A 55,283-nucleotide genomic window follows, 5' to 3' on the forward strand; every position below is an offset into this window, starting at 1 on the left:
AACGCTGCCTGCCCCCGCCGTCGTCGAGCGTTATGCGCGGCCGCGGCTACCGTGGCGGCGGCGCACTGCCAGGACCATGACCGTTCCTAGCGAGATCAGCAGTAGTGCCCCGGCGACCAGCCGTCCAGCTTCGGGTCCGGTGGTCGCCAGCGTGAGGGTGCCGCCGGAGTTGGCCTGTACGGTCACCCCGCCTCCTGTGGTGACGGGCGTCGCGGTGCCCGCCTCGTTCACCGTGATGGCCGTCGAGCCCAGCACCGTGCCGTCGGCAGATTGCACCTCGATGGTGTGGTCGCCGGCGGGAAGGTCCTCGGGAATCGTGACGGTCACGGTGCCGTCGGCCCCCACAGTGAACGTGCCCAACACCGTGGGCTCGGAGTACATCACGACCGTCACCGACAGGTTCGCGCACTCGTCGCTCAGACGCAGCGTCAGGGACTCACCCTGGTCGCCCTCAGCGGGGGCGGACACGGTGCAGGCCGTGGGAGCGCCAGAGTCCGTGTCGTCGCCGTCGGTCTGCCCGGCGTTGCCGCCGTCGCCGCCGTCGCCGCCGGGGGTCTCGGGGTCAACCGGCGTGGGGGCCTCCGGGCAGGTCGCGCTGAGCGATCCCGTGCGCAAAGAGAAGCCGTCGGTGTCGGCATCGTCGGCGTAGAACGTCGGTACGGCACCGTCGACGCACAGGTCGCGCGCCACCGCGAAGCCTTCGTTTGCGATGTTCGCCATCCCGGCCGGGCGCTCGTAGAGCTGGCCTGCCTCCCATGCGCCGCCGATCACGCTGAGCGTGCCAACGCGGCCATCGCAGGCCTCATCGCACACCACCCACAGTTGGCCTCCGTCCCACTGGACGTCGGCAATCAGGTCAAAGCCGAAGACGTCGGTCGGTAGCGTCTCCACCAAGGTCACCTCGCCGGCGGAGCCCAGCTGCACCAGGTACGCGCTGGCCGTGCCCTCGACGGCCACGGCGAACGCGCCCTCTGACGTGCCCAGAGCATCGGCTGGAATCCAGGTGATGCCCTCGAGACCCCCATTGGCCGGTAGCGCCGCCAGCGCCTCGATCGAGGACAGGTTCCACTCGTGCGTGGCGATGAGCTCGCCCGTTCCAGCGACCTCGTAGCGAAGCACGGAGGGGCGGCTCACGGAGCCGGCGTCATTGTTGCGTTCGGAAGAGACGTAGACGACGCCGGGCTCACCGTCACGAACAGTGACGCCCTCGGAGTCCACGGTTCCCGTGCCGTCGGGGTACCGCAAGCGGCGCCCGTCTTCGTAGCCAGGAGCCAGTGACCACGTGCCCGCGGCATCGGCCGTCATCTTGTACAGCAGTCCGTCACCGTTGTGGACGGCCCACAGTGCGCCGGTCGAGGCGTCGTAGTCGAGGCCGCTCAGGTCTCCGTCGAACCAGTCCTCGCCGTCGACGGTCTCCACCGCCGAGGCGCCGGGCCAGGCAAGCGCCCGCACGTAGCCTTCGCAGTCGTTCAGTTCGCCAGGGGTGGCGGTCGCGGTGTTGGCGAACTCGCCGGTGCCGTCGGGGCAGCGACCCCACGTCACGCCGGCGTGCGCGGGCTGGGTGAACGAGTCAAGCAGGTCGCCCACAGCGTCGAACAAGCGGGCGGTGTCATCGCCGCCGAGCCCAAAGTCAAAGTCGGTGCCCTCTTCGAGGACCGCGAGTTCTCCGGGCGCGAGCACCGTGGTGGGGAACACGAACGCTTCGTCCCCGCGGTCCTTGTCATCCATGAATGTCACGCCCGCGAGGTCAACCTCGGTGGAGCCAATGTTGATGACCTCAACCCAGTCAGCACCGTCGCCAGGAGCGGATGACTCGATCTCGTTGAGGCGCACCGGCAGCGAGCAGTCGTTGGGCTCGCCCTTGGTGGACACGGTCGCGTCGCTCCACGGCCCAGTGCCGTCGGGGCAGCGCGCCCAGCTGACCGCGGCGTGCGCGTCCCAGGTGTACTTCGCGACCAAGTCGCCGTCCTGGTTGTAGAGGCGGGCCGCATCTCCATCTCCCAGGCCAAAGTCGAAGCCGTAGGGGTTGGTGGTGGTCAACTCATCGAGGACGAGGAGCCCGTGTGCGGGGACCACCGATCCGTTCGGAACCAGGTCAGGGCGCGAGTCATCGTTGTCCTTGATGGCGTAGCCGGAGATGTCGATGTCCTCATCGGTGAGGTTGGCGACCTCGATCCAGTCAGTGTCGTCACCGTTGGACTCCACCTCGTTGATCGCGAGGGTGGTGCTGAGTTCGCTGGGCTCCTCGACGGGAACCTCGATCTCGCCCTCGATGCAGTCGTTCGCAGCGCCGGGCGTCGAGGATGCGGTCAGCCAATAGTCGCCAAGCTCGCTGGGGCACAGGCCCCACGAGGGAACGGGGTGCTCGCTCGGCAGGGTCGTCTGCGAGAACGGGACGCTCGCGGGCTCCACGAGGCCGCCCTGCTCGGTGAGGGCCGTGCCGGGCGCGAACAGGCGCACCATGTCAGCTTTGCCAAGGCCAAAGGGAAAATCGACCTCATTGACGAGGACGAGGTAGCCGCCCGCTGCGATGGGCTGGTATCCCTCCAGGGTGATGCCCTCTTCATCCTTGGCGTCCATGACGACAACGCCATTGATGTCGAGCGGAGCATCCGAGGCGTTGTGCAGTTCGATCCAGTCGGCGCCGCCGAACTCCGTTTCCGGTGCTTTCGACTGCACCTCGGAAATCACGAGGGCCTCCTGGACGGCGACGCCCTGTGCAGGAGCCGGGAGCTCATCCGCCACTGCGGGTGCGGCAAAGGCCAGCGATGCTCCCGCCATTGTCAATGCGGACGCCCAGGCGCTCGCCGTGTACACACGCTTCATTGCTCTCCCTTGAGGGCTCAGTTTTCTCGATGCTGGGAGCAACGTATCCACGCAGGTAGAACGCGAGATGAACGATGCGTGGACGGCAGGTGACGGTTGCAATGGGTACCGCGAGAGCCGCCGCCAGGCTACGTTCGTCAGTGACGTAAGAAAGGGGGGTGCATGAAGAGGCATGCGGGAGGGTTCGTTGTCGCGACCGCCGCCGTGGCGGCGGTGACGGGGTGCGCGAGCGCTGCAACGGCACCGGCCGGCGCGAGCGGGTCGCTCATTCCGGCCGATGCCCTGGTAGGGATCAGGGTGGAAGGTTCCGTCACGCTGGATGCTGTTGACGGGGCGCGGTGCTGGCAGGCTACCTACGACGGTGGCGCGGGATTCGTCGAGTCGCCGTTCCTGGTTCCCGAGGGCTACACGAAGCAGGACATCGTGATGGCGGATCCGATGAACCCCGGGTCCGACCTACCCAATCCCGCGCTGATGAATGCCGACGGTGACCCCGTGGGCTTCTCCAGTACACGGTCGATCGTGAGCGCCCAGTATTGGGCCAGTGACGACCCCGCGATTGCGGATGCGGCAACAGAGTGCGGCTTCACGGGGACGGTCTTGGTTGCGGACGCACCCCACGGGGTCACGATGGATCCGGACGGGATCGAGTCCGCGGTGCGCATCTGCGATGGGACCGATGGCACCGTCGGAATGGAGACCGACCCCGTCCCGCTTCCAGATCTGAGCTCCTGCACCACGTCGCCGCTCCCGCATCCAGTGGCGAGCGTCGGCTAACCCGTTACCCCTGGCGCCAGGGCAGTCCGGCGGCCTTCCAGCCCTCGGCGCCACGGTGGCCGTTCTCGTCGAGCGCGCCTTCGAATCCTTCTGTGATGTTGTAGCAGGGGCCAAAGCCGGCGGCAGTCGCGGCCGTGGCACTGCCGATGGACCGCTGCCCGGAGCGGCATAGGAACACGAGAGGCGCGTCGGTTGGCACTCCCGACTCGCGGAGTTGGTCCACGAAGTCCACATTCCGCGACATCGACGGATAGGAGACCCACTCGATGAGGACGGGCTCGTGGCCGAGCGCGGACGTGTCTGGCAGGCCTACCCATTGCCATTCTGCGGCGGTGCGCACGTCGACGAGGCGCGCGTCAGGGTTGGCTTGGAGGAGGTCCCAGGCCTCGGTGGGCGTCAGGTGGCCAGCAAATTCCGACATGGTGAGTCCTTCCGGCAGGCGTCGATCGTCAGTGTAGGGGCGTAGCCCTCGTCTCGATAGGCAAGAGATCACTTGCATGCAAGCGACGACTTGCCTATCATCGAAGGGTGACCGATGTGTACGAAGCGCTCGCGGCCCCCACCCGCCGCGCGATTCTCGATGCGCTCGCCGCGAGCAGTACCGAGCAGACGCTCTTTGAACTTCTCAACCGCCTGCGCTACGACCACCAGGTCACTCTGACGCGGCAGGCGATCTCCCAGCACCTCCAGGTGCTTGAGGAGGCCGGCCTGGTGCATCGGCGCCGTTCCGGCAGAACTGTCCTGCACCACTATGACCCCACGCCACTGGTGCAGATCGCGCGCCGCTGGCCCGTTTCCCAGGAGGAATCATGATCCGCATTCACCTCGCATCCGTGTTCGTCACCGACCAACTGCGGGCCCGCGACTTCTACACGTCCGTGCTCGGCTTTGAGCTGCGTCAGGACGTGGACATGGGAGACGGCAGCCGCTGGCTCACTGTTGGCAACCCGGGCGACGAGCCATTCGAGCTGCTGCTCGAGCCTGCCGGGCACCCCGTTGTGGGCCCCTACCAGGCCGGCCTCGTCGCGGACGGCATCCCCGCGACGTCCTTCGCCGTGGATGACTGCCAGGCCGAGTATGAGCGGCTCGTGGGCTTGGGTGTGGAGTTCACCCAGCCGCCGACTGCGATGGGACCGGTGACGACGGCCGTACTCGACGACACGTGTGGCAACCTCATCCAGATCGCTCAGATGAACGCACCCGTGTAGACGGGCGGCCCGGCGCTAACGCGGTTGCGTTTCCTTGGCGCGCGCGACGAACCTGTCGCGCTCCAGGCTTCGGTTGCTATCCCGTTTGCTCAAGAGCCACGGTGCGCTCGTCATCGCGATGATCGCCAGATTGGCCGCCGTCATGACTGCGACAATTCCGCCGCCCGTGAGCAGATAGACGCCTATTTGGCTTGGCTGCACCCACACGGACAGCCAGGTGTCTGCGACGAGGAAGATGGCACTGCCGGACAGAAGGCCGAATGCCGCGCCCACGACCGCTCCGAGCGCTTGCGGCAGTGCGACGCGCAGGGCTGTCGCGGCGCGCACCGACGTGCGGTCGAGGCCTAGGGCCTGGATTGTCGAGGAGTCCACACGCGACATGCGCTGGGTGCCCGCGAAGACTGTCGCGCATAGTGCCGCCGCGATCACGAGCACGACTGCGACGACCTCAATGTTGCGCCACAAGAAGATTCCCGCTTCGGTCGAGCCCGCGAACGTCAGGTAATTGGGGTCGGAGTTGGCCGCATAGATGGCGGTCACGGTGCTGGCTGCGCCAAAGCCCGCGACTCCGGTCATGGTGACCATCTGCACCACCATGAGGGCGGCCGCCTGGCGCGGATGGCCCAGCATGTCCAGCCCCGCCCTGATCGCGGCAGGGGAGCGCCGCCCCAGCAAGCGCTGCCCGATCCAGCCCGTCAACCGGCGTGACCCCTCCACCATGAGGGAGAAGGTCAGGATGCCGAAAATGATCGCGGCGATCCAAAACGGCGTCAGTTGGTCCTGGGAGTAGTGGGAGAGAATCCACGCGACGGTCGCGCCCGCCGCCACCCAACCGACGGCGACTGGCCAGACGGGCACCCGCCGGCTGAACTCCGCTTCGTCCACACCTTTGGTGTCCTGTAGCGCGGCGGCGGGCGAAATGCGTGAGGCGAGCAGCGCGGGGAGGCCAGTGACGAACAGGCCCAGCACCACTGCAAGGGCTGTAATGGTCGCGACCTCGACCAGTGAGACGTTGAGCGCGACCGGTGGTGGCGCCGCCAGCGCGCTGTACACGTTATTGAGATGCACTTGGGCGGCGAAGATGCCTGCGATGATGCCGAGCCCCGCTGAGGCAAGTCCCATGACCGCGCCCTCAAGAATCGTCGCGACTGCGATAGTGCCGCGCGTGGCTCCCAGTGCCCGTGCGGTTGCCGTCCACTGTGCGCGTTGCTGGGCCTGCGAGCGCCCCGTCGCCGTTGCTGTAATGAGGACCCCGCCCACCATGATGATGCACAGCCACACCTGCAGCAGCGGAAGTGAACCCGCGATCGCTCCGCCGCCCGGCCCAACGGCCTCCGGGAAGGTGTTGGCCATGGTGGGCGTGGCGTGGTCCCATGTGACCGTTCCGATCTCCGGATGGAGGAACATGGCGGCTGCGTCAGCCGCGTTCGGGTTGAAGCCGTCTGTGACATGCGGATCGTCCAGTGAGAAGTAGAACGCAGGCTCAAACCACGCCGCGTGCGATCCCCATGTGGCGTCGTCAAATGTCAGTCCCACGAGCGTGACGCGCGCTCGCTCCGTAACGATCTCGACATCGTCGCCGTAGGGGTCGTTCGTCGTTGGCGTGTCGGGATGGAAGTAGATCGTCGTGCTGACAGCGACGGTATCTCCCAATCCAATGCCGTGGGTTCGCGCAAAGCTTGCTGGCATCGCGACCTCACCTGACGCGGGTGCATCGCCCTCCGCGATGACCGGAGCCCACGCGTCTTCTCCTGTGAGCGCGAGACTCGTCACGGACCATGACTCGTTGTTCGAAGTTCCATTCGTGAGTTCTGCCGTGGCCGTACCCAATTGCACTACCGCCGCAGCGTGCGCACCCTCAGAGTTTCCTGAGTCGAGGACATCCGTGAGCTGCCGAAGGCTCATGGGGGTTGCTTCAAGGTCCATTGAGGGGCCTTGTGATCCCTCAGGCACGATCTCAACCGGGGCCGTGTACCCACGGGCATAGTGCTCTCCACCGGCGTGACGAGCGTAAAGATCACCATCCGTAGCCGCGGCGCTCCACGCATACGTCGCGAGTCCGCACGCGGCGGCAAGCAGCACCGTTGTCCAGGCCACATAGGCCCGCTGCGCCTTGAGTTGCTGCGCGAGGAGCGTGCGAATCACGAGACACCTGCCTTCTGCGCCTCAGCGAGCTGCTGTGCCGGGGACAGCCGGTCCATGCGGATGCGAATGGTCAAGGCACCGAGCATCGCCAACGCCACCGCGGCCACAGCCAAGGCAGCCAACGTGAGCCACGGCACGTGAGCCAGGACAAAGCCCGCGTTCCACACCATGAGTGGGACCAGGGCGACGTTGAGTGGCGTCCCGAAGAGCAGGTCCAGGACGGTTGCCAGGATCGCACCGGTCGCGAGCCCGCTGAGGGTCGCCGCGGCGGTGGTGACGCCGGCCTCGATCGCGGCGGCCCCGCGCAGGGCCGATGCCTGGGCTCCGAGCGCGATCAGGGTGGCGTGGTCTTTGGCTCGGGTGCGTTGGGTAGCCCACGCGAGCGCGACCACCACACACACGGCGATCGCGAGGAACGGCGCGGTGATGCCCGCCAGGATTCGTGGATTGAGGGTGTCAAGGGTGACAGGTTGGAGGTCGTCGTGGGTCGTAAACAGGCCATCCGTGTCATAGTCGCTCATGACCCCCGCGACACTGACGCCTTCGCTCGCGGGGTACAGCAAGACGGCCGAGGTGGGCGTGGGGCCAAAGTGTTCCTCGGCCCAGTCGCGGTCGACTCCAGCGAAGGGCGTCATGTGCCACGACTTGGTGACGTCGACAGACAGGCCATTGACGGTGACGGACGGTCGAGAACCTTCGGGTGTTTCTTGCGCGACGCCCACGCGGCCATCCCCTGACCACTCGATGCCGGGCGCAAAGTACAGGGCATTCGCCGCTTCTGGAGCGGCGGCACGGAGGGCGTCGCGGGTCGGGGCGAGCAGCACGTCGAACGTCGTCACCGTAGAGCCAGTGTCATCCCACCTCGATTCAAAGGTGCGCTCGTCGGTGACGAGGACCCCGGCCCGCACCACTTCAAGCCGGTCGTCTGCCTCAAGTGCGTCGAGAAGGTTCGCAGGGAGTGCTTGCTGCCACCCAGGTGTGCCGGGGAGCGAGTCGTAGACCATGGAGATATCCACCGTGCTGATGGAGCCATAAGGCATGGCCGCATCACTCAGTTCAAAGCGTGCTTCCGATGTGGAGACCATCGACGCGAACAGCGTGCTGAGAGCGAGGACCGCCGCGACAGCCAGCAACGCGGCTGCGCGCATCGAGGTGTGGCGGAGTAGACCGTCGGAGGCGATCGAGCGCGCGCTTGCACCGTGTGCTCCGCGCCGCAGCAGCGTTGCCGCCCACGCGACCAGGTGCGCACCCCCAATGGCGCCGGCGTAGAGCAGCAGCGCGGGAAGGGCGAGGTAGATGCCGACTGCCACGAGGATGCCCAGGGCGAGGGCGCCAAACCCGGACACTGGCGCGCCGTCGACCAGGCGGACGCACGCGATGGCAGCGACCACGAGCCCGATCGCGCTCCACAACACCCACGGCCGCTTGCGCCGACTCTTCGGAGAAGGGCTTCCCTGTGCCGTCCGGTGGGCCCGCGCCGCGCGCGCGGCGGGCGCCTGTGCGCTCAACCCGGTGCTGACCTCGCGCACCGAGCCACGGGTCATCCATGTGGCGGCGAGCCAATAGCCGGCGGTCGAGCACGCCACCGACAGCAGCAAGATGGCGCACCAGTCGGACAGCGCCCCCACGTCGAGGTACGTGCCCGTGAAGCCCGTGAGCCCCTGACGGACTCCCGCACCTACGGCCAGTCCAACGGCGCCTGCGATCGCGCCGTCACGCAGCCCCGTGAGGGCCTCGCTGGTCAGCAGGCTGCGCCGGGTGGCGCCCATGGCCATGCGCGAGGAGAGCTCCGCGCGCTGGGTCGACAGCCAGATGCCACGAAAGGCCGCGACTGCGCCGCCAATGACGGTCAGCAAAAATGGACCGTAAATCGACATGGCGAAGAATCCCATGCCAATCGCCACCATGCCATCGGGGCCGTGGTCCGCCAATAACGACCTGCTCGCAAACCCCAGAGCTGCGGCTACCAGCCCAACGATGACCGCACCCAGCCTGCTCACCGCTGCACTCCTGACAGGGCGTCGAGCCCGGCGAGCACGGCGTCGGGAGTGGGATCGGTGATGTGGCCGTCCACACGTCCATTGGCGAACAGCAGCACCTTGCCGGCATAGGACGCCGCAGTCGGGTCGTGCGTCACCATGACCACGGACTGCCCCAGTTCCCGGCACGACGTACGCAAGTGCGACAGGATCTGCGCGCTGGCGTGGGTGTCGAGGTTGCCGGTGGGCTCGTCGGCGAGCACCACGCGTGGCCGGGTGATCAGCGCGCGGGCGATGGCTACCCGCTGCTGCTGACCACCCGACATCTCATAGGGCCGGCGGTCCAACTCACGCTCGATGCCCAACATGTCGATGAGTGTCGCCAGCCATTCTCTGTCCTGGGGCAGCCGGTTGAGGCGCAGAGGAAGTTCAATGTTGTCGCGCCCACTCATGGTCTGGATGAGGTTGAAACCTTGGAACACGAAGCCGACCACCCGGCCCCGCACCCTGGCCAGCTTCTTGTCGCTCAAGGACGTGAGTTCGTCGTCGCCGACCCACACCTGGCCCGAGTCGGCCCGGTCGAGCCCCGCGAGGAGGTGCACCAACGTGGTCTTGCCCGACCCGGAGGGCCCCATGACCGCAGTGAGCGTACCGCCAGGAATGTCGAGATCGACGTGGTCGACCGCGGTGACAGCAGCGTCGCCGGACCCGTAGGTCTTGGTGAGCCCGCGAGCGGTGAGCGCGACCGGCGCAGTGTCAGAGTGTTCCCCCATGACAGGCACGCTACTCGCGGACCGGTTCCCGAGGCATCGTCCCCCAGTCCCCACTTATTGCCGGGGCGCTCATACCCAGGTATTACGGCCTGACTAGCCCGCACTCATAGGCGATCACAACAGCTTGTACGCGGTCGCGAGCGCCCAACTTCGCCAGCACGCGCCCCACGTGCGTCTTGACGGTGGGTTCCGCGAGGAACAGGTCGGCGCAGATTTCCTGGTTGGAGCGGCCCTTGGCCATCAGCACCAGCACCTCGCGCTCGCGGTCAGTGAGTCCGGATAGGGCCGATGCATCGGCGGCTTCCGTATCCAGCTCAGCGACTTTGGCGAGCAGTCTGCGCGTGGATGAGGGGGCGATGACCGCGTCGCCCGCCGCGACGGTACGGATCGCCGCGAGGAGGTCCTCGGGTGGTGCGTCCTTGAGGAGGAAGCCACTCGCGCCCGCCTTGATCGCCGCAAGGACGTACTCATCGAGATCGAAGGTCGTCAGCATCACGACTCGAGCGTCCGAACGCGCGGTGAGAGCCGCGCACGCCTCGATGCCGTCCATGCCCGGCATGCGCACGTCCATCAGCACCACGTCTGCGGCCGGTTCGAGCGCACCCAAGGTGACCAGGGCATCGGCCCCATCCCCGGCCTCCGCCACGACCGTCATGTCTTCTTGAGAGTCCACGACCATGCGAAAGCCCGCACGGATGAGTTGCTGGTCGTCGACCAGCGCCACCCGGATGCTCATGCACCGAGTTCCGGGTGCGGCTTCCCGGCAGTGACAGGAGGCAGGGCCGACCACGGGAAGGTGATCCAGTCGTCGGTGTGCTTCCACACGTAGTCGGGGTTGATCACTGAGCGTGGCTTGGCGTACAGCACCACCGTGCGGACCTCCGCAGCATGCTGCTCCATCAACGCCTTCACGAGTGCGAGGGTCTCGCCCGTGTCTGCGACGTCATCCGCGACCAACACCTTGAGGCCGGACATGGCGTCGGTGTCCAGCAGGGGTGGGAGGAGGACGGGTTCGGGGAGGCGCTCGTCGATGCCCGTGTAGAACTCAACGTTGAGCGTGCCGACGCCCTTGGTGCCAAGCGCGTAGGACAGTGCACCGCCAATGGGGAGGCCGCCACGCGCGACCGCCACCACGGCATCCGGCTCGAACCCACTGTCCGCGACCGTCTGTGCCAACTCGCGGGAGGCGTCGCCGAAACCCTGCCAGGTCAGTACTTCTCGAGGGACCGTCACTACTGTGCTCCTTGGTTGGTGGCGCTCGCGGGCGCCGGTGATGCGAGGTCAGTATCGATACGTGCCGCGCCCAGGCTGGACAGCGGTAGGTGGGCACGCACAGCAAAGCCGCCGCCTGCACGCGGCCCCGCCGTCAGCGTTCCGCCAAAGACCGTGGCGCGCTCCTTCATGCCGGCAATGCCGTGGCCGTCGCCGTCGTCGCGCGCACCCGCGCCGCGGCCGTCGTCCCAGATGTGAAGCTCCACGGCATCGGCCTTCCATACCAACTGCACGTAGGCGATCGCTTTGGGGCCCGCGTGCTTGAGGACGTTGGTGAGGCCTTCTTGCGTGATGCGGTACAGCGCCAGTCCCGCGCCGATGGGGAGGGTGCGTGGCGTACCGGTGGTGACGAAGCTGCACTCCAGGCCGCCGTCACGCGTCGCCGAGACAAGGGTGGGGATGTCGTCGAGGCTGGGCTGCGGGCCCAGCGCGGCGTCGTCGTCGCCAATGCGCAGCAAGCCCAACAGCGCGCGCATCTCCGTCAACGCGGCGCGGCTGACTTCAGCGATGGTCTCGAGGCTCTTGGCAGCCTGCTCGGGGCAAGATTTCGCGGCAAACCGCCCGCCGTCCGCCTGAGCAACCACCACTGAGAGCGTGTGGGCGACGACATCGTGCATCTCGCGGGCAATCCGAGCACGCTCCTCGGTGACGGCGAGTTGACGTTCTGCTTCCCGTTCGAGCCCTAGCTGGTGCTCGAGCCGGTAGACGCGGCGGCGACTCGCCTGAAGATTGATCGCGAGCACGGCTGCGCCCAGCAACGCTAGTCCCAGCGCGACGCTGACGAGCCACATCATGGACTCACCTTACGGGCGCGCCACCGAGGTTCCGGTCCCGCGCAATGTGAGCCGGCGCGCAGACATCCCCGCCACGAGATATCCGGCGCCCTGGCCGAGCGCGACAATGATCGCGATCATCCCGTATGCCATGAGCGTGCCGGGGTTGAGGTCTCCCGTCCATGAGCCGGACGCTATTTGCGCCACCAGCCCGCCTACAACGAAGCCAGCAGCGGCTGCGGCGAGGCCGTGGGCGGCGCCCAACCCACAGTCGCTCACGGCGGTGCTGGGCTGCGCTGGCGCCGGCTCGGTGACCAGGTACCAGCGCCGGAGCGAGCCCGCGATGAGCGCTGTGAGCAACACGCTCAGCGGCGTCGACAACATCACCATCAGCGTTGCCCAGGCGCCTGCCGTCAGGTCGCTGTCGTCGCCCACCAGTGGCGGCAGCAGTGCCGCGGCGAGTCCCACGATTGCTGCCGTCACGGCGACGGGTATCCATGCGCGCTTCATTGGTGCCCCCTCGTGTACGCGTTGGTGTCGCTCACTGTAGTGGGGAGGCGTGACACTCTTCCCATATCCGTGCATTTGCGATTCGATGGAACATACACCTTATGTAGTGAGGTGGATGCGTCGATGAGGCAGGTATGGCAATGGTGCGAGAACGACACGAGAACCCCGAGGTACTCGGCCAGGTCGCCCGCGGCCTAGGCGAGGGACAGGAGTTCGCGCCCGACGTGCGCGCTGATGACGACGGGCTGCCGGGCCGGCGTAGGCGCGGCGATACCGACACCCCACCAGCGCCGCCCATCGACGATGCCGGGGTGCTCGACTGCGGCACCTCTCGCAGGGATGGCTTCACGCATGTGCTGTGGATCGATCGAGGCTCCGTGCCCGAGTCGCTTGCGCAGGCCCTTGGTAATTCCGCGCTCGTGGCGCGTGCCGAGTGGGAGGGCACGGAACTGTTGCACCTCGAGGCGCCAGGGGCGTCGCACGCGGATCTCCTCACGGAAGCGCGCAGGCTCGCGCGGTCGATCTAGCGCCCACGCCGCGCGGCGAACACTTGCCGCCTGATGGTTCGTCTCGCGCGGATATGCCATGGTGGAGGCCAGCGGCACGCAGCGACAAGGGGGTAGGGCCGATGGTGGGACGACCACGTGTGATGGGGGCAGTGGCCGCTTTGGGCCTCGCGACTGTGGTGGGGTGCGGCCAGTCTGCGGCCACCGGCGGCACAGGGCTGACAGACAGCACAGCCCCTGAGGCCACTGCGGCCGCCACCGCAGCCTCAGCCGTTGACGACTCATCGGCCTCGCCGTCTCCGGTTCCTTCCGATGACGCCAACGCGGGCGTCGCGACTGACTGGGAGTCGTGGAACGGGGCCCTGACCACGGCCACGGTTGCCAACCCCGAGGGCCTCTGGTGGCCGGAGGGGCCGTACGAGGCTTCATGGGCGGGCGAGACCAGTGGCCTCCCGGTGCCGTTCGCGGCTCCCGGATGGGCGGGATACCAGGGAGAACTGCGCTGGCCGCTGATGGGTGATGAGGCGGAGTCTCCCGACGAGTTCGACCCGCTGGCGCTTGTCGCGACCGGCGTCGCGCCTCCGTACTTCGAAGAGATGCCACCCATCGACCTGGGAGGCGGTGACGTTCAGACGCTCGGCAGCGGCGGTACCCAACTCGACGTCCACCTCATCGAGGGCGGTGTGATGCCATTCGAGACGCAGGGCGGTGCGCTCGGCGCCTGGATAGTCGTGGCGGTCGAGTCTGATCAATACTCGGAAGTACCCGATTGGGCGTTGTGCCGGTTCCGCGTTTCTCCCGAGTCCCTGCCGCACGCGGAAGAGGTCTACTGCAATGCCGCGGACGATCCGTGGGTGATGCGCGATGGCGGGCGCATCCCCTACCGCTTCTTCTGGGACGTCGAAGATGACGGTTCGCTCGTTGAGGGTGCGGTGGAGCGCGATGCAGACTCTCCCGACGCTATTGCCGACCTCCCTGCCACGGAACTGGTCGCATACCCCGCGGTCGCGAGCCCGTATCGGTGGGACTCGACCCCCATCGAGGCCGTGCCGCCTCGCTCCTCGATCCAGATTGAACTGTCGACCGATGAGCTCCTTGCGGAATTCGACAAATGGCCCGCCACCTGGGACCTGCCCGCTGACCCAGACTTCACCACCCCCTAGCCGCGTGCTGGCCCGCGCGCAGCGGCGCAGGGTGATCGGGCATCGGCCCTCAGCGGCCCGGTGCGCCGGTAGGATTCGTGCGTACCGGCCACACACCCAAGGGATGACATGACCGACGCAGCCGCTCACCAGAACCTCGACACCGTTGAGGACGCCGCCGCCACGCCTGACCAGGAGATGCCCTACGCGGAACTGGGCCTGAAGCCCGACGAGTACGCGCGCATTGTCGACCTGCTGGGTCGCCGCCCCACGGCCGCCGAGCTCGCGATGTACTCCGTGATGTGGTCGGAGCACTGCTCGTACAAGTCCTCCAAGGTGCACCTCAAGCAGTTCGGCGAGAAGACCACGCCGGAGATGAAGGAACGCCTGATGGTGGGCATGGGGGAGAACGCTGGTGTGGTCGACGTGGGCGACGGCTGGGCCGTGACGTTCAAGGTCGAGTCCCACAACCACCCGTCCTACGTGGAGCCGCACCAGGGCGCTGCTACCGGAGTGGGCGGCATTGTGCGCGACATCCTCGCCATGGGCGCGCGCCCCGTGGCCGGCATGGACGAGCTTCGCTTTGGCGACATTGACCACCCCGACACCTCGCGCGTGGTGCACGGCGTGGTCAGCGGCGTCGGCAGTTACGGCAACTCGCTGGGCCTGCCCAACATTGGCGGCGGCTCGCTCTTTGACCCCTCGTACCAGGGCAACCCGCTCGTCAACGCGTTGTGTGTTGGCGTGATGAAGCACGAGGACATTCACTTGGCCTCCGCGCACGGCCCGGGCAACAAGGTCGTGCTCTTCGGTGCACGCACCGGCGGCGACGGTATTGGCGGCGCCTCGATCCTGGCCTCCGAGACGTTCGAGGACGGCGTGCCGGCCAAGCGCCCGTCGGTCCAGGTGGGCGACCCCTTCATGGAGAAGGTCCTCATCGAGTGCTGCTTGGAACTGTTCCGCGCGGACGTGGTGGAAGGCATCCAGGACCTTGGAGCCGCAGGTATCTCCTGCGCAACGTCGGAGCTCGCCTCCAACGGCACCGGCGGCATGCACGTGTGGCTGGACGACGTGCTGCTGCGCGACCCGACCCTGAACGCCGGCGAGATCCTGATGTCGGAGTCGCAGGAACGCATGATGGCGGTCGTGGCGCCTGAGAAGTTGGATGCCTTCATGGCGATCACCGGCAAGTGGGACGTCGAGTCCTCCGTGGTCGGTGAGGTCAACGACTCCGGCCGCCTCACGATCGACCACCACGGCGTCCGTATTGTCGATGTGGACCCGCGCACCGTCGCGCACGAGGGCCCCACGTACGACCGCCCATACGCGCGCCCCACCTGGATGGACGAGCTGCAGGCGGATGCGTTCCCGGCAGACCTGCCGGCTGACGGTGACGCGCTGCGCGCCGCGGTGCTCGAGCTGATGTCCTCGCCCAACATGGCTGACCGCTCGTGGATCACGAACCAGTACGACCGCTACGTCCAGGGCAACACGGCGATGGCCCGCCCAGACACGGTGGGCGTGGTCCGCGTCGACGAGGAGACGGGCCGCGGCGTCGCGATCGCCACGCGCTCCAATGACCGCTTCACCAAGCTGGACCCGTACGAGGGTGCGCGTCAGTCTGTGGTCGCCGCGTACCGCGCGGTCGCGGTCGCGGGCGCGACGCCGACCGCCATCACCGACGGCTTGAACTTTGGCTCGCCCGAGGACCCCGACGCGATGTGGCAGTTCGTGGAGGCCATTCGTGGCCTCGCGGACGTATGCCAGGAGCTCGGTGTGCCCGTCACTGGCGGCAACGTGTCGCTGTACAACGGCACGGGAGAGCCCGGACGCATCGACAGTTCGATTAACCCGAACGCCATTGTTGGCATGCTCGGCATCTTCGATGACGTCGAGCGCGTGACCCCCGCCGGTTGGCGCCAGGACGGCCTCATTCTGTACGTCCTCGGAACCACAGGCGCCGACCTCAACGGCTCGCGCTACTCGCAGGTCCACGGCCACCTTGGGGGACTGCCCCCGGCGGTCGACGTCGAGGCGGAGAAGACGCTTGCCGAGGTCATGGTCGCCTCATCGCGTGACGGTCTGGCCGATGCTGCGCGTGAGATCGGTGACGGCGGTCTTGCGGCCGCCCTCGCTCAGGCGTCGCTCCGCTACGGCGTGGGTGCGCGCGTGGTGCTCGACGAGCTGTGTGAGCGCGACGGCGTCACGCCTGCCCAAGCATTGTTCTCGGAGACGCAGGGCCGCGTGCTCGTGGGCATCATCCGCGAGGACGAGCCCCGCTTCACCGCCATGCTTGAGGCGCGTGGAGTGCCTGCCGTGCGCATCGGCTACACGGTTCCGGAGGCCTCCATCGAGGTCCAGGGCCAGTTCGATCTGCCCCTCGCAGAGCTCAAGGAGGCGTGGGAAGCGCCGCTTCCCCAGCGCTTCGCGTAACCGCCGCCTGGGGTGCGGTCGCGTATGCGGCTGTACCCAAGCATCGGCCCTGGTCGCGACCCTCTTGACGTGCGTGGAGGACGTCACTACGGTGACGCTCGGGTGCGCCGGAGGGGCCGATGCGCCGAGGGGGGTGAGGTGCATGCGCACCTGGGTAGTGACGGTCGTGGCGTTGGCCGGCTTCGCGCTTGCGGGCTGCGAGTCTCCGGATCGCGACCCCGGGGAGCAGGCGGATCAGGCAGCAGCCGTCAGTGAGCCAAGCGTGTCCCCGGCTGTGCGCAGTTCGTTCGCGGGGGAGGCGCTGACGGAGGACTCCGACGGTGACGGTCTTCCGGACGCCCAGGAGGCGGACGTCGGCACCGATCCGCACCTCGCTGACACCGACGGCGACGGGCTCGAAGACCTGTTCGAAATCGTCGAGAGCGTCACCGATCCTCTCTTGCCCCAGACCTACGACGGCGTTCCCGACGCGCAGTCTGATGTGGACGGCGACGGGTTGTCGCTGATGGACGAACGCGAGCGCGGCACCGACTGGATGAAAACTGACACCGACGCAGATGGCGTGAGCGACGGGGACGAGGTCTCCGACGGAACGGACCCCCTGGACGCCCAATCCGTCATGGCCGCGCCGGCTGCGGACGTGGTCCTGTACGACGGCGGCACCGCCCAGCCGACGGTGACGGTTCTCGACACGACCGCAACGGACCGTGACATCGACGGCGGCATCGCGGAGGGCAGCTATGCCTGGGCGGGCGTCCCGGCCGCCATTGGCCCGACGCTGAGCGCGTACACCCGCGTGGACCCGGTGACGGTCGAGCTTCGCTTCCCCGTGAGCATGGTCGACGGACGCACTGCGGACCTCCTGGTTGTGGGCGTCAGTGACTTCACCGCGGACGGTGGGAACGAATACCTCGACCTAGAGCTGGACGCGGCGTCGGACGCGTTTGTGGCGCGCCACGAGGTCAAACCGGACGAGCAGCCGCAGTTCCAACTGCTCGATCGCGAGGTCTTCGCGGCGGCCTTCGAGTAGCGGCGGCCTTCGAGGAAATTCCACGCGGAGCGTCCGCGCGACGCCGGCCCCAGCATCGGCCCGTCTGAGCCGCCTCGTACTCTGGTGCCATGCCTTCTCGCCGCCGAATCAACCTCGACGCCGGCCGCGCCGCCGTGCGGGCGTGGACCGTGTCGAACCGCGAACCTGACCTTCATGCGCCCGCAGCCGCGACGGCGCCAGACGCCGCGCCCGCCGTGGACCGGGCGACCCTCGCCACCGCCGTCCGGTTCTCGCTTGAGGAGCTGGCCGCGCGTGCGCCAGGCAATGCCCTTGAGGTGCGCGTGCCGCCCTTTGGGGCGACGCAGTGCATCGAGGGACCGACGCACCGTCGAGGCACCCCACCTGCTGTGGTGGAGGTGCGCGCGGAGGTATGGCTGGGCCTGGTGACGGGCAGGGTGCAATGGGCCGATGCCGTGGCTGACGGGGACGTGGACGCTTCGGGGGAGCGCTCTGACCTGTCCGCGCTGTTGCCGCTGGTGCCGTAACCCGGGCCGCGTGCAGGCTGGCGACTTTTCCGACAGCTGTGCACGTCGGCCCTGCAATTGTCACGATTCGGTGACATCCGGGTGCAAATGTAGACACACCCGCGAAACTCTTCCTAGGTTGAATGTAAGCGTTTGCGCAACGAAGCGAACCGTGTGATGTGTAGACGCCGCCGTGACCCGGCTACGGTGTTACGGCCCAGCTCAATGAAGAGAAGGGGTGCTTCCACATGAAGCGAAAGATCATTGGCCCGGTGGCTGCCATTGCGGCCGCCGGACTCGTGTTGGCCGGGTGCTCGAGCGACGGCTCCGACGAGGAGCCCACCTCCGGAGCCACCGGCGGCGAGACCTCGGAAGGCGGCGGCGAGATGGCCGCCGGTTGTGAGGACTTCGCCGACTACGGCACCTTCGATGGCGCCGCGGTCGAGCTGTACGGCACCATCTCCGGCGTCGAGGCAGAGCAACTGACCGAGTCGATTGTCCCGTTCGAGGAGTGCACGGGCGTCGACGTCACCTACAACGGCTCGGACGAATTCGAGACGGAGATCAATGTGCGCGTGGAGGGCGGCAACCCGCCGGACCTCGCGATCATTCCTCAGCCCGGTCTGCTCCAGCGCGTCGTGGGTACCGGAGCCGTCGTTGCTGCCCCCGAGGCGGTCGCGGCGAACGTCGACGAGTTCTGGTCCGAGGACTGGAAGAACTACGGCACCGTCGGCACCACGTTCTACGCGGCACCGCTGATGGCCTCCGTCAAGGGCTGGGTCTGGTACTCACCGGCCGAGTTCATGGACAACGGCTACGAGGTTCCGACCACCTGGGATGAGCTCATGACGCTCACCCAGACCATGGCGGACAACGGCGGCGCAGGCGACGCCTACGAGCCGTGGTGCATTGGCTTCGAGTCCGGCACCGCGACAGGCTGGCCGGGCACTGACTGGATCGAGGACCTGGTCCTGCGCCAGCAGGGTCCCGAGGCCTACGACCAGTGGGTCGCCGGTGAACTCACGTTCCAGTCGGACGAGATCACGCAGGCCTTTGAGTCCTTTGGCGAGATCGCGACCAACCCTGACTACATCAACGGTGGTCTGGGCGATGCCGCGTCCATCGTGGACACCTCCTTCCAGGAGGCCGGCCTGCAGATCCTCGAGGGCAACTGCTCGCTGCACCACCAGGCTTCGTTCTACGAGGCACAGTGGCCAGAGGGCACGACCGTTGCCGAGGACGGCGACATCTGGGCGTTCCTGACGCCCAACGTCAACGCGGATGACGGCGCAGCCGTGACCGGCGGTGGTGAGTTCGTGGCCGCGTTCAACGAGAACCCCGAGACTGCGGCGCTGCAGGCGTACCTGTCGTCTGACACGTGGGCAAACGAGCGCGTGTCGATCGGTGGTGTGATCTCCGCCAACAAGGGCCTCGACCCCGCCAACGCGTCCAGCCCCATTGGACAGGCGTCGATCGAGATCCTCCAGGGCGAGGACACGATCTTCCGCTTCGACGCCTCTGACCTCATGCCAGCCGAGGTCGGAGCCTCCGCCTTCTGGACGGGGATGAACGATTACGTCAGTGGGACCGACTTGTCGACGGTTCTGTCGAACATCGACAACGCTTGGCCGTAATCTCGCAGTAGCTGAACCCTGGCGGGGCCGCACGCTCACGGTGTGGCCCCGCCAGGCTCACCTCCCACTCCTGAGGGTGAAAGGAGTCGACGATGGGGTCGACGGAAGTACTGCCTGAGTCCGCGTTGCGGAGCGCGACGGACTTGGGCCCGGATTTTTGGGCCTCGCAAGGCCAGAACCTGCTGTTCGGGGCGATCGCGATTGTGGCCTTCATCGCGATCATCGCGATCGTCATGTTCGGCGCAGACCTGATCAAGGGGCGTGCTCGCGACAAGGTGCAGCTCGTGGTCCTGGTGGCGCCTGTCCTGGTGCTGTTGGGTGTGGGCCTGGTGTACCCGGCCATCGACACCACGTGGTTGTCGTTCAACGAGATCACCAACGAGCCCGACCCTGACACCGGCATCTTCACCACGACCATGCAGTTCGTGGGCCTCGACAATTACCGGTTCGCGTTCTCCGACCCCTCTACCTTGCGCACCATCCTCAACACCTTTGTGTGGATGATCCTGGTGCCGCTGCTGTCGACTGGATTTGGCCTCGCCTACGCGGTCTTCATTGACCGTGCGAAGGGCGAGAAGGCCCTGAAGTCCCTGGTGTTCATGCCCATGGCGATCTCCCTCGTCGGCGCCTCGGTGATCTGGGGCAACATCATGTACGACTACAACCAGGTGGGCGAGCAGACCGGCATGCTGAATGCTCTGCGAGAGCTCGTGGGGCTGGACCCCTACAACTTCCTGCGTGACGACCCCTGGAACACCTTCTGGCTCATCGTCATCCTGGTGTGGATTCAGACAGGATTCGCCATGGTGATCCTGTCCGCCGCCATCAAGGGCGTGCCGGCGGAGATGAACGAGGCCGCCTCGCTCGACGGCGCGAACGCGTGGCAGCGCTTCTGGCGCATCACGGTTCCGTCCATTCGCAGCACCATCGTGGTGGTGCTGACGACGATCACGATCATGGCGCTGAAGGTGTACGACATTGTGCGCACGGTGACCCAGGGACGTGACAACACTGACGTGGTCGCGAACCGCATGTACGTCCTGAGCTTCGTGGAGGGCCGCGAGGCGCTCGGCGCTGCGCTGGCGGTGATCTTGTTCGTGTTTGTGATTCCGGTGGTCATCTACAACGTCAGATCCCTCAACAAGGTGAAGGAGGCCCGCTGATGAGTGTCACCATGCCTCCCCAGCATCCCGTCGACGACACGACGCCCACCGAGGGCAAGAACCTCACGGCCGCGAGCCGCGCCAAGAAGTCCCTCACCAGTCCGTGGGCGACGGCGGCGGCAATCATCATCGCGGTCGCGTGGACCATCCCCACCGTCGCGCTCTTCATGACCTCGTTGATCCCTGGCGACCGGTACCGCACCGACGCTTGGTGGACCGTCTTGATGGACGGCGGCCTCACCTTCGAGAACTTCAACCAGGTGCTCTTCGACTCCTTCGGGGACAACTCCACCGCGCCGCCCCTGATCGAGTACGTGTTCAACTCGATTGTGGTCACCGTGCCTGCGGTGGTGTTCCCGGTGGTGTTGGGCCTCATGGCGGCGTACGCGTTCGCCTGGATCCCGTTCCGTGGCTCCAACTTCTTGTTCGTGTTGATCTTCGCGCTGCAGGTGGTGCCGCTGCAGTTGGCCCTGATCCCGTTGCTGCGGCTCTTGGGCCCGGAAAACCTGGGCCTCGCCGGGGAGTTCTCTGGCGTGTGGATAGCGCACACTATCTTCGCGCTGCCGCTGTCGGTGTTCCTGTTGCACAACTTCGTGTCCAACATCCCGCGAGAGGTGCTGGAGGCGGCTCGCGTCGACGGCGCCAGCCACACGCAGATGTTCTTCCGCATCATCATCCCGCTGTCATTGCCGGCAGTCGCTTCGCTGGCGATCTTCCAGTTCTTGTGGGTGTGGAACGACCTGCTGGTCTCCGCGGTATTCGGTAGTGCAAACACGTACCCGTTGACCTACCCGATCTCCAACCTCGCGGGCGATTACGGTCAGTACGCGTATTTGGTGCCTCCGGCCGCATTCATCTCGATGATCATCCCGCTGATCGTGTTCTTCTCCCTGCAACGGTACTTTGTGCGGGGCCTGCTCGCGGGCTCGACCAAGGGCTAGGGCGGGCTCGTACACTGGGACCGTGACCGAACACACCAGCCCCGAGAACGACCGCGTGCCTGAGTCCGCTCGTGAGGACGCGGTGCCCGCGCAATTCCGGCTAGCGCCGCGCTTTGGACGAGTGGTCGGCACCGGCGTGGTGCTGGGGTTCATCGCGGGAGCGCTCGCGTCACTGATCCTGCCCAACACCACGGGCGTGGGCACCTTCACGGTCGCGCTCCTGGTGGGAGCGGGTTTCGCGTTGCTGGGCGCCGTCATCGCTGGACTCATTGCGGTGAGCTTGGATCGTGGGACGGCCTCGCGCCACAAGGCCGCGAAGCAGGCGCACGGTACCGAGGGCTCCTCCGGGGCCGATGCCGCCACGGGCGACGCCTAACCGCACCACTTCGTGGGGCCGGGTCTGCACCCGCCTGCCGGTGTGGTGGGTGTCGCGCGTCGATGCTGGCCCGCACCCCTCGCTGGCCCGCACCCCCCCGCTAGCTCGCACCGCCGCTGGCCCGCACCCCCGCTGGCCCACACCGCCCGCAGGCCCTCATCTCGCCGTTCGGCGTGCGAAAGTGACTGAGCTTTGAAGACTGCCCCGTGTCGTTGTGCTGCGCGGCGCGGGGGCATGCGGGAATCTCAGTCACTTCGGTACACCCGCGCGTGCCTGTGTGCCGGTGTGCGCTTGAGAGCACCAGCGCCTCCCGGCTGAACCCGGGCATCGGCCCTCGCCCTTCGACGGTGAACTATCTCGGCCCACCCGTCCCGTGCCCCCGTGCCTACTGCCGGAGCGACCCCGCGGCTGGCGCTCATCGCGCCGCCGGCGCCCTCCGTGCCCCCTGCCGGAGCGACCCCGCGGCTGGCCCGCACCCCCGCTGGCCCTCACCGCCCGCCCGTCGGCCCTCATCTCGCCGTTCGGCGTGCGAAAGTGACTGAGGTTCCGACACTGCCCCGTGTCGTTGTGCTGCGCGGCGCGGAGGAGTGCGGGAATCTCAGTCACTTCGGTGCACCCGCGCGTGCCTGTGTCCCTGCGTGCTTTTGTGCCCGCGTGCCGGTGTGCGCTTGAGAGCACCAGCGCCTCCCGGCTGAACCCGGGCATCGGCCCTCGCCGCCCACCCCGAAGGTGGCGCTGCGGCCCGCCATTTCTGCGCGAAACGCGGCAGTAAAGGCCGCTCGCGACGCGCGGATTGCATTTCGCGAAAAGTCCAACAAATCAACCACGGTGCCATTGTGAGGCGTGGTCAATTTGTGGCATTGCCCAACGAATACCAGGCGGGACTACTCTCAGGCGTGAGATTGCTGCAGTCGAAACGTCACGATGTCTCAGTTTTATTACGGACCTTGCGTGGCTCTCAGAATGGGTGCGTAAAGTCACGCCCAGTGCCTGACCACTCGGGCTGGCGCTAGCACACACAGTCGTGTGACGGAGTTGTCACTCGGCGACCTTCCGAAAGGACCAATGATGATCCGAACCATGGGACGCAAGCGTGCGATCGCTGCTGCCTCGATGGTGGCGGGCCTCTCGCTGATTGTGGCGGGTTGCTCCGACTCCGACGAGACGGGTGACGAGACCAGCGCAGACCCCACGACCGAAGCCACGTCATCGAGCGGTGACTCGGCTACCGGCACCGCGACCGACCGTGAGCTTGTGGTCTGGGCGGGTGCTACCACCCCCATCAACCAGACCTTCAACCCCTACGTTCCCGAAGTCCAGCACCTGGCGCTGGGCGGCGTGTACGAGCCGCTGTTCTACTACAACAAGGCCGGGTCGGGGGACCCGATGCCCCTGTTGGGTGAGTCGTTCGAGTGGAACGAGGACGGCACGCAGCTGACCATCACCCTCCGCGAAGGCGTGACGTGGAACGACGGTGAGGCGTTCACGGCTGACGACGTGATCTACACGTTCACGGAGGCCCCTTCGGCTCCTGGCTACATCACCAGCGCCGAGGCCACGGATGACACCACCGTGGTGCTGACCTTCGACGAGCCGCAGTACACCAACGAACTGTCGCTGCTGGGCCTGTCGTGGATGGTGCCCGAGCACGTGTGGACCTCCCTCGACGAGGACCCGCTGACGTTCCCCAACCTGGAGCCCGTCGGCACCGGCCCCTACGTGATCACCGGCATCTCCGACGCGAACTACACCGCAGAGGCCAACCCCAGCTACTGGGGCGGCGAGGCGAACGTCAAGAACGTCCGCTACATCGGTGTCGACAACAACCAGGCTGCACAGGACCTGCTGCAGACCGGTCAGATCGACTGGGTCGGCATGTTCATCCCGGAGCCGCAGCCCATCCTGGACGCGGGCCTCGGCTACATCAACACCCCGCAGGACCCCACGGTGCTGTACACCTGCTCGAACGCCGACCTCGGCTGTGAGGGTGACCAGACTGACGTCGCAGTGCGTCAGGCGTTGAACCTGGCGATCGACCGCACCGCGATCAAGGACAAGGCGTTCGTCGGGCTCACCGGCACGTCTTCCCCGACCTTCGCGCTCCTGGGCCGTGACGACAAGTGGATCTCGCCCGACGTCGAGGCGGAGTCCCCCCAGTCGCCCAACGTCGAAGAGGCTCAGGCCATCCTCGAGGAGGCCGGCTACACCCAGGGTGACGACGGCTTCTACGGCAAGGACGGCGACCCGATCGAAATGTCGCTGACCTCCGTGGACGGCTGGACGGACTACAACAACGCCGCTCAGCTCATCCAGGAGCAGGCTGCTGAGGCTGGCATCAAGGTCACCGCAGCCACCGTGTCGTGGAACGAGTTCGCCGATGGCCGCACCAACGGTGACTTCGAGCTGATCATGGGTGGTGTCATCGGCACCTCCGTCCCCGACCCGTTCCAGATCTACAAGGACTGGTTCGGCGGCGACTCGACGACCCCGGCTGGCACCGCGCTTGAGCCTGGCCAGTGGAACTTCTCGCGCTACGACAACGACATCGTTGACGAGCAGATCCAGGTGGCAGCGTCCACCGTCGACGAGGCGACCAAGATGGACGCCTACGCCACGATTCAGGAAGAAATCACCCGGGACCTGCCGTACATCCCGATCGTGATCAACGCCACGCAGACCTTCTACAACCAGACCGACTACACCGGCTGGCCCACGGAAGACGACCTGTACGCGTTCCCGCCGTCATGGGGCGCGGGCGCCGCGGGCGTGGTGCTGCACAGCCTCGGCGGCACCGAGTAATTAACGGTTGACATGGAGAGGCGCCTGATGGAACGAACGCGCACCTGTGCGTGGCCGCAAGCTAAGGAGACTGGACGATGAGGTATGTCGGCCGTCGACTAGTGATCTACGCAGTCACACTCTGGGCGGCGATATCACTGAACTTCCTGCTACCGCGCATGTTGCCTGGCGATCCCGCCAGCATCATGATCGCGAAGATGAGCAGGAACGGTGATGTCACCGAAGCGCAGTTGGAATCCATCAGGCGCCTCTTCGGCAACCCTGACACTTCCCTGTGGGACCAGTACCTGCAGTACTGGCAGCAGCTGTTTAAAGGAGACCTTGGTGTCTCCGTGTCGTTCTACCCCACGCCGGTGGTGGAACTGATCGGTTCCGCACTGCCGTGGTCCATTGGCCTGGTGGGAATGGCAACCATCATTTCCTTCACGGTCGGCGTAGGCGCCGGAATGTTCGCCGGGTGGAAGCGCGGCACGTGGGTGGACCACATTGTCCCCTCGACGACGCTGCTGCAGTCGCTGCCGTACTTCTGGGTCGCGATGGTGCTGATCTACTTCTTCGCTGTTCAGAACCAGTGGTTCCCGATCATCGGCGGATACAACGTCTTTATGTTTGGCGGCCCCGAGTGGAGCTGGGCGTTCGTTGGGTCCGTGCTCTACCACGCGATCCTGCCCGCGACCACGATCGTGATCTCCTCGGTCGGTGGATGGCTGCTCGGCATGCGCAACATGATGGTCTCCACCATGGGCGAGGACTACGTCACCACGGCCGAGGCCAAGGGCCTCAAGAAGCGCCGGATCATGACAACCTACGCGGCTCGCAACGCGGTGCTTCCCTCCGTCGCCGGCTTTGGCGTCGCGCTCGGCTTTGTCGTGGGTGGGTTCGTCGTGATGGAGACCGTCTTCAGCTATCCCGGGATCGGCAAACTCATGATTACCGCCGTGCGAGGCAACGACTACGCACTCATGCAGGGCGTGTTCCTCGTCATCACCCTGACGGTGCTGGTGGCGATGTTCATCACCGACATGATCTACGGACTCATCGACCCGAGGGCGCGCCAGAATGTCTAATCCCGCAACCGAGGCGCCCGTCGAGGACGCCGCACCCGTCCAGACGCACAAGGTCTTCAAGCACAAGCGGCATGTGAACGGCAAGTTCGTCATCGGCGCCACCATGCTGTCGCTGATCATCCTGTTTGCGATCTTTGGCCCCATGATCGCCGAGTTTGAACCTCGCGATTCCGATAACCCCGTGCTCATCCCGCCGGACTCCACGTACTGGCTCGGCACCACCTCGCTGGGCTACGACATGTTCTCCCAGCTGGCCACCGGCGCACGCACCTCCCTCATGGTGGGAGCGGTCGCTGGACTGATTGCGGTCGTGCTGTCAATCATGTTCGGTGTTGTCGCCGGCTACGTGGGTGGCGTCACCGACGAGCTCTTGACGCTGGCCATTGGTGTGATGCTCGTCATCCCCGGACTGCCCCTGACGATCGTGATCTCGTCGCTGGTTCCCGGACGTTCCGGCCTCCTCGTGGCGGTGATCCTGGGCATCACCGGATGGGCGGGCTCCGCCGTGGTGCTGAGAGCCCAGGCGCAATCGCTGCGCAACCGCGATTACGTGTCCGCGTCTCGCATCGCGGGCGAGAACCCGTTCCGCGTCATCGGCGTCGAGATCTTGCCGAACCTCCTTCCCCTCCTGACCGGCCAGTTCCTGTTTGGCGTGATCCTCGCGATCCTGGGCGAGGCCGGCCTGTCCTACCTGGGCCTTGGCCCCACCGGCTCTATCTCGTGGGGCACCATCTTGAACGAGGCGCAAGCCGGCGGCGCGCTCACCCGAGGCGCCTGGTGGTGGTTTGTGCCGCCTGGCTTGATGGTCGCGTTGGTGGGCTGTTCTCTGGCCCTCATCAACTTCGCGGTTGACGAGATCATTAACCCCAAGCTCCGTTCGGCACCGCTCGAAGCGCGCCGGCTGCGCAAGGCCAAGAAGGCCGCGAAGGCGGAGAAGAAGGCAGCCAAGGCTCACAAGAAGACGGAGGTCAACGCATGAGCGAGACCACCACAGACACCGCTTCCGCGGTGACGGCCGATGCCACGGTGACCACGGACTCGGCTCTCCCCGAGCCCGTGGTCACCGCCCGCAACGTCCACATCGAGTACGAGGTCGAACCCGTCGTGAAGGCGGTACGTGGCGTGGACCTCACCGTGTATCGCGGCGAGATCCTGGGCCTGGCGGGCGAGTCCGGCTGTGGCAAGACCACTCTTGCCTACGGCCTGAACCGGCTGTTGAAGGCGCCCGCGCTCATGACCGAGGGCTCCGTAACGTTCCACGATCGCCAAGGCGACACCGTGACGGACATCAACGTGCTCGCGCTCGACGGCGACGGGCTCCGTGCGTTCCGGTGGGACAAGATCTCCATGGTGTTCCAGGGCGCGATGAACTCGCTCAACCCTGTCATCAAGATCCGCAAGCAGCTGTTCGACGTCTTCACGACTCACCGGCCGGGGATGTCTAAGGATGACATGGAGGCGCGCGCCCGGGAGCTCCTCGAGTTGGTCGGGGTCGACGCGGATCGCGTGAACTCCTACCCGCACGAACTGTCGGGCGGTATGCGTCAACGTGTGATGATCGCGATGGCTCTCGCGCTCGAACCACAGCTGATGATCATGGATGAGCCAACGACCGCGCTCGACGTTGTGGTTCAGCGCGACATCATCCGCGAGATCATGCGCCTGCGAGAGATCTTCGGATTCGCCGTCATCTTCATCACTCACGACCTTCCCATGCTCCTCGAGATCTCCGACCGCGTCGCAGTGATGCTCGAGGGTCAGATTGTGGAGCGTGGCACCGCGAGTGAGATTTACGAGAACGCCCAACACGAGTACACCAAGCGACTCCTCAGCTCCTTCCCGAGCCTGACGGGCGAGCGCGGTGCATTCCTGCGCGGCGGGGAGGACCAGTAATGTCCCACGCAAGCACGAGCGCCCAGTCTCCCGAGCATCGGCCCCAAAGCGGTGGCGGCAGCCTTGAGTTCCGCAACGTCGTGAAGGAATACAAGGTCCGCGGCGCGCAGCGCACCATCAGAGCCGTCAACGACGTGTCCTTCACACTCTCGCCGGGCAAGACCATCGCGCTCGTGGGGGAGTCGGGTTCGGGAAAGTCCACGATTGCGAAGACGATCCTCCAACTCGAACGACCCACGTCCGGGGAGGTGCTGATCGACGGCAAGGCCGTCCCGCGGCGCGGCAGCGCCCTGAAGCGCTACCGCAAGGACGTGCAGATGGTGTTCCAGGACCCCTTCGCGTCACTCAATCCGTTCCACACCATCGAGCACCACCTCGAGCGACCCATCAGGCTCCACGGCGCCACGTCACCCGGACAGAGCGTCCATGAGCGCGTCCTCGAACTGCTCGAACGCGTCAACCTCAAGCCAGCGGAGGACATCGTTGGCCGGCGCCCCCACGAACTCTCCGGTGGTCAGCGCCAACGCGTCGCCATCGCGCGAGCCTTGGCGCCCGGCAGCCGCTTCCTCATCGCGGATGAGCCAGTGTCCATGCTCGACGTGTCCATTCGACTCGGCGTGCTTAACCTCCTCGCACGGCTACAGCGCGAGGAGAACCTGGGCGTGCTGTACATCACCCACGACCTCGCGACCGCGCGCCACTTCTCCGACGAAATCATGGTGATGTACCGCGGAGACGTCGTGGAGCGCGGGCCCTCCGACGAGGTCATTTTGAACCCCCAGCACGAGTACACCAAGACGCTGCTGGCGGCCGCGCCGGATCCCGACAAGTTGGGCTCCATGCGCGACGAGGTCAGGGCCTCGCTGGCGGCCTCTGACAGTTAAGACTTCCACATGGCCGATGCCCGCCGTAGAGAAGGGCGGCGCGGCATCGGCCGTGTGGGACACTAGTCGCGTGACACCCCCTTCATCCCAGGAGGATCGCTGATGCCCCGCGGCGACGGCAGGCTGACCCACGAACTTGACCCCCACGATCGGGGACCGCAGGATGCCTGCGGCGTCTTCGGCATCTTCGCTCCCCAGGAAGAGGTCGCCAAGCTGACCTACTTTGGTCTCTACGCGCTGCAGCACCGCGGCCAGGAGTCCGCAGGAATCGCCACCTCAAACGGCGACAAGATCCTGGTGTACAAGGACATGGGGCTCGTCTCACAGGTCTTTGACGAGGGCGCGTTGTCCGCATTGCAGGGCCACATTGCCGTGGGTCACGCACGCTACTCGACCACCGGAGCTTCCACCTGGGCGAATGCCCAGCCCACCCTTGGTCCCACTAAGCACGGAACGGTTGCGCTGGGGCACAACGGCAACCTCACCAACACTCACCGCCTGCTCGAACTCGTCGCGGAGCGCCTCGGAACGGAGCGCCGCGACGCGATGCACGGCGGCGGCTGCACCGACACCGCAATTCTCACGGCGCTGCTCGGATGGGACCGCTACGAGACCCTTACCGAGACCGCGCTGGAACTTCTGCCGCACGTGGAAGGCGCATTCTGCCTCGCCTTCATGGACGAGGACACCTTGTACGCCGCGCGCGACCCCCAGGGCGTGAGGCCGCTCGTGCTCGGCCGCGTGCCATCCGGTGGCTGGGTCGTCGCCTCGGAGACCGCCGCACTCGACATCGTTGGTGCGGTCTTGGAGCGCGAGGTCGAGCCCGGCGAGTTCCTCACCATCAACGCCGACGGCGTGCACTCGCAGCACTTCGCCAAGGCCGATCCCAAGGGGTGCGTGTTCGAGTACGTGTACCTTGCTCGACCTGACACCACCATCAACGGACGGTCGCTGCAGGCCGCTCGCGTCGAGATGGGCCGCCAACTTGCGCGCGAAGCTCCCGTCGAGGCAGACATGGTGATGCCGACCCCGGAATCCGGTACCCCCGCCGCGGTAGGCTACGCGCAAGGTTCCGGGATCCCGTTTGGGCAGGGCCTCGTGAAGAACGCCTATGTTGGCCGTACCTTTATCCAGCCGTCGCAGACGCTGCGCCAACTCGGCATTCGCCTCAAACTCAACCCCCTGCGCGAGCAGATCGAAGGCAAGCGCCTGGTGGTTGTCGACGACTCGATCGTGCGCGGAAACACCCAGCGCGCGGTGGTCGCGATGCTGCGCGAGGCCGGCGCCGCGGAGGTCCACCTGCGCATCTCCTCGCCACCCATCCAGTGGCCGTGCTTCTACGGAATCGACTTTCCCACGCGCGAGGAACTCATCGGCGTGAAGATGTCCGTCGACGAGATCCGTGACCACCTGGGCGCGGACTCGCTGGCCTACATTTCCGTCGAGGGCATGATCGACGCGACGCAGCAGTCCCAGGACCGCCTGTGCACTGCGTGCTTTACCGGCGAGTACCCCATCGAGCCACCCATCAACGCCAAGCACCTACTGGTCAGCCAGCCCGTGGAGGTCTCTTCGTGACGCAGCCCAGCGAGCCCATCACCTACGCCGGAGCGGGCGTCGACACCGAAGCGGGCGACCGTGCGGTTGAGTTGATGAAGGACGCCGTGGCGCGTACCCATGGGCCTGAGGTGCTCGGGGGAGTGGGCGCGTTCGCTGGGCTCTTCGACGCATCTGCGTTGAAGGCCTTCAACCGCCCCCTGCTGGCGTCCTCCACCGATGGCGTGGGCACCAAGATCGTCATCGCGCGCGCAATGGACATTCACGACACCATTGGCCAGGACCTGGTCGCCATGGTCGTCGACGACATCGTGGTGTGCGGCGCTAAGCCCCTGGTCATGACGGACTACATCGCGTGTGGCAAGGTCGTGCCCGAGCGAATCGCGGACATTGTGCGCGGTATCGCCGAAGGGTGCGAGATGGCCGGGACTGCCCTCGTTGGCGGCGAAACGGCCGAGCATCCAGGCGTGATGGACGCCGACGACTATGACGTGGCCGGCGCAGCCGTGGGCGTCGTCGAGGCGGACGCCGTGTTGGGCGCCGAGCGCGTTCAGTCCGGTGACGTGGTGGTCGCCATGGCATCCTCCGGGTTGCACTCCAACGGCTACTCGCTGGTGCGTCGCGTGGTGTCTCACGCGGGCTGGTCGCTCAACTCCACCGTCGAAGAGTTGGGCCGCACTGTCGGCGAAGAACTCCTTGAACCCACCCGCATCTACGCTCAGCTGTGCGTGGCACTTGCCGAGAAGACCGCCGGATTGCGCGCCTTCTCGCACGTTACAGGCGGGGGGCTGGCGGCCAACGTGGCGCGCGTCCTGCCGCAGGGTCTGGCCGCGACCGTCGCGCGCGACGCGTGGGACCTGCCCGCGGTCTTCTCGACCGTGCAGGCCGCCGGCTCTGTGCCGTGGAACGACCTCGAGTCCACGCTCAACATGGGCGTGGGCATGGTCGCAGTGGTGTCGCCCGACGACGCCGACTCGCTGATCGCCGCCTCCACGGCCGCAGGTGTACCCGCGTGGACGCTCGGCGAGATTGTGAGCGACGACGGTCGCGCGACCAGCGCCGACGTGGTGCGCGGGTCCAAGGGCGTCGACGGCGGGGCCGTCTACCTGTCGGGCGCCTACCGGGCCTGACTGGGGCTGGGCTCTCCGCGGTCGTCGTCCCGGCCCAGCCCGGCTCAGCCCGGCCCGGCCCGCGCATCGTCCCGGCTCGCGCCGGCCCGGCCCGCGCATCGTCCCGGCTCACTCCGGCTCACCACCGCTCAAGTCAGCCGCCGCGCCGGGCCGCCCCGCGCATCGTCCCGACTCACCGCCACTCAGCGTGCGAAAGTGACGGCGGATTCCGTGTGCCACCGTATCGGCCTGCGGCGCGACACGCACCTGAGCGCGAATGTCAGTCACTTTGCGACACGGATCCGCGGCCACCACGTGAGCGCGAGGTCTCTACAACGGACGAGCGAGATGGCGACGCAGCGCCGCGACCACCTGCTGCACCATCATCTCCCGGCGCAGCTCAACGTCGTAGCGGGTAAAACGCATGGTGCGGAGGCCCCATTCGGCGAGAGCAACGCGGTCGCGATCACGGTCGCCCTGGAATGAGCGTTCGTCCATGTGGTACGTCTGACCGTCTACCTCGACGATGAGTGCATCGTTGACGACCATGTCTACCCGACCGACGCCAGGGAGCAAGACCTGTGTCGAGACGCGCAGGCCGGCCCTCACGAGCGCGAGCCGCGCCAGCGTTTCAGGTGGGGACTGCGCGCCGGAGTCACAGTAGCGCCGCAACCAATCCAGGCGCCGGCCCTCTGTGTAGCAAAAGGTCTCGAGGGCGCCGCGGGCGATGAGGTCGCGGTTGAGCGCAGCGTCGATCGCCACCAGTTGCCGCAAGGGAGACAGGCACCTTGATGACGTGTCGATCGCGTCGATGACTGACAACTCAGGCACACGAGTGAAGTAGTGCGGGTGCGTTCCCGGCGGCAATGGCCGATGCCCGTGACCTGTCGATTGAGATCTGGAGACCGCAACATGCGCGCCCCTGGCGACATGCTGTTGGGGGAGTTCGAAGTGGCGCAATGCGGTGACACAGGTGGGCACCACGTGCCAGGCATGCTGGAGTTCATGGAGGTAGGACGTGCCGGGCAGTACATAGGTGCCGCGCCGCACGCGCCGGACGCGCCCGTGCTGCACGGCCTTGCTCAGTGCGCGGTGCTTCACGCCCACCGCGACAAGTTGCCCTGCGCTTGCCACCCCACCGAGTTGCCTCAACGCACTCACGGGGTCCACATCTCCACAATTCCGCCTTTGGGTGTGGCGTAGGGCTTTTCCACAAGGGAAGTTGGGGCGGCGCTCGGCGGTGAGGGCGGTGCGGCCCGCTGTCCGATGGCGCTCCGCGGTGTGGGCCTTCCGGATGACGCCGCGCGCCGCGACGCCCGCCGTCGTTGGAGTCCCTCAGTGGAGCAGGTCGGTGCCGAAGTGACTGAGAATCGTGCGCCGTGCCGTGTCGCCGTGTGGCGCGACACGCACGCGTGCGCAAATCTCAGTCAGTTGAAGACGCTGCCGACCGAAGTGACGCGCACGACCACTCGCCAGGCTACGCCTGCGACCACTCGCGAGAAAGCGGACACGTGAGCACGCGCGCCGGTCCCCACAGCCCCCACAGAGCACCCAGGCACGCAGAAAAGGGCCCCATCGGGGCCACTCACATCTGGAAGCGTGCGACCGGTTTAGCGGTCGTCGTCGGACCAGCGGTCGACGTACTCTTCGGTCTCCTCGGAGGCGGCGGAGTCCGGCGTGCGCTGACGGGATTCAGAGCCACCGATCAACTCACGCTCAAGGTCGCGCAGATCTGCGCCGTGGTTCGAGTACTTCAGCTGACGCGCGATCTTCGCGTCCTTAGCCTTCTGACGGCCACGCCCCATGAACGCCGTCCCTTCTACTCGTCGCGGGCACACGCCTAAGCGGGCCCGGCGTGCTGAGTCTTAAGCGGTACTTTACAACGCGGGAGCACCATCTCGCGACCCCCGCTCAGCGGAGAAAATCGGAAAGTTCACCTGAAACCGCGTCATAGCTTGAATAAGTGTCCCTCTCAACCATCGTAGGGAGGCCCAACGCCGGGCCTGGGAGAGACCTAAAGGACAGACGATGACCGCAAATGTTGTGCACGAACCCGAGAAGCTGCTGACCCCTAGCGAGGTGGCGGCGATTTTCCGGGTTGACCCCAAGACTGTGACGCGCTGGGCCAAGGTGGGCAAGCTGTCTTCGATCCGGACGCTTGGCGGCCACCGACGTTTCCGCGAGGCGGAGGTGCAGGCGCTCCTGGCTGAGGCCGAGGAGCAGCCCACTCCGTAGTCGCGAGGCTAGTTGGCCTCGAGGACGTCCACGACAAAGACGAGCGTGGATCCGGCGGGGATGGGGCCCATGTCCTGGAACCCGTACCCGGATTCCGGGGGCACCACGAGCAGCAACTTCGAGCCCACGGGCTGACCGACGATGCCGTCGACCCAGCCGTCAATGAGCATGCCGTGGGCGATGGGGAATGAGATGGGTTCGCCGCGGTCCCACGAGGAGTCAAACTGGGCGCCGTCCCATAGCCATCCGGTGTAGTGGACGGAGATGTTCTGACCCTCGGCAACGGGCGCTCCGGTTCCGGCGTCGAGGACCTCGACGACGAGGCCTTCACCCTGCTGTGCTCCGGTGAAGTCCACGGACGGCGCGCCGGTGGCGTCGCGGGTGACGGTGGGGTTTTGAACGGTGCTCACGGGTGCTCCTTGGGTTGGTGGTGTGTGTCCAGCGTAGGGGACTGCCCGGACACAGGGCCGATGCCGCCGTGCGTCACAGAGCGGCCCTACGCTTGGGTGCCATGAGCGTTGAGCCTTGGGTGGCAGCCACGTACGAGAGCCCGGTGGGCGACCTCGCGGTCCTGACGGACCTTGAGGGGACGGTGTGGGCTGCGGGCATGGGCTCCGTCGCGGATGTGGCGCGACAGCTACCGGCCGATGCTGGGGATCGGGGCTGGGAGAAGGGCTCTCAGCCGGAGGTGGCGCTGGCCGTTGCCGCCTGGCTGGAAGGCGACGCCGACGCGATCACCGCAGTACCTGTGCACCTGGAAGGTTCGTCGTTCACTGTGGATGTCTGGACGTACATGCGTGAGATTCCTGGCGGCGCCGTCGCGTCGTATGCGGAACTCGCGGAGATGGCTGGCCGGCCCCGTGCGTCGCGCGCGGTCGGGACCGCCTGCGCCCGCAACAGGGTGGGCATCTTTGTCCCCTGTCACCGGGTGGTGCAGGCGGGTGGACGGCTGGGCTCATACGGCTTTGGCGGCACCGGAATCAAGGCACAACTGTTGCGGCTGGAGGGCGTCACGGTGGACGGCGTGGGGACGACCGCGCGGCTGACGGAGACTGACCGGTGGAGGCGCCCATGACGACGATCGCCGACGCCCCGCTGCGCAGTTGGTTGCCTTATTTCCTGGGGGTATCCGCTGCGTGGGGATGCAGCTTTCTGTTCATCGAGGTTGCGCTGCGTGAGTTCGCTCCGACTCAGGTGGCGTTTGGTCGCGTGTTCTTTGGCGCGATCACGCTCGTCGTGATGGTGCTCGTGACGGGCAATCGTCCGGCGCTGACGTGGCGGAAAGTCGGCGCCGTAGCTGTTGTCGCGGCATTCATGTCGGCCGTTCCCCTGGTGCTGATTCCCGCGGCTCAGCAGCACATCTCCTCCATCCTCGCGAGCCTGCTCAACGCCACCACGCCGCTGTGGACGGCGCTGTTCGTTGCGCTGCTGATTCCGACTGAGCGGGTGAGTCGCATTCAGCTCGCAGGTCTGGTCCTGGGTGCGGGAGGCATCGCGATCCTGTTGGGCGCCTGGCGGGTGGATGATTTCCCGCTCCTGGGCGCCGTCCTCATGCTGGGGGCGACGGCCTGCTACGGAATCGGGTCAACGTTGTCGCGGGTAATGCTGAGCCGGGTGAAGGATTCACCCATGGCACTGTCGAGCCTTCAGATCACTGTGTCGGCCTTCATGCTCGCTCCCGTCGCACTTGCTGCTCCGCAGCCGCAGGAGGGCGCTCTGGCGCTTGATTCCGTGCCGCTGTGGGCGGTGATCGCATTGGGAGTGACGGGCACGTCGTTCGCCTACGTGTGGTTTTGGAAGGTGGTGCAGGCGGCCGGCGCCACGACGGCTGCCTCCGTGACGTACTGCGTTCCGGTGGTGGCGACTGCGCTGGGCGTACTCGTCTTGGGGGAGAAGCTTGCGTGGTACGAACTTGTGGGTGCCGCCGTGGTGTTCGCGGGGGTGTGGCTCGCGCAACGCAAACCTAAGCCTAGGCCCGAGCGACTTCCCGAAATCAAGGGCTCCGCCGCCTAACCCACCCCCCTCTACGCCAAATGGCTCCATTTCGCTGTTATGGGAACCCATAACAGCGAAATGGAGCCATTTGGCGGGATGGTGAGTCCCGCATCGGCCCGTTCTAGAACGAGTTCTTGATGCGCTCAATCGACGCGGTGGGAACAAGGTCCTTGTTCTTCTTGATCTTGCGGATGCCAACAAGGGCGAAGATCAGCATGAAGAACAGCATCACGCCCGCCACGACCAGCGCCGACAGCCACACGGGCCACACCACGGACAGGCCAGCGATCGCTGCGACCAAGAGAACGAAGGTGAGGAAGAAGGCGAGCACGGCGGTCACGGCCAGGAAGGCCGCACCCTTGCCAAGTTCGCGGGTCTTGACCTTCAGCTCGACCTTGATGACCTCGGTCTCGGCCTTGATGGTGGCGATCCACTGGCCGGCGATCGCGCCGAGCAGAGTGTTGATCAGCGTCTTGGCGAAACCTGAGCTGGACATGGGGCCTCCTTAAGCCGTTTCCCCTAGTGAACCGTTTATCGGCATCCGCGCGCAAACGCTTGACGGTGGTGTGGGGCCAGCGCACGAGGTGCGGGGGCGGCAGACGGCGCCAGACGGGCGCGGAAGGAGCGGCCGGGCTGGCCCAGAAATGACGAAAGCCCCCGGTTTCCCGAGGGCCTCGTGGCAGTGGCTCCGACCGGCGTCGATCCGGTGACCTTTCGATTTTCAGTCGAACGCTCTACCAACTGAGCTACAGAGCCGTGCGAGCCTGAGCCCGCTAGCGAGAAAGCCCCTCCAGAAAGAAGGGGCAGTCGCACCGCGACCCTGACGGGACTTGAACCCGCGACCTCCGCCGTGACAGGGCGGCGCGCTAACCAACTGCGCTACAGGGCCTTGCTGTGTCCCTCTCGTAAGAGGGCCGAGTAGTAGTGTAGACCATTTTCTGGCCTACCCAGTACCCCCAACGGGATTCGAACCCGTGCTACCGCCGTGAAAGGGCGGCGTCCTAGGCCGCTAGACGATGAGGGCGCCGTCCGCGACCCTCACGAGAGCCGTTGACGCGACTATCTTACGGGGTGTTTGGGGGTGCTCCAACCGCGCGGCTCGATTGGTCCCAGATTCCGGCTGCGGTGGGACACAATGGCGCCCATGGTTGAGATGAGCGATGAGGACTTCGAGGCAGCCGTTGACGACGCGCTCGACGCGATCCCGGAGGACCTGCTGGCGATGGTGGACAACGTCGTGGTGCTGATCGAAGACGAGCCCGAGAACGGCGAGGACCTGCTGGGTCTCTACGACGGCGTCGCTCTCACCGACCGGGGCACTGACTGGGGCATGGCAGATCTACCCGACCGCATCTTCATCTTCCGCGGTCCCACGCTCCGCCATTGTGACGACGCGGACCACGTGCGCGAGGAGGTCGCGATCACCGTGGTGCACGAGATCGCGCATCACTTCGGCATCGACGATGAGCGCCTGCATGCCCTCGGGTGGGGCTAGACGGCCGCGACGCGTTACGCGGGGGCCTCGTCGAGCTCCCAGCCCTGGCGCTGCAGGTCAAACACGAACTTGTTGAGCACCGCGGTCGACTCTTCCTCGTTCTCGCACTGCTCGTAGGCGACCTGTGCGGGGCGCTCGGGGTAGGCGGTGTCCGTCGTGGTGACGACGACGGTGCTGCCGTTGTCCTCGACGTGGAAGACCTTGACTTCGGTGGCACGGGACATGCTGAACGGCTCCATGGCTCCAGCCTAGGTAACGTGAGGGCATGCGACAGAACATCGACTCAGGCGGCCAGTGGGAGGACTCTCACGGATACTCGCGTGCGGTGCGCGTGGGGTCGATGGTGTGGGTGGCGGGCACCATCGCCGGTCCCGCCGCCCTAGAGGAGGGGCCGGAGGGGCAGACGGCCGATGCTTTGGCTCGGATCGAGCGCGCCCTTGAGGAGGCGGGTGCGAGTCTGCACCACGTGGTGCGCACCGTCGTCTACGTCGTAGACATCGAGGAGACGCCCGCGATCTCGCGCGCGCATCGACGCGCGTTTGGCGGTATCCGGCCGGTGTCGACGCTTGTCGAGGTGTCTGCGCTCGCCGACCCGCGGGCCGTGGTGGAGATTCAGGCGGACGCCGTCATCGCCTGAGTTGGCCTGCGCCAGTGGACCCTGCGCCCTCCTTGGGGCGCGGGGAAGAAGCCCGTACGCCGGCCGTGGCACGGGTCTCAAAGTGACTGCGATTTCCGCGTGGTCTCGTGTCGTTGTGCTCGGTGACACGGGCCGATGCCGGAATTTCAGTCACTTTCATACGCGGCAGTAGAGCGTGGGCTTGGGGCGCGGGGAAGAAGCCTGTACGCCGCCCGGAGCCCGCAGGCCGCCCTTGGTCCGTGTCTCAAAGTGACTGCGATTTCCGCGTGGTCTCGTGTCGTTGTGCTGGGTGACACGGGCCGATGCCGGAATTTCAGTCACTTTCACACGCGGCAGTCACGCGCAGGGCATGGGGCAGAGAAAAACGGGCAGCGAGAAGCGGGGAAACGGGCAGCACGAGCCCTGCGAGCGCGGGGCTAGGCCTCTGGCGCCGCCCTCCACGCTGACGATGCCATCTCCTCGATCGTGTGGGCCATCTTCCATTCGATGTCATCGGCGGCCTTCTCGCCGCGCGCGACAATCCGGTCGGGGTCGCCCGGGCGGCGCTCCTTGACGACCGGTTCGAGGTCGGAGCCAGCGGCCTCCAGCAGAGAGCCCACGATCTCCCGCACCGAGGTGCCATCGCCGGAGCCGAGGTTGTAGACGGGCTCGAGCGGTCGGCCGGCATCGAGCATCCTGGCCGCGGCGACGTGCGAGTGGGCGAGGTCTTGGACATGAACGTAGTCGCGCACGCAGGTGCCGTCGGGGGTGTCGTAGTCGTCGCCGAAGATCAGCGGCGCGTCGCCGGCCTTGATCGCGCGGATGACCTTGGGGAACAGGTTGTGGGGCGAGGCGTCGTAGACCTCGTCCGTGCCGGAGCCCACGACGTTGAAGTAGCGCAGCGAGGTGGCGCGCAGGGGAGCGTCGGAGCCTGCCGTGGCGGTCACCTGGTCACGGATCAGCCACTCGCCGATGAGCTTGGACTCCCCATAGGGGGATTCCGGCGTGGTCGCGGTGTCTTCCGTGACGACCTCCGCATCTGGCGTGCCATAGACACCGGCGGAGGAGGAGAACACCAGCTGCGTGACGCCTGCGCCTGCCATCGCCTCGAGGAGACACACCGTTCCCTCGACGTTCTGGCGGTAGGTGTGCAGGGGGTTCTTCACGGACTCGCCGGCGTACTTGTAGCCCGCGCAGTGAATGACGCCGCGCACACCGTGCTCGGTCAGTGCAGCCTGGACCTTCTCGGTTTCCAGGATCGAGGCCTTCACGAACGGCACTCCCTGAGGCACAAAGTCCTCAAAGCCACTCGACAGGTCGTCGAGCACCACGGCGTCGATTCCACCGTCGCGCAGGGCCCGCACTACGTGCGCGCCAATGTATCCGGCTCCGCCGGTCACCATCCAGCTCATCGTTGCCTCTTTTCGGTCAAGGGCATCGATGAGGGCCGATGCCGGGTTCAGGTGGTCGAGTTGCTCGCCCCAGGAGGGTTAGCTGTCGCGTCGCGCGCCTTCCGAGGGCACCACGGGGAAGATCGTGGGCTCGCGCAGCCCGGCCTGAGCCAGCGCGGCCCGCACGGCATCGGCGATGGCGTCGGCCTTATCCAGCGGCACGAGCGCGATGGACGAACCTCCAAAGCCGCCCCCTGTCATGCGGGCGCCAATGGCTCCCCCGGCGACAGCCGCCTCGCAGGCCAGGTCGATCTCCCGCACCGTGATTTCGAAGTCGTCGCGCATGGATTCCTGCGAGGCATCGAGCAGCGGGCCCAGCGCACGGGGGCCGTGTTCCTCGAGCGTGTCGACGGTGGCCAGCACCCGCTCGTTCTCCGTGACGACGTGGCGCACGCGCCGCAGGGTCTCCGCGTCGAGGACCTCAAGCGCGCGCTCCAGGCCGTCGCGGTCGACCTCTCGCAGTGATTCCACGCCCAGTTCTTTGGCGCCACGTTCGCAGGAGCGGAACCGGTCGCCGTAGCCGCCGGTCGCGTGCTCGTGCTCCACGTTCGAGTTCATGACGAGGATGCCCAGGCCCTCTTCGCGCAGGTGGAGCGGGACCGGGCGGGCCTCCTCGGTCAGGCAATCGAGGAACACGACGTGGTCCTCCTTGCCCAGCATCGAGGCGGCCTGGTCCAGCAGTCCGGTAGGTGCGCCAACGGCGGTGTTTTCCGCGACTCGGCCCAGCCGGGCGATCGCGAGCTTGTCCAGGTCCCAGCCCCACAGGTCGTTAAAGGCCACACCAGCGGCGCACTCCAGCGCCGCTGACGAACTCAAGCCCGCGCCCACGGGAACCCGCGAGTCAATCAGAATGTCCAGGCCGAACGCGCCTTCCATGCTGACCCCGGCATCGGCCGCAGCCCAGGCCACGCCGAGCACATACGCAGACCAGCCGTCCATCGTCGCCGGGTCCAGCGCGTCCAGCGAGGCGACAACCTCGCCGTCGGCAAAGGTGGACCGGAGGTGAATTTCGCGGTCCTCACGCCGGGCGATCGCGGCCTGCGTCCGGTAGTCGATCGCGAACGGCAGCACAAAGCCGTTGTTGTAATCGGTGTGTTCGCCGATGAGGTTCACCCGGCCTGGCGCGGACCACACGCCCTCAGGGGCGCGGCCATAGGCGGCGGCAAATGCGTCAGCGATGGTGGTCATCGGTTGCTCCAATTCTCGTCAGCGAGCGTGAGCGCGTCGCGCAGCGCGGCGGCCGAGTTCTCCGGTACCAGGTCGCCTACCCAGGCTCCCATGGCGGCCTCGGATCCGGCCAAGAACTTCATTTTGTCAGCCCCGCGGCGCGGGCTGGTGATCTGTAGCATCAGGCGAATCCCCTCGCGGGCTTGCACGGGCGCCTGGTGCCACGCAGAAATGTACGGGGTGGGTGTGCTGTACAGCGAATCCAGCATGCGGAGCAAGCGCGGGTGAATCTGCGCCAGCTCGTCGCGCTCCGCCAATGTCGTATGCGCCAGATCCGGGATGTCACGGTGGGGCAGCAGGTGTACCTCGATGGGCCAGCGTGCGGCGTAGGGCACAAATGCCGTCCAGTGCTCGCCGGCGATCAGGACGCGGGGGCCAGAGCGTTCGCGGTCAAGAATGTCTGCCATGAGCGATGGCCCGTACGCGGCGACCGATGCTTGCAGGCGCTGCGTGCGCGGCGTCACGTAGGGGTACGAGTAGATCTGCCCATGCGGGTGGTGCAGCGTGACGCCAATGGCCTCGCCGCGGTTCTCGAAGGGAAACACCTGTTGCACGCCGGGTATCTGACTCAGTTCGTGGGTGCGGTGAGCCCAGGCTTCGATGACCGTCCGGGCGCGTGCGTCGCCCAGTGTCGCGTACGAGCCGTCGTGGTGGGGCGAGAAGCAGACCACTTCGCAGCGGCCCACTGACACCTGGGCGCGTTCGAGGCCGATTCCCGTCGCGGGTCCGTCTCCCGGCTCGCCAATGGCGGGCCCGAAGGAGGGCGAGCGGTTCTCGAACACTGCCACGTCGTAGGTGTCCGGGACCTCCGACGGGTTGGTGGGGGTTTGCGGTGCTAGCGGGTCGAGGTGGGCCGGCGGGAGCATCACGCGGTTCTGGCGCGACTTCGCGATGGTGATCCACTCGCCGGTCAGGGGGTCCTGGCGCAGCTCCGCGGTATCGGGGCGCGGGTCGAGGATGCGTTCGTCCGCTTTTCGCTGCGCGGGGAGGGTGGTGGCGGCGTCGTCGAAATAGATCAGCTCGCGACCGTCTGCGAGCTGGTCGCGGATGACCCGGATGGAGGGGTCGGCGACGGGGGACGACGGCGACGGTGCCGGCGTTGGTACAGGGGCTGGCGAACTCACGGGGAGCCTCTCTCGTGGGGATGCGGGCAGCCATCAGTGGCGCCGCTTTCCGGACTGGGACCGGTCCCAGGCTAGCAGTCTGGAGTGCGTGCTGGTGGGGTTCACGGTGCTCCCGCACCGCGCCCGCTACAGTGTGAGGCGCGAGAGGGGGCAGGTCATGCCAAAGCAGGTTCGTGGGCCGAGTATGCACGACGTCGCTGCGCGCGCAGGGGTGTCGCACCAGACGGTCTCTCGTGTGCTCAACCACCACCCGAGCCTGCGCCCTGAGACCCGCGACCGTGTCCTCGCGGCCATTACCGAGCTCGGCTACCGGCGCAACCTTGCGGCGCGCGCTCTCGTCACCGGCCGCACGCAGACCATCGGCATGGTGGGCCCTGACACCGCGGACATTGGGCCATTGTCGACCTTGCATGCGATCGAGAAGGCTGCCCGGGAGGCGGGCATGTCCACCCTCATGACCAGCGCGGAACCGGCCCGCGCACAGGTCCTGGAGACCGTCGAGTTCTTGCTGGGCCGCGGCGTGGACGCGCTCGCGGTCGCCGCTCAGCAGTCTGAAATCACGATGGCGATCGACCAGCTCAACCTCGATGTGCCCGTGGTGCACCTCTTGGCGGGCGACCAGGATGTGACGCTGGCCGCTTCCGTTGATCAGCAGGCCGGCGTGCGGATGGCGCTCGGCCACCTGCGTGACCTGGGGCACGAGCGCATCCAGCACATTTCTGGTCCGCTGACCTTTGGCGAGGCGCGCTCGCGTCGCGCGACCTTTGAGGCGTTCATCGCGAGCGAAGGACTGGAGCTGTTGCCCATCCTCGAGGGCGACTGGACGGCGGACTCCGGATACGCCGCTGGCCGCGATGTAGCGGCAGAGGCGACCGCGGTGTTGTGCGGCAACGATCAGATGGCCTTTGGCCTCATCCATGCCCTACATGACCGGGGTGTGTCCGTGCCCCGAGAGGTGTCCGTCGTGGGATTCGACGACACCGCGGAGGCGCGCCACAGCCTGCCTCCGCTCACCACCGTCAGTCAGGACTTTGCGGCGGTGGGGCGCGCGGCTGTGGGCCTCATCGTCGCTCGCCTTGCGGGGAGCGATGACGCGGCGCCGCTGATCCAACCCGAGTTGCTCGTCCGGGAGTCGACAGCGCCCGCCCGGGGGTAGGCCCAGCCCCTCGCGAGACCCTCCCGGCGCGTGCTCCCGCGGCGCTCAGTCGCGCGCACAGCACGGCCCACCACGCGCACCACGTGGTAGCGTTAACGCAGCATGTGAACGTGAACAAGACGGGGCAAAGACACCGACGTCGCCCCGTGTTCCCGCCCACTGGCTGCCGACGAGATGGAGCGCCCAGGCGCGTCGCAAGGAGACTCACCGATGACCGACCACGACATCGAAGCCATTGAGGAAGCAGTCCTGCACCTGCGCCAGCAGGTCAGCGACCTCCACGGAGAGCTGACCCGCAACAACCTGGTGGCGTGGACCGCCGGCAACGTCTCCGGACGCGTCCCCGGCCACGACCTGTTTGTCATCAAGCCCTCCGGAGTGGGCTACGACGACCTCACCGCTGACGCCATGGTGGTGTGCGACCTCGAAGGCAACGTGATTCCCGGCACGTGCGGCTCGGAGCGCTCGCCGAGTTCCGACACCGCCGCCCACGCCTACGTGTACCGGCACATGGCCCACGTAGGGGGAGTGGTCCACACTCATTCGACGTATGCGACGGCGTGGGCCGCCCGCAACGAGCCCATCCCGTGCGTGATCACGGCCATGGCAGACGAGTTTGGCGGCGACATCCCCGTCGGGCCGTTCGCGATCATTGGCGACGACTCGATTGGGCGCGGCATTGTCGCGACCCTGGACGGGCACCGGTCGCGCGCCGTGCTGATGGCCAACCACGGCGTGTTCACCATCGGCTCCGACGCGAAGGACGCCGTGAAGGCCGCGGTCATGTGTGAGGACGTGGCGCGCACCGTCCACATTGCCCGCGCAGGCGGCGACCTGGTGCCCATCGCTCCTGACGCCATCGACGCGCTGTTTGACCGCTACCAACATGTCTACGGCCAGCCCGGCAACGACGCCTCAGCCCAAGGAGAGACCGCATGACCACCTCGATCGTTCCCGACCTCGCCACCTATGAGGTGTGGTTCCTCACGGGAAGTCAGGACCTCTATGGCGAGGAGGTGCTCGCTCAGGTAGCGCAGCAGTCCCAGCAGGTGGTCGCCCACCTGGACGGTGCGGACGCGGTGCCAGTGACCGTCACGTGGAAGCCGGTGCTCAAGGACCGCGCCAGCATTGAGCAGGTGATGCTCGAGGCGAATGCCGCGCCCCACGTCGTGGGCGTCATCACCTGGATGCACACCTTTAGCCCGGCCAAGATGTGGATCGCGGGCCTGCAGGCGCTGACCAAGCCGCTGCTGCACCTGCACACGCAGGCCAACGTGGAACTGCCGTGGGACAGAATCGACTTCGACTTCATGAACCTCAACCAGGCCGCCCACGGCGACCGCGAGTACGCGTACATCGAGACCCGGCTCGACGTCCCCCGCACCACCGTGGTGGGCCACGCTTCCCATGCCGCCGTTCAGGAACGCATTGGTGAGTGGTCGCGTGCTGCCGCCGGCCGTTTGGCGGCCAAGACCATGAAGGTGGCTCGCTTTGGCGACAACATGCGCTTTGTGGCGGTGACCGAGGGCGACAAGACGGAGGCGGAAGCGGTCTTTGGCGCTCAAGTCAACACCTGGGGCATCAACGAGCTCGTAGCGAAGGTCGACGAGGTGACCGAGTCCCAGGTGGACGCCCTGATCGAGGAGTACATCGACCTCTACGACGTCTCCTCGGATCTGCTTCCCGACGGGCAGCGGCACCAGAGCCTGCGCGACGCTGCTGCCATCGAGGCGGGATTGCGCGCCTTCTTGGTCGAGGGCGGCTTCCATGCGTTTACCGACAGCTTTGAGGACCTCGGCGGACTTAAGCAGCTTCCTGGACTCGCGGTGCAGCGCCTCATGGCCGACGGCTACGGTTTTGGGGCTGAGGGTGACTGGAAGACCGCGATGCTGGTGCGCATTGCCGCTGTGATGGGCGCCGGGCGCGATGGTGGTGCCAGCCTCATGGAGGACTACACGTACCACCTGGTGGAAGGCGAGGAGCTCTCACTCGGAGCGCACATGCTGGAGGTCAGCCCCTCGCTGACGACCTCGCGGCCCCGGCTTGAGGTGCACCCGCTCGGCATTGGCGGCAAGGATGACCCGGCTCGCCTGGTCTTCACGGCCGATGCCGGACCAGCCGTCGTTGTCGCGCTGTCCGACATGCGTGACCGGTTCCGCATGGTTGCGGCGGACGTGGAACGAGTCGGCCTGCCAGCCCCCATGCCGAAGTTGCCTGTCGGCCACGCCGTGTGGCGCTCCAAGCCGGACTTCCGTACCGCGACGACGGCGTGGATGGCTGCGGGCGGCGCACACCACACCGTGATGTCGTCGCAAACCTCCCTGACGACCTGGCGCGATTTCGCGCGCATGACCGGGGTGGAACTGGTGTCCATTGACGACTCGACCACCATCGAGGGCGTGGAGCGCGACCTCGCGTTGGGTGGGGCGTTCTGGCGCGGCCGCTAGCCGCGTCCGGCGCTGCAGCAGCGCCCTAGTGAGGGCCGATGCCAGGGTTACCCAGGCATCGGCCCTTGGGCTGTGTGGCGCAAGCCGGGGTGCCACCCACGCCGAAGCCGCACAGCACCAGGACGGCACACATCGTCTGGAGCTGCACGGCTTCGGACATCAAAACCGTACCGTGGCTCTAGCATTGGGGGCCAGGGCAAAGGCCCTGATAGTCGAAACGTTGTGGGAGGAACATGTCTATCGCCGACGAGTTGATCGAGAACAACAAGGGGTACGCCGAGCAGTACACGCCTGACCGCCCCCTGCCTCCGCGCCGCAAGCTTGCCGTCGTGGCATGCATGGACTCACGCCTGGACGTGTTTGCGCTCCTGGGACTTGAGGTCGGAGACGCGCACATCATGCGCAACGCCGGCGGAGTCATCACGGACGACATGATCCGCTCGCTCGTGATCTCGCAGCGCAAGCTCGGCACGCGCGAGATCATCCTGATCCACCACACCGACTGCGGCGCTCTGACCTTCACGGATGACGAGCTGCGCAACCAACTCCTTGACGAGACTGGCCTCAAGCCGGCGTGGTCGCCCGAGTCCTTCCGCGACCTCGACGCCGACCTGCGCCAGTCAATGGAGCGCCTGCGTCGCTCGCCCTTCCTTGTCGAGACCGAGCAGGTGCGCGGGTTCGTGTTCGACGTGCACTCGGGACTGCTGCGCGAGGTCGTCTAACCTACGCTGGCGTCGGCCGGAATGAGACCGGCCGATGCCAGTGTTACTTCACGTGAGAGAAGGCGCCGCCCCGGGGGCGGCCTAGGGGAGGTGGCCGAGATGTCCTGGTGGAAGTTCTTCCAAGCGGTCCGTTGGGGCGAGCACAAGGTGAGCCCCATGACCTGGTTCACGGCGATCGCGACCGTGATTTACACGATCTCCCCCATTGATCTGTTTCCCGAACTGCTCTTCCCGATCATCGGCTTCGCCGACGACCTCGGACTGTGGGGCGTGACCTACATGCTTCTGGGGCGCGAGAAGGCCGCCTGGGAGGCCTCGCGTATGCGCGCTCCAGGCGTCGTGGACGTCGACTAGCCGCTGAGCTGTCCCGGGCCGGGGTCGTAGCCGCTGCGGGAATACATTCACGCCGGTGCGTGTCCTCCTGACCACAGGAGGTATCACCGATGACCGCACCACAGCACGACTTTTCCGGCCTCACGGCTGCCTACGTGAACTGCACGCTGAAGCCTTCCCCGGAGACCAGCCACACCCAGGGTCTGATGGATAACTCCATCTCCATCATGGAATCTCAGGGCGTCACCGTTGATCGCATTCGGGCGGTGGACCACGTGATCGCGCCGGGCGTGTACCCCGACATGACCCAGGACGTCCCTGGCGGAAACCAGGAGCGCGACGACTGGCCCGCGCTGGCCGAGCGCATCCTCGCCGCCGACATCCTGGTGCTCGGCACGCCGGTGTGGTTGGGCGAGCGCTCCTCCGTTGCCTCACGAGTGATTGAGCGGCTCTACGGCCTGAGCGGCGAGCAGAACGACCGCGGGCAGTACCTGTACTACGGGCGGGCTGCCGGAGTGATCGTGACGGGTAACGAGGACGGCGCCAAGCACATCGCGATGAACACGTTGTATTCACTGCAGCACCTGGGCTATGTGATCCCGCCGCAGGCGGACGCCGCGTGGCTAGGCGCGATTGGGCCCGGTCCTTCCTACCTCGATGAGGGCTCGGGCGGCCAAGAGAGCGACTTCACCCGGCGCAACACGACCTTTATGGCGTGGAACCTGATGCACACGGCCGCGTGGCTCAAGAGCGGCGGGGGTTTCCCTGAGGGCGGCAACTCCACCAAGGAATGGAACGACGGAGCGACATTCGACCATCCCAACCCCGAGTACCGCTAACCCCGGCGATTGCGCGCACCTGCACTGCCTCAGGTGTCTCCCCAGGCGAGGCTGAGCGCCCGTCACTAAGTTGGGGTTGTGGCTGAGTTTCATGTCGAACAGCGGGAGCCGTTGCGGGTGATCGGCGCGTCCGTCGAGGTCACCCTGGACACCATTGGGGAGCGAGTCGGCGAAGTCTTCGACGACGTTGAGGCGCGCCTGCGGGATGCCCACGTTGACGTCACGGGTGCAGGCCTCCTTCGCTACACGACGGTGTCGCGACATGAGACGTTCGTCGTTGACGTGGCATTCGAGGTCCCCGTGGAGACGGCCGTCCCGCCGGGCCTGCGTGCCCACACCTTGCCGGGAGGGTTGTACGCGGTCGCGCGGCAGTATGGCGCCTACTCGTGGATTGGTGGGCTCACCAAGGAATTGATGGATTGGGGTGACCACCAGGGCCTCGACTACGCCATGGTGCCGAGCCCAGCAGGCGATGCGTGGGAGTCATGGTTTGAGGCTTACCCCGACCCTCCCATCATGGGACCCGAGGGACTCGAGGGCCCTGTGGAGATTGGCCTCAAGCTCGCGGACTAAGTTGGGCGTATGAGCACCGTCGCCATTGACCTGAACGCGGACCTCGGCGAGGGGTTCGGTCGCTGGAGCCTGACTGACGACTCTGGCCTGCTCGACGTCGTGACCAGCGCGAACGTTGCCTGCGGCTTCCATGCGGGGGACCCCGAGACCATGCGCAGGGTGTGCGAGATTGCCGCCGAACGCGACGTCGCGATTGGCGCGCACGTCGCTTACCGGGACCTCGCTGGCTTTGGGCGCCGGGCCATGGACGTTCCGGCTCGGCAACTCGCAGGGGAGGTCGCCTACCAAGTAGGAGCTCTCGAGGCCTTCGCGCGCGCGGCCGGCACCGTGGTGTCCTATGTGAAGCCGCACGGCGCGCTGTACAACCGCACCGTTCACGATCAGGAACAGGCGCAGGCGGTGGTGGATGGTGTGGTGCTCGCAGGAGCGCGTCCCATTCTTGGCTTGCCTGGCTCGCGGTTGTTGGCGGCAGCGGAGGCCGCGGGTTGCGAGCCCGTGCCAGAGGCGTTTGCGGACCGCGCATACCTCGCGGACGGCACACTTGCGCCACGTGGGCGTGAGGGTGCCGTGGTGGAGGAGGCCGATGCCGTGGTGTCGCGGTCCGTGCAGATCGCGCACGGGCGACCGCTCGCCACCCTCGATGGTGATCCCCTCACGGTGAGCGCGCGTTCACTATGTGTGCATGGCGACACTGCCGGCGCCGTCGATCTCGCGGTGCGGGTGCGCGCTGCGCTCGAGGAGGCGGATGTGGACGTGCGGAGCTTCCTGTCATGACCACGCGGGTGCTGCCGCTCGGGGCACACGCCGTGGTGATCGAGGTAGACGACCCGCGCCAGGTGGCGGACCTTGCCGCGCGGCTCAGGGCCGCGAGGGAGGAAGGTGAGCTGGCATGCGAGGAGGTAGTCCCGGCCGCACGCACCGTCATGGTCAGCGGCCTCAGTGCCGTTGACCTCTCGCAGTTGATGCAGGACGCCCCCGCATGGGACCTCGCTCACACGGATCCCGAGCCGGGGCCGCTCGTGGAGATCCCCGTCACGTTTGACGGTCCCGACCTGAGCGCGGTCGCCGCGCAGTGGGCGGTGAGCGTCCCCCACGTCATCGACACGGTCATCGCCACGGAGTTCACTGCGGCCTTCAGTGGCTTCGCACCCGGATTCGCCTATCTCACTGGCTTGCCGGAGTCGCGGACCGTCGCCAGGCGACCCCAGCCCCGGCCCTCCGTCCCGGCGGGCGCGCTGGCGCTGGCGGGCCCCTATGCCGGTGTGTACCCGCGATCGTCGCCGGGTGGCTGGCAAATCATTGGTGTCGCGCGCGAGGCCGTCCTGTGGGACCCCGCGCGCCGGCCGCCTGCACTCCTGGAGCCCGGGGCGAGGGTGAGGTTTGTCCAGTGATCGAGGTCGTGGACCCGGGCGCGCTCCTGACCGTGCAGGACAACGGGCGGCGCGGCTACGCCCATGTGGGCGTGTCCCCATCGGGCTGGTGTGATCCGCTAGCGGCGCGAGCCGCCAACGCGGCCGTCGGCAATCCACGCGGATCAGCGGTGTTGGAAGCGACGCTCACCGGCACCGTACTCCGGACCCGCGAGCCTGCCGTCGTCGCAGTCACCGGAGCGCGCGCCGGAGTGTATGTGGGCGACGTGCCGGCACCTCTGGGCCGCCCCTTGCGCCTGCGATCAGGCCAGACGCTCGAGGTGACGCCTGCAGAGGCGGGCCTTCGCAGTTACATTGCCGTCCGCGGCGGCATTGCGGTGCCTCCCGTGCTCGGCAGTCGCTCGACCGATGTGCTGTCGGGACTAGGGCCTGCGCCTCTCAAAGCGGGGGACCGCGTGCCAGTAGGGGAGGCGTCGCCAGCCCCCGCAGATCTCTTTGGCGCCGGCGAGACGCCTCCGCATGTCGCGGGCCCGCACGAGCAGGTGACGCTCGTGCTGGACCCCGGACCGCGCCCAGACTGGGTGCGTGAGTGGGGCGAGTGGGCCGCTCAGGTCTTCACGGCATCGGCCCATTCCAACCGGATAGGCCTGCGCCTGGAAGGCGCCACCGTCCCATGGGCGCGCGAGGGCGAACTGGCTAGCGAAGGGCTCGTCGCCGGAGCAGTTCAGGTGCCGCCGTCAGGCGAGCCCGTCGTCTTCCTCGCCGACCACCCCACGACGGGCGGGTACCCCGTCATCGGCGTGCTCGACGCTGCCTCGTTGTCACTCGCCGCGCAGGTGCGTCCCGGGCAGCCGGTCATTCTGCGTCGCTCGCACTGAGACGACGCGCGCTCCGGACAACCTGCGCAGGCGAGCGTCGCTCAGTGGCTGACGGCGGCGAGCGAAGACGCCGTCAGCGTTCCGGCGGCCGGAAGGTGGGCCAGACTCGCCGGCTCCACGCCAAGGTCCGCGTACGCCAGGTGTAGAGCCGCGACGACCGCGCCAGACGCGCCGGCAAAATCCCCCAGCACTGTGTAGGCGAGGTGTGGCGCCACATGCAGGGTTTCGCGCAGTCGTCGCTGGTATGTGGGCAGCGCGTCACGCAGGGACTTGGCGATACCGCCACCAATCACGATCACGTCAGGGTCGCACGCGACTGATACAGACGCCAGCGCCATCAGCAGCGCTTGGTCGAACCGCGCGCGCACTCGATCCGCCGCAGCGTTCCCGTGGAGCGAGAACAGTGCGGCGGGGCCATCGAGCTCCAGGCCAAACTCGGCCGCACGCTCGACGATTGCAGGGCCCGTGACCATAGTCTCGAGCCGGGCGCCGTGCGGGCCCGTAGGGAGTTGGCCGAACTCTCCCACGAGGCCCCGCCGCCCCTGCAAGATGCGGCCGTTGACCGCCAGCCCTACGCCCAGCCCGGCGCCGAGCGTGACCATCGCCGCACTCGCCAGGCCTGCGGCCGCGCCAAAGCGCTGCTCGCCAAGGAGCGCCGCATTCGCGTCATTGTCGATCGCCAGCGGGCGTCCAAGCGCTTCCTCGCACGCGGTGACGAAACCGGGGTGCTCGACCTGGGGCAGGTTGGGGGCATTGGAGATGGTCCGGTCATGGCCGACCGCTCCTGGGAGGCCGATGGCTACCGCTCTGACGTGGGGCCAGCGGTGCGCGGTGGCGGTGCGGGCGAGGTCGGCCACCCAGTGCGCGAGTTCGGGTGCGGTGAGGTCAGTCGGCGTCGCGACGTCCATGGTGGCAAGGGGGCTGGCAGTCATGTCCGCCACGACGCAGCGGGTGCGAGACGCGCCCAGGTCGAGGCCCACCACCACACGGTCGTCCGTCGCGATGTCGAGCAGCACCTGGCGGCGGCCACGCCGTTCCTCCACAATGGCGGGGCCCTCGTGGACCAGCCCTTCGGCGATGAGATTGTCGACAGTGCGCGAGACGGTCGCGGCGGAGATGCCTGTCGCCTCAGCGAGTTGCTTACGGCTTGCAGGACGGGAGCGCAGCAGCGCAGCCAGCACGGTTCCGCGGGTGTTTTCTCGCATGAGGCCCTCCTCGAGGTGTCCGCAGTGGTGCGTGCACCTTCCAACATCAAGCACGGCGCTGCGGGGCATGAACCTGAGCGCACCCGATGAGCATGAGCCCTGAGGGCGTCCTCGGACCAGCCTTTTGAGTTCACCGTGCCATCAAAGTCTAGCCCGCGGGCGTCGGTTCGGGCGTATTTGTGGGAGAAAAGGTCACAAAACCGTGATCAAAGCATCCCTTGACTTTTATTGCACCGTGAAAGCAAACTATTCCCGACATCGCAGTCCCGCGGATCCCCCGCACCGCAGAGAAGAGGTCCCCCATGTACTCTCCGTTCACCCGCCGCGGCACCGCAGCCGCTGGCCTGCTGGCGCTCACACTCGCTGTCGCGGGCTGTAGTGCCGACTCGGCCGACGATGAGGCGGAGTCCGCCCCGTCCGCAGACGCCACCTCCGCCGCCGCTCAGGCCGACTCTGGCGCGAGCGAGGGCACGCAGCCGAGCCTCGAGTTCGCGGGGCCCAACGGTGAGGTGCCCGGGACCCTTGACGAGTTGACCCTCACGGACGACGAAGCCGCGACGATCGCGGACGGAGGCCACACCGCGGCCTTTGTGTGGCACACCTCCTCCGAGTTCGTCTCTGCAGTAGAGCAGGGCGCAGTGGCGTCCTTCGAAGAGCTCGGCATTGACGTGGTGGCCTCAACCGAGGCCGGCTTCGACGCCGCCACGCAAGCCAACAACGTGGAATCCGTCATGGCCCTCGACCCCGACATTGTGGTGGGGATCGCCGTTGACCCCACGTCTGCGGCGCAGTCCTTCCAGCCCATCGTTGACGCGGGCAAGACACTCGTCATCATGACCACGCCACCGGCTGGCTACGAGGCAGGCGACCAGTTCGTCTCGATCGTGACCGAGTCGCTCACCGACGCTGGTCGCGCCAACGCTGAGTTGCTTGGCGACGCCCTGGGTGGCACGGGCCAGGTTGCCTACCTCTACCACGACGCCGATTTCTGGTTCACGAACCAGCGTGACGAGGCCTTCAAGGCGTGGCTCGAGTACGAGTACCCGGACATGGACATTGTCGCTGAGCAGGGCTTCACCGATGAGGCACGCACGGAAGAGATCGCGGCTGCAACACTCCTCCAGAACCCCGACGTCACCGGAATCTATGTGCCCTGGGCAACCGCTGCGCAGGGCGTGCTGGCTGCGGTGAAGGCGGCAGGGCGCACCGACGTCGCGATCGTCACGAACGACCTCGACACCACCCTCGCGGCGGACATGGCGGCAGAGGGCAACGTCGTGGGGCTCGTCGGCAACGGTTCGCTCGACATTGGCCACGGGCTCGCCGTCGCGGGAGCCTACGGGCTCCTCGGGAAGGAAGCGCCGGCCCTGGTCGCTTCGCCTCCCGTCAAGGTCACCCCCGACAACCTCGTCGACGGGTGGATGGCGGACTACGGAACCGAGCCGCCCGCTTCTGTCACTGGCAACTGACACGGCACCGTCCGTCCCGCCCGTGCCGTCGCGGGACGGACGGCGCCGCGTCCCCATCTCCACCCCCACACCAGGAAGGATCAGGCCATGAGTTCCATGCACACCGTTCACGGGCCAATCGACATCGCCGACGCAGGCAAGGTGATGATGCATGAGCACCCGCTGTCGCTGACGCCGGGTCCGTGGATGACGGCGGGCCAGAACCGTGATGCTGACCAGGTGTCGCTGGCCGTGCGCGCCCTCGCGCCTTTGCGCGACCTCGGCTATGGCACCGTGGTTGACCTGAGCCCATACGGCGTCGTGGGGCGCTCAGACGATGGTGCCAACGTGGCCCTGCTGCGTGAAATCTCCGAACGCTCAGGCCTCCACATTGTCGCCGGAACGTCCGTGTACCTGGAGGCCTACAGTCCGGAGTGGGCGCGCGACGCGTCGCTCGATCAACTGACAGCCACCTTGATCGCGGACCTGACCCGCGGCATCGGCGACAGCGGAGTGCGCGCAGGGATCCTCGGCGAGCAAGCGACGGGTTTTGACGAGATTACTGCCCACGAGGAAAAGGCGCTTCGTGCGGCCGCGCGCGCTCAGCGTGCCACCGGCGTAGCGCTCATGACCCACACCACCCATGCGACCATGGCGATGGAACAACTGGCAGTCCTCCAGGACGAGGGAGTCGATCCTTCTCGCGTGGTGGTGGGTCACATGGACATTCACCCCGACCCCGGGGCGGTCTTCGCAGTCCTCGACGCCGGTGCAGCGATCGCGATCGACACCATCGGCAAACAGCATTGGGATTTCTTCCTGGCGCCCCCGCCGGCAGAACGCGTGGAAGGCGAGTACGCGAAGCGCGCGTACTTCCGCTCTGACCGCTCACGCGCTCAACTCCTCGTCGACATCGCCGCGCGGGGCCAGATCGACCAGGTGGTACTCGCGCAGGACCTCACCGGCGCAGAGGTATACATGAACCCCCACACCCACGGACAGGCGGGATACGCCTACCTCAGTGAGGTGTTTATCCCCATGGCGTGCGAGCTTGGCCTCGATCCCCACCACGTCGACACCCTCCTGCGTGCTAACCCCGCACGCCTGCTGACCCCGGCGGCCGCGGCATGACGGCGACCGTGAATCGCGCCGTCTCCGTGGGGCTGCTGCTAGGAGTGGATCTGGGCGGGACCAAGATCCGCGCCGGGCTCGCTGATCAGTTTGGCAATCTTCTGGCGGAGCGCGAGGAACCCACGCAATCCGCGGGCGGCGGCCTCGGCGCGCAGATCAGCCACCTCGCCGAGGAGCTCCGCGGCGCATGCGAGATCGACAACGTCGGATTTGATGCCATCGCCGTGGGCGGGGCGGGAGTCGCGTTGTCCGACGGATCCCTGGGACTTGCGCCGAACTTGAGCGAGCTGGCCGGCGTCGACGTGGTCGGCGAATTGTCGCGCGCCCTAGGAGCCCCCGTGATCCTCGACAACGACGTGAATTTGGCGGCGCTTGGCGAAGTTCACGCCGGCACCGCCGGTGACACGTTCTGCTTTGTCTCCTTCGGCACTGGCGTGGGCATGGGCATCGTGGTCGAGGGCGAGCTTCTCACAGGTGCGCGCGGCGCGGCCGGCGAGATTGGTTACTTGCCCGTCGGTGCCGATCCGTGGGACCCCAGCCACCAGGTCAACGGCGCTTTCGAAGAGGTCGTCGCAGGCCAGAGCGTCAGTGCTCGGTACGCGCGGGAGACGGGCCGGGCAGCCACAGTTCCAGAGATCTTCGACGCTGCTGCCAGCGGCGACTCGAGCGCTTGCCGCGTCATCGACGACTTCGCACGCTGGGCTGCGGTGGGACTCGCATCTGTCATCGCGGTGCTGGACCCGCCCCGCATCATTCTGGGAGGCGGGATTGGCCGCCGCCCTGAGCTCGCACCCCGCATCTGCGACCAGCTCACGCTCTTGGGCCACGGCGACGTGGCCGTTGCCCCTAGTTCCCTCGGCCCCACAGGACCCGTGTTGGGTGCCATCCGGCGTGCACAGCAGCACGTCGTGCAGAAAGGACAACGTCCATGACGGACACCGCAGTGCGCCACGAGGCGCCCACCATTCTTGACACAGTGCGACGCGTGCCATGGCGCGCGGCCGTGGTGTACATCGGTTTCGCGCTCGTCTTCGCCTTCTTTGCCATCACCCAAGGCGAGTACTTCCTCACCGCGACCAACCTCACCAACATCGTGGTCCAAGCGGCGCCCATCACAGTGATGGCGATGGGCGCCGTCCTGGTACTTGCGATTGGCGCTATAGACCTGTCCATTGGCTCAACGGTCGCGCTGGCCGCATTGGCCACAGCGGTGGCGCTCGAGTCCACCGGGTCGTGGTGGATCGCAGCCCTGGTGGGCCTGGCCGTTGGAGCCCTCGTGGGCGCCATGAATGGCTTCTTCATCACCGCCCTGAGGCTGCCGTCGTTTCTCGTGACACTTGCCTCGATGGGCCTGATCGCGGGGCTCGCCCGGCAGCTCACCGACCTGCAGTCCGTCCCCGTCCTCGACTCGACCTTCACCTGGTTGTTCGGCTCAGGGACGCTACTGGGCTTGCCCATCCTGATCTGGTGGACGGCCGTCGTGGTTCTGGTCGGCTGGCACGTGTTGCGCCAGCGCAAGTTCGGTGCCCACGTCCTGGCCGTCGGCAACAACGAGCGAGCTGCCCGGGTGTCGGGAATCAAGGTCAACCGGGTGAAGATGGCGGTGTTTACCGTGTCAGGGATGACGGCGGCGCTCGCGGGAATCCTCTACGACGGGCGGCTCGGCGGTGCACGCTACACGCTGGGTGAAGCGGATCTCATGACGGTACTGGCGGCGGTCATCGTCGGTGGAACCGCGCTGACGGGCGGCAAGGCA

General features: G+C 66.8%; 56 protein-coding genes and 3 tRNA genes (1 of these 59 running past the window's edge). 38 read left to right on the plus strand and 21 right to left on the minus strand.

Annotated features, from left to right (window positions below; all coding sequences use genetic code 11):
- Positions 1-30: 30 nt before the first annotated feature.
- Entirely contained in the window at positions 31-2,826 is a 2,796-nt protein-coding gene (locus AOP75_RS06115; protein ID WP_062077397.1) for a lamin tail domain-containing protein, read from the minus strand.
- Positions 2,827-2,988: 162 nt separating this feature from the next.
- Here AOP75_RS06115 and AOP75_RS06120 point away from each other — a divergent pair, with 162 nt between their 5' ends.
- Positions 2,989-3,603 (plus strand): hypothetical protein, encoded by a 615-nt coding sequence (locus AOP75_RS06120; RefSeq protein WP_062077398.1) that lies wholly within the window; start codon positions 2,989-2,991, stop codon positions 3,601-3,603.
- A 4-nt stretch (positions 3,604-3,607) separates the two neighbouring features.
- Here AOP75_RS06120 and AOP75_RS06125 read toward each other — a convergent pair whose 3' ends face one another.
- Positions 3,608-4,024, minus strand: a complete 417-nt coding sequence (locus tag AOP75_RS06125) for a rhodanese-like domain-containing protein (protein WP_062077399.1) — start codon at positions 4,022-4,024, stop codon at positions 3,608-3,610.
- Positions 4,025-4,131: 107 nt separating this feature from the next.
- Between AOP75_RS06125 and AOP75_RS06130 the strand changes: the two genes are divergently transcribed.
- Both AOP75_RS06130 and AOP75_RS06135 read left to right on the plus strand, forming a co-directional pair.
- Positions 4,132-4,416 carry an ArsR/SmtB family transcription factor gene (locus tag AOP75_RS06130; protein ID WP_201774143.1) on the plus strand — a complete coding sequence of 95 codons (285 nt, stop codon included), beginning with the start codon at positions 4,132-4,134 and terminating at the stop codon, positions 4,414-4,416.
- On the plus strand, positions 4,416-4,811 hold the full coding sequence (locus AOP75_RS06135; protein ID WP_062078463.1) for a VOC family protein: 396 nt from the start codon (positions 4,416-4,418) through the stop codon (positions 4,809-4,811). The genes AOP75_RS06130 and AOP75_RS06135 overlap by 1 nt, the downstream gene beginning before the upstream one ends.
- Before the next feature lie 15 nt (positions 4,812-4,826).
- Here AOP75_RS06135 and AOP75_RS06140 read toward each other — a convergent pair whose 3' ends face one another.
- From AOP75_RS06140 to AOP75_RS06170, 7 genes are all read right to left on the minus strand, one after another.
- A complete protein-coding gene (locus tag AOP75_RS06140) occupies positions 4,827-6,956 on the minus strand; it encodes an ABC transporter permease (protein WP_062077400.1) in 2,130 nt (709 codons plus the stop codon).
- Positions 6,953-8,956, minus strand: coding sequence for an FtsX-like permease family protein (locus AOP75_RS06145; protein ID WP_062077401.1), 2,004 nt, complete (start codon positions 8,954-8,956; stop codon positions 6,953-6,955). Before AOP75_RS06145 ends, AOP75_RS06140 begins: the two co-directional genes overlap by 4 nt.
- The gene (locus AOP75_RS06150) at positions 8,953-9,708 is read right to left on the minus strand and encodes an ABC transporter ATP-binding protein (RefSeq protein ID WP_062077402.1); all 756 of its coding nucleotides are present in this window, start codon (positions 9,706-9,708) and stop codon (positions 8,953-8,955) included. The genes AOP75_RS06145 and AOP75_RS06150 overlap by 4 nt, the downstream gene beginning before the upstream one ends.
- Before the next feature lie 82 nt (positions 9,709-9,790).
- Positions 9,791-10,444, minus strand: coding sequence for a response regulator (locus AOP75_RS06155; RefSeq protein WP_174435797.1), 654 nt, complete (start codon positions 10,442-10,444; stop codon positions 9,791-9,793).
- Entirely contained in the window at positions 10,441-10,941 is a 501-nt protein-coding gene (locus AOP75_RS06160; RefSeq protein ID WP_062077404.1) for a phosphoribosyltransferase, read from the minus strand. The genes AOP75_RS06155 and AOP75_RS06160 overlap by 4 nt, the downstream gene beginning before the upstream one ends.
- Complete coding sequence (locus AOP75_RS06165; RefSeq protein WP_062077405.1) at positions 10,941-11,774, minus strand: sensor histidine kinase; 834 nt, start codon at positions 11,772-11,774, stop codon at positions 10,941-10,943. The genes AOP75_RS06160 and AOP75_RS06165 overlap by 1 nt, the downstream gene beginning before the upstream one ends.
- A gap of 9 nt (positions 11,775-11,783) precedes the next feature.
- Positions 11,784-12,263 (minus strand): hypothetical protein, encoded by a 480-nt coding sequence (locus AOP75_RS06170; protein WP_062077406.1) that lies wholly within the window; start codon positions 12,261-12,263, stop codon positions 11,784-11,786.
- A 134-nt stretch (positions 12,264-12,397) separates the two neighbouring features.
- Here AOP75_RS06170 and AOP75_RS06175 point away from each other — a divergent pair, with 134 nt between their 5' ends.
- The 16 genes from AOP75_RS06175 (at position 12,398) to purM (ending at position 31,303) form a co-directional block, all read left to right on the plus strand.
- A complete protein-coding gene (locus AOP75_RS06175; RefSeq protein ID WP_062077407.1) occupies positions 12,398-12,790 on the plus strand; it encodes a hypothetical protein in 393 nt (130 codons plus the stop codon).
- A 131-nt stretch (positions 12,791-12,921) separates the two neighbouring features.
- On the plus strand, positions 12,922-13,932 hold the full coding sequence (locus tag AOP75_RS06180) for a hypothetical protein (RefSeq protein WP_152649973.1): 1,011 nt from the start codon (positions 12,922-12,924) through the stop codon (positions 13,930-13,932).
- Between the two features lie 108 nt (positions 13,933-14,040).
- Positions 14,041-16,344, plus strand: coding sequence for a phosphoribosylformylglycinamidine synthase subunit PurL (purL, locus tag AOP75_RS06185; RefSeq protein ID WP_062077409.1), 2,304 nt, complete (start codon positions 14,041-14,043; stop codon positions 16,342-16,344).
- Between the two features lie 142 nt (positions 16,345-16,486).
- Complete coding sequence (locus AOP75_RS06190; protein WP_062077410.1) at positions 16,487-17,374, plus strand: hypothetical protein; 888 nt, start codon at positions 16,487-16,489, stop codon at positions 17,372-17,374.
- An 89-nt stretch (positions 17,375-17,463) separates the two neighbouring features.
- Positions 17,464-17,880 (plus strand): sterol carrier family protein, encoded by a 417-nt coding sequence (locus AOP75_RS06195; protein WP_062077411.1) that lies wholly within the window; start codon positions 17,464-17,466, stop codon positions 17,878-17,880.
- Positions 17,881-18,107: 227 nt separating this feature from the next.
- Positions 18,108-19,493, plus strand: coding sequence for an ABC transporter substrate-binding protein (locus tag AOP75_RS06200; protein ID WP_062077412.1), 1,386 nt, complete (start codon positions 18,108-18,110; stop codon positions 19,491-19,493).
- Between the two features lie 92 nt (positions 19,494-19,585).
- Positions 19,586-20,656, plus strand: coding sequence for a carbohydrate ABC transporter permease (locus AOP75_RS06205; protein WP_083966737.1), 1,071 nt, complete (start codon positions 19,586-19,588; stop codon positions 20,654-20,656).
- The gene (locus AOP75_RS06210; protein ID WP_062077414.1) at positions 20,656-21,597 is read left to right on the plus strand and encodes a carbohydrate ABC transporter permease; all 942 of its coding nucleotides are present in this window, start codon (positions 20,656-20,658) and stop codon (positions 21,595-21,597) included. The genes AOP75_RS06205 and AOP75_RS06210 overlap by 1 nt, the downstream gene beginning before the upstream one ends.
- Before the next feature lie 22 nt (positions 21,598-21,619).
- Complete coding sequence (locus AOP75_RS06215) at positions 21,620-21,973, plus strand: GlsB/YeaQ/YmgE family stress response membrane protein (RefSeq protein WP_062077416.1); 354 nt, start codon at positions 21,620-21,622, stop codon at positions 21,971-21,973.
- 1,065 nt (positions 21,974-23,038) lie between these two features.
- Positions 23,039-24,772, plus strand: coding sequence for an ABC transporter substrate-binding protein (locus AOP75_RS06220; RefSeq protein WP_083966738.1), 1,734 nt, complete (start codon positions 23,039-23,041; stop codon positions 24,770-24,772).
- A 77-nt stretch (positions 24,773-24,849) separates the two neighbouring features.
- Entirely contained in the window at positions 24,850-25,839 is a 990-nt protein-coding gene (locus tag AOP75_RS06225) for an ABC transporter permease (RefSeq protein ID WP_062077418.1), read from the plus strand.
- Positions 25,832-26,818, plus strand: coding sequence for an ABC transporter permease (locus tag AOP75_RS06230; RefSeq protein WP_062077420.1), 987 nt, complete (start codon positions 25,832-25,834; stop codon positions 26,816-26,818). Before AOP75_RS06225 ends, AOP75_RS06230 begins: the two co-directional genes overlap by 8 nt.
- Positions 26,815-27,732: an ABC transporter ATP-binding protein gene (locus AOP75_RS06235; protein ID WP_083966739.1), complete on the plus strand. Its 918-nt coding sequence runs from the start codon at positions 26,815-26,817 to the stop codon at positions 27,730-27,732. The genes AOP75_RS06230 and AOP75_RS06235 overlap by 4 nt, the downstream gene beginning before the upstream one ends.
- Positions 27,732-28,616 (plus strand): ABC transporter ATP-binding protein, encoded by an 885-nt coding sequence (locus AOP75_RS06240; RefSeq protein ID WP_062077421.1) that lies wholly within the window; start codon positions 27,732-27,734, stop codon positions 28,614-28,616. Before AOP75_RS06235 ends, AOP75_RS06240 begins: the two co-directional genes overlap by 1 nt.
- Before the next feature lie 102 nt (positions 28,617-28,718).
- Positions 28,719-30,194, plus strand: coding sequence for an amidophosphoribosyltransferase (gene purF / locus AOP75_RS06245; protein WP_062077423.1), 1,476 nt, complete (start codon positions 28,719-28,721; stop codon positions 30,192-30,194).
- The gene (gene purM / locus AOP75_RS06250; RefSeq protein WP_062077426.1) at positions 30,191-31,303 is read left to right on the plus strand and encodes a phosphoribosylformylglycinamidine cyclo-ligase; all 1,113 of its coding nucleotides are present in this window, start codon (positions 30,191-30,193) and stop codon (positions 31,301-31,303) included. The genes purF and purM overlap by 4 nt, the downstream gene beginning before the upstream one ends.
- Positions 31,304-31,612: 309 nt before the next feature.
- Here purM and AOP75_RS12395 read toward each other — a convergent pair whose 3' ends face one another.
- Both AOP75_RS12395 and AOP75_RS06270 read right to left on the minus strand, forming a co-directional pair.
- Positions 31,613-32,443, minus strand: a complete 831-nt coding sequence (locus tag AOP75_RS12395; protein ID WP_161794543.1) for an endonuclease domain-containing protein — start codon at positions 32,441-32,443, stop codon at positions 31,613-31,615.
- A gap of 449 nt (positions 32,444-32,892) precedes the next feature.
- The gene (locus AOP75_RS06270; RefSeq protein ID WP_062077433.1) at positions 32,893-33,087 is read right to left on the minus strand and encodes a DUF3073 family protein; all 195 of its coding nucleotides are present in this window, start codon (positions 33,085-33,087) and stop codon (positions 32,893-32,895) included.
- A 223-nt stretch (positions 33,088-33,310) separates the two neighbouring features.
- Between AOP75_RS06270 and AOP75_RS06275 the strand changes: the two genes are divergently transcribed.
- A complete protein-coding gene (locus AOP75_RS06275; RefSeq protein ID WP_062077435.1) occupies positions 33,311-33,517 on the plus strand; it encodes a BldC family transcriptional regulator in 207 nt (68 codons plus the stop codon).
- Between the two features lie 8 nt (positions 33,518-33,525).
- Here the strand turns inward: AOP75_RS06275 and AOP75_RS06280 are convergent, their stop codons facing one another.
- Positions 33,526-33,927 carry an FKBP-type peptidyl-prolyl cis-trans isomerase gene (locus AOP75_RS06280; protein ID WP_062077437.1) on the minus strand — a complete coding sequence of 134 codons (402 nt, stop codon included), beginning with the start codon at positions 33,925-33,927 and terminating at the stop codon, positions 33,526-33,528.
- Positions 33,928-34,028: 101 nt separating this feature from the next.
- On the opposite strand from AOP75_RS06280, the gene AOP75_RS12935 reads away from it, so the two are divergent.
- A complete protein-coding gene (locus AOP75_RS12935; protein WP_083966743.1) occupies positions 34,029-34,592 on the plus strand; it encodes a methylated-DNA--[protein]-cysteine S-methyltransferase in 564 nt (187 codons plus the stop codon).
- Complete coding sequence (locus AOP75_RS06290) at positions 34,589-35,530, plus strand: DMT family transporter (protein ID WP_152649974.1); 942 nt, start codon at positions 34,589-34,591, stop codon at positions 35,528-35,530. Before AOP75_RS12935 ends, AOP75_RS06290 begins: the two co-directional genes overlap by 4 nt.
- Positions 35,531-35,633: 103 nt before the next feature.
- On the opposite strand, the gene AOP75_RS06295 is transcribed toward AOP75_RS06290, so the two are convergent.
- From AOP75_RS06295 to AOP75_RS06310, 4 genes are all read right to left on the minus strand, one after another.
- Positions 35,634-36,008, minus strand: a complete 375-nt coding sequence (locus AOP75_RS06295) for a phage holin family protein (protein ID WP_062077440.1) — start codon at positions 36,006-36,008, stop codon at positions 35,634-35,636.
- A gap of 187 nt (positions 36,009-36,195) precedes the next feature.
- Positions 36,196-36,268, minus strand: a tRNA-Phe gene (locus tag AOP75_RS06300).
- Between the two features lie 59 nt (positions 36,269-36,327).
- Positions 36,328-36,401: transfer RNA gene (locus AOP75_RS06305), tRNA-Asp, on the minus strand.
- Positions 36,402-36,463: 62 nt separating this feature from the next.
- A tRNA-Glu gene (locus AOP75_RS06310) sits at positions 36,464-36,536 on the minus strand.
- Positions 36,537-36,656: 120 nt separating this feature from the next.
- Between AOP75_RS06310 and AOP75_RS06315 the strand changes: the two genes are divergently transcribed.
- Positions 36,657-37,007 carry a metallopeptidase family protein gene (locus AOP75_RS06315; RefSeq protein WP_174435798.1) on the plus strand — a complete coding sequence of 117 codons (351 nt, stop codon included), beginning with the start codon at positions 36,657-36,659 and terminating at the stop codon, positions 37,005-37,007.
- A gap of 14 nt (positions 37,008-37,021) precedes the next feature.
- Here the strand turns inward: AOP75_RS06315 and AOP75_RS06320 are convergent, their stop codons facing one another.
- Complete coding sequence (locus AOP75_RS06320; protein ID WP_062077441.1) at positions 37,022-37,246, minus strand: hypothetical protein; 225 nt, start codon at positions 37,244-37,246, stop codon at positions 37,022-37,024.
- 26 nt (positions 37,247-37,272) lie between these two features.
- Between AOP75_RS06320 and AOP75_RS06325 the strand changes: the two genes are divergently transcribed.
- Entirely contained in the window at positions 37,273-37,644 is a 372-nt protein-coding gene (locus AOP75_RS06325; protein ID WP_062077442.1) for a Rid family hydrolase, read from the plus strand.
- Positions 37,645-38,060: 416 nt separating this feature from the next.
- Here AOP75_RS06325 and galE read toward each other — a convergent pair whose 3' ends face one another.
- From galE to galT, 3 genes are all read right to left on the minus strand, one after another.
- Positions 38,061-39,035, minus strand: a complete 975-nt coding sequence (gene galE, locus AOP75_RS06330) for a UDP-glucose 4-epimerase GalE (RefSeq protein ID WP_062077444.1) — start codon at positions 39,033-39,035, stop codon at positions 38,061-38,063.
- Between the two features lie 78 nt (positions 39,036-39,113).
- Complete coding sequence (galK, locus tag AOP75_RS06335) at positions 39,114-40,262, minus strand: galactokinase (RefSeq protein WP_062077446.1); 1,149 nt, start codon at positions 40,260-40,262, stop codon at positions 39,114-39,116.
- Positions 40,259-41,359: a galactose-1-phosphate uridylyltransferase gene (gene galT, locus AOP75_RS06340; RefSeq protein WP_062078476.1), complete on the minus strand. Its 1,101-nt coding sequence runs from the start codon at positions 41,357-41,359 to the stop codon at positions 40,259-40,261. The genes galK and galT overlap by 4 nt, the downstream gene beginning before the upstream one ends.
- 223 nt (positions 41,360-41,582) lie before the next feature.
- On the opposite strand from galT, the gene AOP75_RS06345 reads away from it, so the two are divergent.
- From AOP75_RS06345 to AOP75_RS06390, 10 genes are all read left to right on the plus strand, one after another.
- The gene (locus tag AOP75_RS06345; protein WP_161794544.1) at positions 41,583-42,581 is read left to right on the plus strand and encodes a LacI family DNA-binding transcriptional regulator; all 999 of its coding nucleotides are present in this window, start codon (positions 41,583-41,585) and stop codon (positions 42,579-42,581) included.
- A 210-nt stretch (positions 42,582-42,791) separates the two neighbouring features.
- Positions 42,792-43,520, plus strand: coding sequence for an L-ribulose-5-phosphate 4-epimerase (locus AOP75_RS06350; RefSeq protein ID WP_062077449.1), 729 nt, complete (start codon positions 42,792-42,794; stop codon positions 43,518-43,520).
- On the plus strand, positions 43,517-45,028 hold the full coding sequence (gene araA / locus AOP75_RS06355) for an L-arabinose isomerase (protein WP_062077451.1): 1,512 nt from the start codon (positions 43,517-43,519) through the stop codon (positions 45,026-45,028). Before AOP75_RS06350 ends, araA begins: the two co-directional genes overlap by 4 nt.
- Before the next feature lie 233 nt (positions 45,029-45,261).
- Complete coding sequence (locus AOP75_RS06360) at positions 45,262-45,750, plus strand: beta-class carbonic anhydrase (RefSeq protein ID WP_062077453.1); 489 nt, start codon at positions 45,262-45,264, stop codon at positions 45,748-45,750.
- Between the two features lie 99 nt (positions 45,751-45,849).
- Positions 45,850-46,104, plus strand: coding sequence for a DUF1232 domain-containing protein (locus tag AOP75_RS06365; RefSeq protein WP_062077455.1), 255 nt, complete (start codon positions 45,850-45,852; stop codon positions 46,102-46,104).
- Positions 46,105-46,193: 89 nt separating this feature from the next.
- Positions 46,194-46,922 (plus strand): flavodoxin family protein, encoded by a 729-nt coding sequence (locus AOP75_RS06370; protein ID WP_062077456.1) that lies wholly within the window; start codon positions 46,194-46,196, stop codon positions 46,920-46,922.
- Positions 46,923-47,000: 78 nt separating this feature from the next.
- On the plus strand, positions 47,001-47,495 hold the full coding sequence (locus AOP75_RS06375; protein WP_062077458.1) for a GyrI-like domain-containing protein: 495 nt from the start codon (positions 47,001-47,003) through the stop codon (positions 47,493-47,495).
- A gap of 9 nt (positions 47,496-47,504) precedes the next feature.
- Complete coding sequence (locus AOP75_RS06380; RefSeq protein ID WP_062077460.1) at positions 47,505-48,269, plus strand: LamB/YcsF family protein; 765 nt, start codon at positions 47,505-47,507, stop codon at positions 48,267-48,269.
- Positions 48,266-48,886: a 5-oxoprolinase subunit B family protein gene (locus tag AOP75_RS06385; RefSeq protein ID WP_062077462.1), complete on the plus strand. Its 621-nt coding sequence runs from the start codon at positions 48,266-48,268 to the stop codon at positions 48,884-48,886. Before AOP75_RS06380 ends, AOP75_RS06385 begins: the two co-directional genes overlap by 4 nt.
- Entirely contained in the window at positions 48,883-49,743 is an 861-nt protein-coding gene (locus AOP75_RS06390) for a 5-oxoprolinase subunit C family protein (protein WP_062077464.1), read from the plus strand. Before AOP75_RS06385 ends, AOP75_RS06390 begins: the two co-directional genes overlap by 4 nt.
- 41 nt (positions 49,744-49,784) lie before the next feature.
- Here the strand turns inward: AOP75_RS06390 and AOP75_RS06395 are convergent, their stop codons facing one another.
- Entirely contained in the window at positions 49,785-50,948 is a 1,164-nt protein-coding gene (locus AOP75_RS06395; RefSeq protein WP_062077466.1) for an ROK family transcriptional regulator, read from the minus strand.
- Positions 50,949-51,250: 302 nt separating this feature from the next.
- Here AOP75_RS06395 and AOP75_RS06400 point away from each other — a divergent pair, with 302 nt between their 5' ends.
- The 4 genes from AOP75_RS06400 to AOP75_RS06415 form a co-directional block, all read left to right on the plus strand.
- Positions 51,251-52,417, plus strand: coding sequence for a substrate-binding domain-containing protein (locus AOP75_RS06400; RefSeq protein WP_062077468.1), 1,167 nt, complete (start codon positions 51,251-51,253; stop codon positions 52,415-52,417).
- An 87-nt stretch (positions 52,418-52,504) separates the two neighbouring features.
- A complete protein-coding gene (locus tag AOP75_RS06405) occupies positions 52,505-53,527 on the plus strand; it encodes a phosphotriesterase family protein (protein WP_062077470.1) in 1,023 nt (340 codons plus the stop codon).
- Entirely contained in the window at positions 53,524-54,459 is a 936-nt protein-coding gene (locus AOP75_RS06410; RefSeq protein WP_062077472.1) for an ROK family protein, read from the plus strand. The genes AOP75_RS06405 and AOP75_RS06410 overlap by 4 nt, the downstream gene beginning before the upstream one ends.
- Positions 54,456-55,283, plus strand: the 5' portion of a protein-coding gene (locus AOP75_RS06415; RefSeq protein WP_062077474.1) for an ABC transporter permease. It continues 156 nt past the right edge of the window; only the first 828 of its 984 coding nucleotides appear in the window; it begins with the start codon at positions 54,456-54,458; the stop codon falls past the right edge of the window. Before AOP75_RS06410 ends, AOP75_RS06415 begins: the two co-directional genes overlap by 4 nt.

Origin of the sequence: Demequina globuliformis (assembly GCF_000975155.1) — a bacterium.
Taxonomy (GTDB): Bacteria; Actinomycetota; Actinomycetes; order Actinomycetales; family Demequinaceae; genus Demequina; species Demequina globuliformis.

Bases quoted from the DNA above. Each gene is read 5' to 3' on its own strand.
- AOP75_RS06315 (WP_174435798.1), top strand. From the start codon at position 36,657: ATGGTTGAGATGAGCGATGAGGACTTCGAGGCAGCCGTTGACGACGCG.
- AOP75_RS06120 (WP_062077398.1), top strand. From the start codon at position 2,989: ATGAAGAGGCATGCGGGAGGGTTCGTTGTCGCGACCGCCGCCGTGGCG.
- AOP75_RS06360 (WP_062077453.1), top strand. From the start codon at position 45,262: ATGTCTATCGCCGACGAGTTGATCGAGAACAACAAGGGGTACGCCGAG.
- AOP75_RS06345 (WP_161794544.1), top strand. From the start codon at position 41,583: ATGCCAAAGCAGGTTCGTGGGCCGAGTATGCACGACGTCGCTGCGCGC.
- AOP75_RS06380 (WP_062077460.1), top strand. From the start codon at position 47,505: ATGAGCACCGTCGCCATTGACCTGAACGCGGACCTCGGCGAGGGGTTC.
- AOP75_RS06320 (WP_062077441.1), bottom strand. From the start codon at position 37,246: ATGGAGCCGTTCAGCATGTCCCGTGCCACCGAAGTCAAGGTCTTCCAC.
- AOP75_RS06410 (WP_062077472.1), top strand. From the start codon at position 53,524: ATGACGGCGACCGTGAATCGCGCCGTCTCCGTGGGGCTGCTGCTAGGA.
- AOP75_RS06200 (WP_062077412.1), top strand. From the start codon at position 18,108: ATGAAGCGAAAGATCATTGGCCCGGTGGCTGCCATTGCGGCCGCCGGA.
- AOP75_RS06165 (WP_062077405.1), bottom strand. From the start codon at position 11,774: ATGATGTGGCTCGTCAGCGTCGCGCTGGGACTAGCGTTGCTGGGCGCA.
- AOP75_RS06365 (WP_062077455.1), top strand. From the start codon at position 45,850: ATGTCCTGGTGGAAGTTCTTCCAAGCGGTCCGTTGGGGCGAGCACAAG.
- AOP75_RS06115 (WP_062077397.1), bottom strand. From the start codon at position 2,826: ATGAAGCGTGTGTACACGGCGAGCGCCTGGGCGTCCGCATTGACAATG.
- galE (WP_062077444.1), bottom strand. From the start codon at position 39,035: ATGAGCTGGATGGTGACCGGCGGAGCCGGATACATTGGCGCGCACGTA.
- purF (WP_062077423.1), top strand. From the start codon at position 28,719: ATGCCCCGCGGCGACGGCAGGCTGACCCACGAACTTGACCCCCACGAT.
- AOP75_RS06370 (WP_062077456.1), top strand. From the start codon at position 46,194: ATGACCGCACCACAGCACGACTTTTCCGGCCTCACGGCTGCCTACGTG.
- AOP75_RS06395 (WP_062077466.1), bottom strand. From the start codon at position 50,948: ATGCGAGAAAACACCCGCGGAACCGTGCTGGCTGCGCTGCTGCGCTCC.
- AOP75_RS06240 (WP_062077421.1), top strand. From the start codon at position 27,732: ATGTCCCACGCAAGCACGAGCGCCCAGTCTCCCGAGCATCGGCCCCAA.
- AOP75_RS06400 (WP_062077468.1), top strand. From the start codon at position 51,251: ATGTACTCTCCGTTCACCCGCCGCGGCACCGCAGCCGCTGGCCTGCTG.
- AOP75_RS06275 (WP_062077435.1), top strand. From the start codon at position 33,311: ATGACCGCAAATGTTGTGCACGAACCCGAGAAGCTGCTGACCCCTAGC.
- AOP75_RS06405 (WP_062077470.1), top strand. From the start codon at position 52,505: ATGAGTTCCATGCACACCGTTCACGGGCCAATCGACATCGCCGACGCA.
- galK (WP_062077446.1), bottom strand. From the start codon at position 40,262: ATGACCACCATCGCTGACGCATTTGCCGCCGCCTATGGCCGCGCCCCT.
- AOP75_RS06225 (WP_062077418.1), top strand. From the start codon at position 24,850: ATGAGGTATGTCGGCCGTCGACTAGTGATCTACGCAGTCACACTCTGG.
- araA (WP_062077451.1), top strand. From the start codon at position 43,517: ATGACCACCTCGATCGTTCCCGACCTCGCCACCTATGAGGTGTGGTTC.
- AOP75_RS06295 (WP_062077440.1), bottom strand. From the start codon at position 36,008: ATGTCCAGCTCAGGTTTCGCCAAGACGCTGATCAACACTCTGCTCGGC.
- AOP75_RS06175 (WP_062077407.1), top strand. From the start codon at position 12,398: ATGGCAATGGTGCGAGAACGACACGAGAACCCCGAGGTACTCGGCCAG.
- AOP75_RS06125 (WP_062077399.1), bottom strand. From the start codon at position 4,024: ATGTCGGAATTTGCTGGCCACCTGACGCCCACCGAGGCCTGGGACCTC.
- AOP75_RS12935 (WP_083966743.1), top strand. From the start codon at position 34,029: ATGAGCGTTGAGCCTTGGGTGGCAGCCACGTACGAGAGCCCGGTGGGC.
- AOP75_RS06350 (WP_062077449.1), top strand. From the start codon at position 42,792: ATGACCGACCACGACATCGAAGCCATTGAGGAAGCAGTCCTGCACCTG.
- AOP75_RS06205 (WP_083966737.1), top strand. From the start codon at position 19,586: ATGGGGTCGACGGAAGTACTGCCTGAGTCCGCGTTGCGGAGCGCGACG.
- AOP75_RS06170 (WP_062077406.1), bottom strand. From the start codon at position 12,263: ATGAAGCGCGCATGGATACCCGTCGCCGTGACGGCAGCAATCGTGGGA.
- AOP75_RS06290 (WP_152649974.1), top strand. From the start codon at position 34,589: ATGACGACGATCGCCGACGCCCCGCTGCGCAGTTGGTTGCCTTATTTC.
- AOP75_RS06190 (WP_062077410.1), top strand. From the start codon at position 16,487: ATGCGCACCTGGGTAGTGACGGTCGTGGCGTTGGCCGGCTTCGCGCTT.
- AOP75_RS06325 (WP_062077442.1), top strand. From the start codon at position 37,273: ATGCGACAGAACATCGACTCAGGCGGCCAGTGGGAGGACTCTCACGGA.
- AOP75_RS06220 (WP_083966738.1), top strand. From the start codon at position 23,039: ATGATGATCCGAACCATGGGACGCAAGCGTGCGATCGCTGCTGCCTCG.
- AOP75_RS06235 (WP_083966739.1), top strand. From the start codon at position 26,815: ATGAGCGAGACCACCACAGACACCGCTTCCGCGGTGACGGCCGATGCC.
- AOP75_RS06155 (WP_174435797.1), bottom strand. From the start codon at position 10,444: ATGAGCATCCGGGTGGCGCTGGTCGACGACCAGCAACTCATCCGTGCG.
- AOP75_RS06270 (WP_062077433.1), bottom strand. From the start codon at position 33,087: ATGGGGCGTGGCCGTCAGAAGGCTAAGGACGCGAAGATCGCGCGTCAG.
- AOP75_RS06195 (WP_062077411.1), top strand. From the start codon at position 17,464: ATGCCTTCTCGCCGCCGAATCAACCTCGACGCCGGCCGCGCCGCCGTG.
- AOP75_RS06210 (WP_062077414.1), top strand. From the start codon at position 20,656: ATGAGTGTCACCATGCCTCCCCAGCATCCCGTCGACGACACGACGCCC.
- AOP75_RS06385 (WP_062077462.1), top strand. From the start codon at position 48,266: ATGACCACGCGGGTGCTGCCGCTCGGGGCACACGCCGTGGTGATCGAG.
- purL (WP_062077409.1), top strand. From the start codon at position 14,041: ATGACCGACGCAGCCGCTCACCAGAACCTCGACACCGTTGAGGACGCC.
- AOP75_RS06150 (WP_062077402.1), bottom strand. From the start codon at position 9,708: ATGGGGGAACACTCTGACACTGCGCCGGTCGCGCTCACCGCTCGCGGG.
- AOP75_RS06230 (WP_062077420.1), top strand. From the start codon at position 25,832: ATGTCTAATCCCGCAACCGAGGCGCCCGTCGAGGACGCCGCACCCGTC.